The sequence below is a fragment of the Ruegeria sp. CH8 genome, assembly GCF_056536985.1.
Genome location: NZ_JBQFQR010000002.1, coordinates 1 through 54,996, shown reverse-complemented (window position 1 = coordinate 54,996; position 54,996 = coordinate 1). Strand labels below are relative to the sequence as shown.

Annotated in this window: 57 protein-coding genes and 6 pseudogenes (1 of these 63 only partly in view); 31 read left to right on the top strand and 32 right to left on the bottom strand. The window is 58.7% G+C overall.

What is annotated here, in order from left to right:
* Positions 1–201: pseudogene (locus ACR0ER_RS02330) on the bottom strand (IclR family transcriptional regulator domain-containing protein) (its annotated part extends 36 nt beyond the left edge of the window); the annotation flags it as partial.
* Positions 202–467: 266 nt separating this feature from the next.
* On the bottom strand, positions 468–707 hold the full coding sequence (locus ACR0ER_RS02325) for a helix-turn-helix domain-containing protein (protein ID WP_480767553.1): 240 nt from the start codon (positions 705–707) through the stop codon (positions 468–470).
* Positions 708–885: 178 nt separating this feature from the next.
* Here ACR0ER_RS02325 and ACR0ER_RS02320 point away from each other — a divergent pair.
* From ACR0ER_RS02320 to ACR0ER_RS02305, 4 pseudogenes are all read left to right on the top strand, one after another.
* A pseudogene (locus tag ACR0ER_RS02320) lies at positions 886–1,795 on the top strand (pyridoxal-phosphate-dependent aminotransferase family protein).
* Between the two features lie 11 nt (positions 1,796–1,806).
* A pseudogene (locus ACR0ER_RS02315) lies at positions 1,807–2,781 on the top strand (pyridoxal-phosphate dependent enzyme).
* 10 nt (positions 2,782–2,791) lie between these two features.
* A pseudogene (locus tag ACR0ER_RS02310) lies at positions 2,792–3,304 on the top strand (alanine racemase); the annotation flags it as partial.
* A pseudogene (locus ACR0ER_RS02305) lies at positions 3,303–4,055 on the top strand (ornithine cyclodeaminase family protein); the annotation flags it as partial. The pseudogenes ACR0ER_RS02310 and ACR0ER_RS02305, both read left to right, overlap by 2 nt.
* Before the next feature lie 55 nt (positions 4,056–4,110).
* On the opposite strand, the gene ACR0ER_RS02300 reads toward ACR0ER_RS02305, so the two are convergent.
* Together ACR0ER_RS02300 and ACR0ER_RS02295 are read right to left on the bottom strand one after the other, a co-directional pair.
* Positions 4,111–4,896, bottom strand: a complete 786-nt coding sequence (locus tag ACR0ER_RS02300; protein ID WP_480767552.1) for an inositol monophosphatase family protein — start codon at positions 4,894–4,896, stop codon at positions 4,111–4,113.
* 96 nt (positions 4,897–4,992) lie between these two features.
* Positions 4,993–5,898, bottom strand: a complete 906-nt coding sequence (locus ACR0ER_RS02295) for a LysR family transcriptional regulator (RefSeq protein ID WP_480767779.1) — start codon at positions 5,896–5,898, stop codon at positions 4,993–4,995.
* A gap of 93 nt (positions 5,899–5,991) precedes the next feature.
* Between ACR0ER_RS02295 and metF the strand changes: the two genes are divergently transcribed.
* Together metF and ACR0ER_RS02285 are read left to right on the top strand one after the other, a co-directional pair.
* Positions 5,992–6,858, top strand: coding sequence for a methylenetetrahydrofolate reductase [NAD(P)H] (metF, locus tag ACR0ER_RS02290; protein WP_480767551.1), 867 nt, complete (start codon positions 5,992–5,994; stop codon positions 6,856–6,858).
* A gap of 215 nt (positions 6,859–7,073) precedes the next feature.
* Positions 7,074–7,727 (top strand): DnaJ domain-containing protein, encoded by a 654-nt coding sequence (locus tag ACR0ER_RS02285; protein WP_480767550.1) that lies wholly within the window; start codon positions 7,074–7,076, stop codon positions 7,725–7,727.
* Between the two features lie 53 nt (positions 7,728–7,780).
* Here the strand turns inward: ACR0ER_RS02285 and ACR0ER_RS02280 are convergent, their stop codons facing one another.
* Complete coding sequence (locus ACR0ER_RS02280) at positions 7,781–8,299, bottom strand: YHS domain-containing (seleno)protein (protein WP_480767549.1); 519 nt, start codon at positions 8,297–8,299, stop codon at positions 7,781–7,783.
* Positions 8,300–8,529: 230 nt separating this feature from the next.
* Here ACR0ER_RS02280 and yghU point away from each other — a divergent pair, with 230 nt between their 5' ends.
* Positions 8,530–9,408 carry a glutathione-dependent disulfide-bond oxidoreductase gene (gene yghU, locus ACR0ER_RS02275; protein WP_480767548.1) on the top strand — a complete coding sequence of 293 codons (879 nt, stop codon included), beginning with the start codon at positions 8,530–8,532 and terminating at the stop codon, positions 9,406–9,408.
* A gap of 40 nt (positions 9,409–9,448) precedes the next feature.
* Here the strand turns inward: yghU and ACR0ER_RS02270 are convergent, their stop codons facing one another.
* Positions 9,449–10,237, bottom strand: coding sequence for an SseB family protein (locus tag ACR0ER_RS02270; protein WP_480767547.1), 789 nt, complete (start codon positions 10,235–10,237; stop codon positions 9,449–9,451).
* Complete coding sequence (locus ACR0ER_RS02265; RefSeq protein ID WP_480767546.1) at positions 10,230–10,817, bottom strand: uracil-DNA glycosylase family protein; 588 nt, start codon at positions 10,815–10,817, stop codon at positions 10,230–10,232. The genes ACR0ER_RS02270 and ACR0ER_RS02265 overlap by 8 nt, the downstream gene beginning before the upstream one ends.
* Positions 10,818–11,045: 228 nt before the next feature.
* Between ACR0ER_RS02265 and ACR0ER_RS02260 the strand changes: the two genes are divergently transcribed.
* Genes ACR0ER_RS02260 through ACR0ER_RS02245 form a run of 4 tightly spaced genes read left to right on the top strand, consistent with a single transcriptional unit; the run spans position 11,046 to position 15,607 of the window.
* Positions 11,046–11,705, top strand: a complete 660-nt coding sequence (locus ACR0ER_RS02260) for an ABC transporter ATP-binding protein (protein WP_170331866.1) — start codon at positions 11,046–11,048, stop codon at positions 11,703–11,705.
* Positions 11,683–13,257, top strand: a complete 1,575-nt coding sequence (locus ACR0ER_RS02255) for a KpsE/RkpR family capsule polysaccharide export protein (RefSeq protein ID WP_480767545.1) — start codon at positions 11,683–11,685, stop codon at positions 13,255–13,257. The genes ACR0ER_RS02260 and ACR0ER_RS02255 overlap by 23 nt, the downstream gene beginning before the upstream one ends.
* 5 nt (positions 13,258–13,262) lie before the next feature.
* Complete coding sequence (gene kdsA / locus ACR0ER_RS02250; RefSeq protein ID WP_480767544.1) at positions 13,263–14,096, top strand: 3-deoxy-8-phosphooctulonate synthase; 834 nt, start codon at positions 13,263–13,265, stop codon at positions 14,094–14,096.
* Positions 14,097–14,110: 14 nt separating this feature from the next.
* Positions 14,111–15,607, top strand: coding sequence for a phosphomannomutase/phosphoglucomutase (locus ACR0ER_RS02245; RefSeq protein WP_480767543.1), 1,497 nt, complete (start codon positions 14,111–14,113; stop codon positions 15,605–15,607).
* A gap of 33 nt (positions 15,608–15,640) precedes the next feature.
* Here the strand turns inward: ACR0ER_RS02245 and ACR0ER_RS02240 are convergent, their stop codons facing one another.
* On the bottom strand, positions 15,641–17,596 hold the full coding sequence (locus ACR0ER_RS02240; protein WP_480767542.1) for an AsmA family protein: 1,956 nt from the start codon (positions 17,594–17,596) through the stop codon (positions 15,641–15,643).
* 96 nt (positions 17,597–17,692) lie between these two features.
* Between ACR0ER_RS02240 and rimO the strand changes: the two genes are divergently transcribed.
* Entirely contained in the window at positions 17,693–19,081 is a 1,389-nt protein-coding gene (gene rimO / locus ACR0ER_RS02235) for a 30S ribosomal protein S12 methylthiotransferase RimO (protein WP_480767541.1), read from the top strand.
* A gap of 101 nt (positions 19,082–19,182) precedes the next feature.
* Positions 19,183–19,578, top strand: a complete 396-nt coding sequence (locus ACR0ER_RS02230; protein ID WP_480767540.1) for a hypothetical protein — start codon at positions 19,183–19,185, stop codon at positions 19,576–19,578.
* 14 nt (positions 19,579–19,592) lie between these two features.
* Here ACR0ER_RS02230 and ACR0ER_RS02225 read toward each other — a convergent pair whose 3' ends face one another.
* Both ACR0ER_RS02225 and ACR0ER_RS02220 read right to left on the bottom strand, forming a co-directional pair.
* Entirely contained in the window at positions 19,593–19,949 is a 357-nt protein-coding gene (locus ACR0ER_RS02225; protein ID WP_480767539.1) for a diacylglycerol kinase, read from the bottom strand.
* Positions 19,950–20,079: 130 nt separating this feature from the next.
* Complete coding sequence (locus ACR0ER_RS02220) at positions 20,080–20,268, bottom strand: hypothetical protein (protein ID WP_170331882.1); 189 nt, start codon at positions 20,266–20,268, stop codon at positions 20,080–20,082.
* A gap of 229 nt (positions 20,269–20,497) precedes the next feature.
* On the opposite strand from ACR0ER_RS02220, the gene ACR0ER_RS02215 reads away from it, so the two are divergent.
* On the top strand, positions 20,498–20,740 hold the full coding sequence (locus tag ACR0ER_RS02215) for a CDGSH iron-sulfur domain-containing protein (protein WP_480767538.1): 243 nt from the start codon (positions 20,498–20,500) through the stop codon (positions 20,738–20,740).
* On the opposite strand, the gene ACR0ER_RS02210 is transcribed toward ACR0ER_RS02215, so the two are convergent.
* The 5 genes from ACR0ER_RS02210 to ACR0ER_RS02190 all read right to left on the bottom strand — a co-directional run bounded on the left by ACR0ER_RS02210 (position 20,741) and on the right by ACR0ER_RS02190 (position 22,679).
* Positions 20,741–21,001, bottom strand: a complete 261-nt coding sequence (locus tag ACR0ER_RS02210; protein WP_480767537.1) for a DUF6455 family protein — start codon at positions 20,999–21,001, stop codon at positions 20,741–20,743.
* Positions 20,998–21,270 (bottom strand): DUF6455 family protein, encoded by a 273-nt coding sequence (locus tag ACR0ER_RS02205; protein WP_480767536.1) that lies wholly within the window; start codon positions 21,268–21,270, stop codon positions 20,998–21,000. The genes ACR0ER_RS02210 and ACR0ER_RS02205 overlap by 4 nt, the downstream gene beginning before the upstream one ends.
* A gap of 15 nt (positions 21,271–21,285) precedes the next feature.
* Positions 21,286–21,537, bottom strand: coding sequence for a DUF6455 family protein (locus tag ACR0ER_RS02200; RefSeq protein ID WP_480767535.1), 252 nt, complete (start codon positions 21,535–21,537; stop codon positions 21,286–21,288).
* 69 nt (positions 21,538–21,606) lie between these two features.
* Positions 21,607–21,975, bottom strand: coding sequence for a YigZ family protein (locus ACR0ER_RS02195; protein ID WP_480767534.1), 369 nt, complete (start codon positions 21,973–21,975; stop codon positions 21,607–21,609).
* The gene (locus tag ACR0ER_RS02190) at positions 21,972–22,679 is read right to left on the bottom strand and encodes a M48 family metallopeptidase (protein WP_480767533.1); all 708 of its coding nucleotides are present in this window, start codon (positions 22,677–22,679) and stop codon (positions 21,972–21,974) included. Before ACR0ER_RS02190 ends, ACR0ER_RS02195 begins: the two co-directional genes overlap by 4 nt.
* 121 nt (positions 22,680–22,800) lie before the next feature.
* Between ACR0ER_RS02190 and ACR0ER_RS02185 the strand changes: the two genes are divergently transcribed.
* Positions 22,801–23,049, top strand: a complete 249-nt coding sequence (locus ACR0ER_RS02185) for a hypothetical protein (protein ID WP_170331988.1) — start codon at positions 22,801–22,803, stop codon at positions 23,047–23,049.
* Here the strand turns inward: ACR0ER_RS02185 and ACR0ER_RS02180 are convergent.
* Positions 23,037–23,312: a DUF167 domain-containing protein gene (locus ACR0ER_RS02180; protein ID WP_480767532.1), complete on the bottom strand. Its 276-nt coding sequence runs from the start codon at positions 23,310–23,312 to the stop codon at positions 23,037–23,039. The two genes, ACR0ER_RS02185 and ACR0ER_RS02180, sit on opposite strands and share 13 nt — an antisense overlap.
* 137 nt (positions 23,313–23,449) lie before the next feature.
* Here ACR0ER_RS02180 and ACR0ER_RS02175 point away from each other — a divergent pair, with 137 nt between their 5' ends.
* Together ACR0ER_RS02175 and ACR0ER_RS02170 are read left to right on the top strand one after the other, a co-directional pair.
* Positions 23,450–24,028 (top strand): nitroreductase family protein, encoded by a 579-nt coding sequence (locus ACR0ER_RS02175; RefSeq protein WP_480767531.1) that lies wholly within the window; start codon positions 23,450–23,452, stop codon positions 24,026–24,028.
* Positions 24,028–24,723, top strand: a complete 696-nt coding sequence (locus ACR0ER_RS02170; RefSeq protein ID WP_480767778.1) for an EI24 domain-containing protein — start codon at positions 24,028–24,030, stop codon at positions 24,721–24,723. Before ACR0ER_RS02175 ends, ACR0ER_RS02170 begins: the two co-directional genes overlap by 1 nt.
* 3 nt (positions 24,724–24,726) lie before the next feature.
* Here the strand turns inward: ACR0ER_RS02170 and ACR0ER_RS02165 are convergent, their stop codons facing one another.
* Together ACR0ER_RS02165 and mce are read right to left on the bottom strand one after the other, a co-directional pair.
* A complete protein-coding gene (locus tag ACR0ER_RS02165) occupies positions 24,727–25,002 on the bottom strand; it encodes a DUF1467 family protein (RefSeq protein ID WP_170331899.1) in 276 nt (91 codons plus the stop codon).
* 16 nt (positions 25,003–25,018) lie between these two features.
* Positions 25,019–25,423 (bottom strand): methylmalonyl-CoA epimerase, encoded by a 405-nt coding sequence (gene mce, locus ACR0ER_RS02160; RefSeq protein ID WP_480767530.1) that lies wholly within the window; start codon positions 25,421–25,423, stop codon positions 25,019–25,021.
* A gap of 134 nt (positions 25,424–25,557) precedes the next feature.
* Between mce and ACR0ER_RS02155 the strand changes: the two genes are divergently transcribed.
* Positions 25,558–26,274 (top strand): response regulator, encoded by a 717-nt coding sequence (locus ACR0ER_RS02155; protein ID WP_170331901.1) that lies wholly within the window; start codon positions 25,558–25,560, stop codon positions 26,272–26,274.
* A gap of 232 nt (positions 26,275–26,506) precedes the next feature.
* Here ACR0ER_RS02155 and aspS read toward each other — a convergent pair whose 3' ends face one another.
* The 4 genes from aspS to ACR0ER_RS02135 all read right to left on the bottom strand — a co-directional run bounded on the left by aspS (position 26,507) and on the right by ACR0ER_RS02135 (position 30,759).
* The gene (aspS, locus tag ACR0ER_RS02150; RefSeq protein WP_480767529.1) at positions 26,507–28,282 is read right to left on the bottom strand and encodes an aspartate--tRNA ligase; all 1,776 of its coding nucleotides are present in this window, start codon (positions 28,280–28,282) and stop codon (positions 26,507–26,509) included.
* 79 nt (positions 28,283–28,361) lie between these two features.
* Complete coding sequence (locus tag ACR0ER_RS02145) at positions 28,362–29,033, bottom strand: CPBP family intramembrane glutamic endopeptidase (RefSeq protein WP_480767528.1); 672 nt, start codon at positions 29,031–29,033, stop codon at positions 28,362–28,364.
* On the bottom strand, positions 29,030–29,677 hold the full coding sequence (locus ACR0ER_RS02140) for an aminotransferase class IV family protein (protein ID WP_480767527.1): 648 nt from the start codon (positions 29,675–29,677) through the stop codon (positions 29,030–29,032). Before ACR0ER_RS02140 ends, ACR0ER_RS02145 begins: the two co-directional genes overlap by 4 nt.
* Entirely contained in the window at positions 29,632–30,759 is a 1,128-nt protein-coding gene (locus ACR0ER_RS02135; protein ID WP_480767526.1) for an aminodeoxychorismate synthase component I, read from the bottom strand. The genes ACR0ER_RS02140 and ACR0ER_RS02135 overlap by 46 nt, the downstream gene beginning before the upstream one ends.
* A 176-nt stretch (positions 30,760–30,935) precedes the next feature.
* On the opposite strand from ACR0ER_RS02135, the gene carB reads away from it, so the two are divergent.
* Positions 30,936–34,280, top strand: a complete 3,345-nt coding sequence (carB, locus tag ACR0ER_RS02130; protein WP_480767525.1) for a carbamoyl-phosphate synthase large subunit — start codon at positions 30,936–30,938, stop codon at positions 34,278–34,280.
* 254 nt (positions 34,281–34,534) lie between these two features.
* Complete coding sequence (locus ACR0ER_RS02125) at positions 34,535–34,945, top strand: VOC family protein (protein ID WP_480767524.1); 411 nt, start codon at positions 34,535–34,537, stop codon at positions 34,943–34,945.
* 20 nt (positions 34,946–34,965) lie between these two features.
* Here the strand turns inward: ACR0ER_RS02125 and ACR0ER_RS02120 are convergent, their stop codons facing one another.
* Genes ACR0ER_RS02120 through ACR0ER_RS02110 form a run of 3 tightly spaced genes read right to left on the bottom strand, consistent with a single transcriptional unit; the run spans position 34,966 to position 39,519 of the window.
* The gene (locus ACR0ER_RS02120) at positions 34,966–38,007 is read right to left on the bottom strand and encodes an efflux RND transporter permease subunit (RefSeq protein WP_480767523.1); all 3,042 of its coding nucleotides are present in this window, start codon (positions 38,005–38,007) and stop codon (positions 34,966–34,968) included.
* 10 nt (positions 38,008–38,017) lie between these two features.
* The gene (locus ACR0ER_RS02115) at positions 38,018–39,055 is read right to left on the bottom strand and encodes an efflux RND transporter periplasmic adaptor subunit (protein WP_480767522.1); all 1,038 of its coding nucleotides are present in this window, start codon (positions 39,053–39,055) and stop codon (positions 38,018–38,020) included.
* Entirely contained in the window at positions 39,052–39,519 is a 468-nt protein-coding gene (locus tag ACR0ER_RS02110; protein WP_170331916.1) for a MarR family winged helix-turn-helix transcriptional regulator, read from the bottom strand. Before ACR0ER_RS02110 ends, ACR0ER_RS02115 begins: the two co-directional genes overlap by 4 nt.
* A 167-nt stretch (positions 39,520–39,686) precedes the next feature.
* Here ACR0ER_RS02110 and ACR0ER_RS02105 point away from each other — a divergent pair, with 167 nt between their 5' ends.
* A complete protein-coding gene (locus ACR0ER_RS02105; RefSeq protein ID WP_480767521.1) occupies positions 39,687–40,811 on the top strand; it encodes a beta-ketoacyl-ACP synthase III in 1,125 nt (374 codons plus the stop codon).
* A gap of 82 nt (positions 40,812–40,893) precedes the next feature.
* The gene (locus tag ACR0ER_RS02100; protein WP_480767520.1) at positions 40,894–41,520 is read left to right on the top strand and encodes a class I SAM-dependent methyltransferase; all 627 of its coding nucleotides are present in this window, start codon (positions 40,894–40,896) and stop codon (positions 41,518–41,520) included.
* A 40-nt stretch (positions 41,521–41,560) separates the two neighbouring features.
* On the opposite strand, the gene ACR0ER_RS02095 is transcribed toward ACR0ER_RS02100, so the two are convergent.
* Positions 41,561–42,022, bottom strand: coding sequence for a hypothetical protein (locus ACR0ER_RS02095; protein ID WP_170331922.1), 462 nt, complete (start codon positions 42,020–42,022; stop codon positions 41,561–41,563).
* A 356-nt stretch (positions 42,023–42,378) separates the two neighbouring features.
* On the opposite strand from ACR0ER_RS02095, the gene ACR0ER_RS02090 reads away from it, so the two are divergent.
* The gene (locus ACR0ER_RS02090; RefSeq protein ID WP_480767519.1) at positions 42,379–42,957 is read left to right on the top strand and encodes a thymidine kinase; all 579 of its coding nucleotides are present in this window, start codon (positions 42,379–42,381) and stop codon (positions 42,955–42,957) included.
* Here the strand turns inward: ACR0ER_RS02090 and ACR0ER_RS02085 are convergent.
* From ACR0ER_RS02085 to ACR0ER_RS02065, 5 genes are all read right to left on the bottom strand, one after another.
* The gene (locus ACR0ER_RS02085) at positions 42,954–43,904 is read right to left on the bottom strand and encodes a 2-hydroxyacid dehydrogenase (RefSeq protein ID WP_480767518.1); all 951 of its coding nucleotides are present in this window, start codon (positions 43,902–43,904) and stop codon (positions 42,954–42,956) included. The two genes, ACR0ER_RS02090 and ACR0ER_RS02085, sit on opposite strands and share 4 nt — an antisense overlap.
* A complete protein-coding gene (locus tag ACR0ER_RS02080; RefSeq protein WP_480767517.1) occupies positions 43,904–44,242 on the bottom strand; it encodes a tRNA-binding protein in 339 nt (112 codons plus the stop codon). The genes ACR0ER_RS02085 and ACR0ER_RS02080 overlap by 1 nt, the downstream gene beginning before the upstream one ends.
* Positions 44,235–45,050: a pyrroline-5-carboxylate reductase gene (proC, locus tag ACR0ER_RS02075; protein WP_480767516.1), complete on the bottom strand. Its 816-nt coding sequence runs from the start codon at positions 45,048–45,050 to the stop codon at positions 44,235–44,237. The genes ACR0ER_RS02080 and proC overlap by 8 nt, the downstream gene beginning before the upstream one ends.
* 36 nt (positions 45,051–45,086) lie before the next feature.
* Positions 45,087–45,587: a type III secretion system chaperone family protein gene (locus ACR0ER_RS02070; RefSeq protein WP_480767515.1), complete on the bottom strand. Its 501-nt coding sequence runs from the start codon at positions 45,585–45,587 to the stop codon at positions 45,087–45,089.
* A gap of 310 nt (positions 45,588–45,897) precedes the next feature.
* Positions 45,898–46,146: an accessory factor UbiK family protein gene (locus tag ACR0ER_RS02065; RefSeq protein ID WP_050604795.1), complete on the bottom strand. Its 249-nt coding sequence runs from the start codon at positions 46,144–46,146 to the stop codon at positions 45,898–45,900.
* Positions 46,147–46,243: 97 nt separating this feature from the next.
* On the opposite strand from ACR0ER_RS02065, the gene lgt reads away from it, so the two are divergent.
* The 4 genes from lgt (at position 46,244) to ACR0ER_RS02045 (ending at position 50,463) form a co-directional block, all read left to right on the top strand.
* Complete coding sequence (lgt, locus tag ACR0ER_RS02060) at positions 46,244–47,131, top strand: prolipoprotein diacylglyceryl transferase (RefSeq protein ID WP_480767514.1); 888 nt, start codon at positions 46,244–46,246, stop codon at positions 47,129–47,131.
* On the top strand, positions 47,128–48,195 hold the full coding sequence (locus tag ACR0ER_RS02055) for a class I SAM-dependent methyltransferase (protein WP_480767513.1): 1,068 nt from the start codon (positions 47,128–47,130) through the stop codon (positions 48,193–48,195). The genes lgt and ACR0ER_RS02055 overlap by 4 nt, the downstream gene beginning before the upstream one ends.
* Entirely contained in the window at positions 48,192–48,950 is a 759-nt protein-coding gene (gene pgeF, locus ACR0ER_RS02050) for a peptidoglycan editing factor PgeF (protein ID WP_480767512.1), read from the top strand. Before ACR0ER_RS02055 ends, pgeF begins: the two co-directional genes overlap by 4 nt.
* Before the next feature lie 730 nt (positions 48,951–49,680).
* Positions 49,681–50,463 carry a Hint domain-containing protein gene (locus ACR0ER_RS02045; protein WP_480767511.1) on the top strand — a complete coding sequence of 261 codons (783 nt, stop codon included), beginning with the start codon at positions 49,681–49,683 and terminating at the stop codon, positions 50,461–50,463.
* Positions 50,464–50,579: 116 nt separating this feature from the next.
* Here ACR0ER_RS02045 and ACR0ER_RS02040 read toward each other — a convergent pair whose 3' ends face one another.
* Positions 50,580–51,080 carry an Lrp/AsnC family transcriptional regulator gene (locus ACR0ER_RS02040; protein ID WP_480767510.1) on the bottom strand — a complete coding sequence of 167 codons (501 nt, stop codon included), beginning with the start codon at positions 51,078–51,080 and terminating at the stop codon, positions 50,580–50,582.
* 226 nt (positions 51,081–51,306) lie between these two features.
* Here ACR0ER_RS02040 and trxB point away from each other — a divergent pair, with 226 nt between their 5' ends.
* The 4 genes and pseudogenes from trxB to ACR0ER_RS02020 all read left to right on the top strand — a co-directional run.
* Positions 51,307–52,248, top strand: coding sequence for a thioredoxin-disulfide reductase (trxB, locus tag ACR0ER_RS02035; protein WP_480767509.1), 942 nt, complete (start codon positions 51,307–51,309; stop codon positions 52,246–52,248).
* A 4-nt stretch (positions 52,249–52,252) separates the two neighbouring features.
* Positions 52,253–52,711, top strand: coding sequence for an RES family NAD+ phosphorylase (locus ACR0ER_RS02030; protein ID WP_480767508.1), 459 nt, complete (start codon positions 52,253–52,255; stop codon positions 52,709–52,711).
* Between the two features lie 58 nt (positions 52,712–52,769).
* The gene (locus tag ACR0ER_RS02025; RefSeq protein WP_480767507.1) at positions 52,770–54,440 is read left to right on the top strand and encodes an adenylate/guanylate cyclase domain-containing protein; all 1,671 of its coding nucleotides are present in this window, start codon (positions 52,770–52,772) and stop codon (positions 54,438–54,440) included.
* Positions 54,441–54,657: 217 nt separating this feature from the next.
* Positions 54,658–54,996, top strand: a pseudogene (locus tag ACR0ER_RS02020) (adenylyltransferase); the annotation flags it as partial.

Sequence of the window (54,996 nt, the reverse complement as noted above, 5' to 3'; positions counted from 1 at the left end):
GCTGGGTTCAGCCCGGTCGTTGCAAATGGCGGCGCCGATACAGGACATGCCCTCGTACCGTTCTTCGTGGTCATACGACCAACCCCGGGTGCGGGTTTTGTCCAAGTCCGCATTCAAATCCGAGCCAGGCGTAAGCGTTCGGTCTGTAAAACGTACTGGGTTTACTGAACCGAGGCCTTTTCTGGCCGCATCCGGATTCATCGCGGCCAATATCGCCCTGCCTGTACCAGACGCATACATCGGCGTGCGCGCCCGGCGGAAAGAACGCTTGGATCGGGTACAGCATTTCGACTTGACCGACAAAAACCACTTCGGCCCCATCCGGCACCGCCAAATTGGCTGTCTCACCACTCTCCTGCATCAGCCGCCGTAGGATCGGACGCCCGATCTCGATCACACTGTTGCGACGCAGGAACGAGGCTCCGGTCAAATAAGCCTTGATCCCGATCATCCACTCTTGCCGTTCGTCATCGAAGGTGGCGAACCCGTGCTTTTTGCAGAGTTGTCAAAATACGGTGCGTGGTCGCCGTCGGCACATCCACTTCGCGCGCCAGATCACTGAGCGCAGCGCGTTCCCTCCGCGCCAAAGCGGTCAGAACGCCCAGCGCCCTATCAAGAGATTGCATTGTTCCGGCCGAGCTTTCCTTGAACAGCGATTTCGGCCGAACGCGCGGTTTCTTCTGAGTGTCCATTTTGACCTCTCCCATTCTGCTCTCCGCGATTTTTTCGAAATCCCTTTTTTCGATCTCCAGAGAGGAAGGACGAAAAATTGTTTAAATTCATACATTTATCAATTAGCTTGAAAAAAACAAAAATATTTTTCAAGAAAATAGCACCCGCAGGCAGTTTCTCCGACACTGAATCCCATCTTGGAGTAATTTAGTGATGTCCACTCAGAACCCCGTTTCATACCCGGCCCAACGAATATCCCGAATCGCCTGCGACTGGCGATGCAGGTTTAGACACAGGACCACCGCGCGCCGGATTTTGTTGAGACTTTCTCGCCGATTCTTGAGGACAGCAAAAAGGTGTTTGGAACAACACCGGGTCAGGTCATCACTTTCCCGGCCAGTGGTACGGGTGGATGGGAGGCCGCGGTGACCAACACACTCAGCCCCGGCGATACGGTTCTGCTGGCGCGTTTGGGATGTTCAGCCATCGCTGGATCGATCTGTGTCAGCGCCACGGCTTGGGCGTGCGGATCATATAGTGTCCGTGGGACAGCGGTGCGCCGGCGAATAAGTTCGCTGAGGCTCCGGAAGAGAACAAAGCCCGCGAAATCAAGGCCGTCCTGACCACCCATAACGAGACGGTCACCGGCGTGCGCTCGGTCATTGCGGCAGTGCGCAAGGCGATGAACGCCAGCGCCCACCTGGCGATGCTGTTCGAGGAAGGATTGGACAACGTTTATTCCCGCCACTTCCGTCTGGCCGAAGGCGTGCGCAAAGCCATCTCTGCCTGGGGGCTGGAGTTGGTGGCGCAGTCGCCGGATCTCTACTCGGATACGGTGAGCGCGATCTATGTGCCCGAGGGCTTTGACAGTTATGCCCTGACGGACCACGCCTTAAACGCCCATGGCGTCAGCTTTGGCATTGGGCTGGGTGAGATGAACGGCGAAGCCTTCCGCATCGGCCATCTGGGCAGCCTCACGGATGTGATGGTGCTGTCTGGCCTCGCCACGATCGAAATGGCGATGGCCGATCCGGACTACCCGATCGAATTGGGCAGTGGCGTGGCTGCAGCACAGGAATACTTTCGCGTCAGTCACGCCACCCCCATGCAATCCGCGACGTAAGAAGGAGCGTGATGTTGGACGACATGACCACAGCCGATTGCCTGACCCTTGCCGACATGCGCGCGGCGCATGAACGGATCAAACCGCATATCAACCGCACCCCGGTGCTGCGGTCCGACTATCTGGATCGCCTCACCGGCGCGCAACTGCTTTTCAAATGCGAGAACTTTTAGGAGGCCGAAGCTTTAAAAGTGCGCGGAGCCTGCAACGCGGTCTTTGGCCTGAATGACGAGGCCGCCGAACGCGGTGTTTGCACCCATTCCTTGGGCAACCACGCGCTCAACCTGTCTTATACCACCGGTCGCCAGGGCATCCCTTGCAACGTGGTGATGCCAAGAACCGCGCCGCAAACCAAGAAAGACGCCGTGCGCCGTTATGATGGGATCATCACCGAATGCGAGCCTTCGACCACTTCACGCGAGGCGGTGTTTGCCGAGGTTCAGGCCCGCACGCTCGATGAGTTCGTGCCCCCCTACAACGACCCTCGCATGATTGCGGGCCAGGCGACCTGCTCGGCGGAACTGCTGGAACAAACCGATGGTCTGGACGCCGTGGTCGCGCCCATCGATGGTGGCGGCATGATCTCGGGTACTTGTCTGACTCTGTCGAGCCTTGCGCCCGAGGTTAAGATCTATGCCGCCGAACCGGAGCAAGTCGATGACGCCAGTCGCAGCTTTAAGGCCGGCCACATCATCGCCGATGACGCGCCAGTGACCATCGCAGACGGGCTGAAAGTGCCGCTGAAAGACAACACCTGGCACTTCGTGTCGAACTTCGTGAGCGACATCCACACCGCCGCCGAGGACGAGATCATCGCCGCGATGAAAACCATTTGGAAGCACCTGCGCATCGTGATGGAGCCCAGCAGCACTGTGCCATTGGCGACCATCCTGAAGCACCCCGAGACGTTCAGGGCAAAGCGCGTCGGCGTGTTCATCACGGGCGGCAATGTGGATCTGGGCAAACTGCCCTGGACCCGGGGCTGAGGAGGAATACATGAACAACCCAGAAAATATCGACCAGCTTGAAGTTAGATTCGACATCCTCGCCGCCATCGACATGGACGCATCCGAGATACAGACGCCCGCGCTGGTGCTGGATCTGGACGCGCTGGAGCGCAACATCAAGAAGATGGGCGACTACGCAAAGGCCCAAGGAATGCGCCACCGGGTGCACGGCAAGATGCACAAATCCTTCGATGTGGCCAAGCTGCAGGTCAAGCTGGCCGGAGCCTGCGGCATCTGCTGCCAGAAAGTGTCCGAGGCGGCACAGCGCTACGGTACCCAGATCGAATGTCTGGTCGAGATTGACTGCGGCAAGAGCCGTTGCGGTGTGACCACCACGCCCAAGGTGATCGCCATCGCCAAGGCCATCGACGCGGCTTCGGGGCTGAAGTTTGGCGGTATCCAGGCCTATCAGGGTGCGTTGCAGCACATGGACCTTTACGAAGACCGCAAAGCCAAGATCGACGTCGCAGTGGCGCATGTCAAAGACGCAGTGGACGGGCTGGCCAAGGAATATGGAGAAAGGGCTGACCAACCACCAGTCCACCGTCTTTCTGTTCGATCCCGATACCGGGCGGCTGTCGGCGCTGGTCGGCGGCAATTACCTGACCGCCGTGCGCACCGCTGCGTCGTCTGCCGTGTCCATCGCCCATTTGGCCCGCAAGGATGCCAAGGTTCTGGGCATGGTTGGCGCGGGCCACCAATCCACCTTCCAGCTGCGCGCCGCAGCCGAGCAGCGCGATTTTGAAAAGGTGGTCGCCTGGACCCCCCACCCCGAGTTGCTGCCCCGTCTGGGCGAGGCCGCCAATGATATTGGCCTCGACTTTGAGGCAGTAAGCCAAGAAGGCCTGGGCGCGAAGGCGGATGTCATCATCACCATCACCTTGGCTTTTGAGCCGCTGCTGATGAAAGACTGGATCAAACCCGGCACCCATCTGGCCTGCATGGGCACCAACACCAAGGTCAAGCAAGTGGTCGATGCCGCATTGGTAGCACACGCGGCTGTCTTCACTGACGAGGTCGAGCAGTCCATTTCACTCGGCGAGGCGCAGCATGCAGTTGCAGATCGTACGCTCACCACAGAACAGATCACCCCCACCGCCGCCGTGATCAACTGCGATCACCCTAGGCGGATATCAGACGACGAAATCACCCTCTTCGATGGAAGGGGCGTTGGTCTGCAGGACCTCGCCGTTGCCTCGGTCGCCGCGCGTTTGGCGGACGAGGCCGGTCTGGCCCAGCGCGCCGTCCTTTGAAACGAAAAAGCGCGCCTCGGACAGGGCGCGCTTGTTCAACAGATATGTCTGGTGATTAGCCCCGGATCACCTTGGCGAATTGATCAAAGATCGGCTCGTTGGAACAGATCACCTCACCATCCTCCAGCACACTGCCTTCGGGGTTCAGGGCCTGTACGAAGCCACCGGCCTCTTTCACGATGATGATCCCGGCGGCCACATCCCAGGCGTTCAGACGGCGTTCCCAGAACCCTTCGTAACGACCAGCAGCCACATAAGCCATGTCCAGCGCCGCAGCGCCCCAGCGGCGCACACCAGCGCAGGTAGGCATCAGGCGGGCCAGATCGTGCAGCGTTGTAGGCAGATCGGAACGGCCACCAAAGGGCAGACCGGTCGAAAAGATCGACTCGATCATGCGGTGACGGCCCGAGACGCGGATACGGGTGTCGTTCATCCACGCGCCCTCGCCTTTTTCGGCAAAGAACATCTCGTCCTTGGCAGCGTCATAGATCACACCAGCGACGATCTTGCCCTTGTGCTCCAGCGCGATCGATATCGCCCAGTGCGGCAAGCCGTGCAGGAAGTTGGTAGTGCCGTCCAGCGGGTCCACGATCCAGCGGCGGGTTGGATCTTCGCCGGCGATCGAGCCGCCCTCTTCGGCCAGCCAGCCATAGGTCGGACGCGCGCCCAGCAGTTCCTCTTTCAGGATTTCCTCAGCAGCGATATCGGCCTTGGAGACAAAGTCGCCCGCGCCTTTCATCGACACCTGAAGGTTCTCGACTTCACGAAAATCCTTGACCAAAGAACGCCCCGCCTTGCGCGCGGCTTTGATCATGATGTTGAGGTTTGCACTGCCAACCATTGTCCAAAGGCTCCTGTCCGGTCAAACCGCGCGTATACTGGGGCATTGCGCCCTTGCCAAGAGGAATGATGCGCATAGCAGACCCGCATTCTGCGCCTATTGCGTCTGCAGCTTGCGCGCCTCTGTTCCGGCCAGTTCGATCAATTCCTGCACAAATGGTTTTTCAAGGTCTTCGGTACGGACGGCAGCGTAAAGCCTGCGGGTGATCCCGTCCTTGGTCAACGGGCGGGTGACATAATCAGAATTGTATTTCACCTCACGCACAACCCAGTCTGGCAGCACTGAAACGCCTCGGTTCGACGCGACTAGCAGCAGGATCACCGCAGTCAGTTCGACCTGCCGGATCGCAGCAGGTTCAACCCGCGCGGGGATAAGCAACTGGCTGAAGATATCCAGACGGGTCCGTTCGACCGGATAGGTGATCAGGGTCTGGCCCCGGAAATCCTCGGCCTCGATGTAGTCCTTCTGTGCCAGCGGATGGGACGAAGCGGCAACGAACACTGCGTCATAGTCGAACAGTTTAATGAACTCGACGCCAGGCAGGTCCTCGGGGTCGGATGAGACGACCAGATCGACCTCTTCTTTTTGCAAGGCAGGCAAAGCGTCGAACGCCAGACCCGGACGGATATCGACATCCACATCGCCCCAGGATTTGCGGAACGATTCCAGCACAGGGAACAGCCATTCGAAACAGGCGTGACATTCGATGGCGATATGCATCCGTCCGGTGCGCCCGTCGCGCAGGGATGAAAACTCATGCTGGGTCGCCTCGACCTGCGGCAGGATTTGTTCGGCCAGCCGCAAAAGGCGCAATCCCGCCGCCGACAGCTTCATCGGCTTGGACCGGCGCAGGAACAGCTCAACCCCGGCCTGATCCTCCAACCCCTTGATCTGATGGCTTAACGCCGATTGGGTGATGTTCAGCTGGTCCGCCGCACGGGCCAGCCCGCCGCATTCGTGAATGGCCTTGATCGTGCGCAGGTGTCGGAATTCGATATGCATTTCAACGAGACTCATGTTGTTCTTGAATAATATGAGTTTGTCTCACAATGCATAAAATGACACAAGGGCACAGGTTAGACCTGTGAGGCTACTATGACGACACCAGAGATTTCATTCGAGTTCTTCCCGCCACAATCGCTCGAGGCCTCATTTCGCCTTTGGGACACAGTACAAACGCTTGCCCCGCTGGAACCCCGCTTTGTCTCAGTCACCTATGGCGCCGGAGGCACCACGCGCGAGTTGACCCGTGATGCGGTGGCGACCCTGCACAACTCCTCTGGTCTGTCAGTGGCCGCCCATCTGACCTGTGTAGATGCCTCGCGGCGAGAAACACTCGAGATTGCAGACAGTTTCGCAAAAGCCGGAGTTAAAGACATTGTCGCTCTGCGTGGTGACCCGCCAAAAGGTCAGGATCACTTCGTCCCTCACACCGACGGGTTTGCGAATTCTGTCGAATTGATTGAGGCATTGGCCAGTACCGGCAAGTTTGGCATCCGCGTCGGCGCTTATCCTGACAAGCATCCTGAGGCACAGGATTTCGCGGCGGACATCAAATGGCTCAAAGCAAAACTGGATGCTGGTGCCGACGAAGCCCTAACTCAGTTTTTCTTCGAGGCCGAAACGTTTTTCAGGTTCCGCGATGCATGTGCCAAGGCCGGAATCGATAAACCCATCGTGCCCGGCATCCTGCCGATCGAGAATTGGAAGGGAGCGCGCAGCTTTGCCCGTCGCTGCGGGACGTATATCCCGGTATGGGTTGAGAACGCATTTGAAAAAGCGATGCGCGATGATCGTGAGGATTTGCTAGCTACCGCTTTGTGCACCGAACTGTGTTCGGACCTGATCGACGGCGGCGTGGACAAGCTGCATTTCTACACGCTGAATCGGCCGGAACTGACGCGCGATGTGTGTTTTGCCTTAGGCATTACACCCAAGGCAGAATTGCAAAACGTCGCCTGAATTATCCTACTTGTTGTCTTCACCCGGAACCTGCTTAGGCTCCGGGTTTCTTTGTTGCGATGCAGGGCGCACAACAGCTGCATTTTAGGAGTGAACAATAGGTCCCTCCCGCGCAAACTGTCTTACTGGCTGCTATAAATTTCCGCTAAAATTTGACAAAATTATCAACCCCTTCAGACTGGGATCGTTGTGTTTGTTTAAAGAGTGAAGTGGGTATGGAGCCTGTCGACAAAATAAATGCGCGCGCCGATGCGCTGGCGGCTCTGGGCCTGGATCAGACCGCAGAATCCGATGATATCCGGGATGCCTGGCGTCACATCGCCTTTCGTGCCCATCCGGACCATAGAAACGGCGATTGCGCCCATTTCACCCGGGCCAAAGAGGCGTACGACTTTTTGCGTAGCGAAGGGCTGACAGTCAAAGGACGAGCCACCGGCACGCCTCGGCGACCTCAGCTGCGCAAACGTGTGATTGAACTGGAAAGTACAGACATCGATGCTTGTCGCATGTTGCTGAACACGGCTTTGACACATAGCCCGGATGCTAACGACTCAAGCACAGACCCGCACTTTATAGCGGAAGCGGACCACATCCCCGAAGCGGTCGGCTTCTATGGGCGGCATCTGACATATTTCGTCTCCACCCCCGTGCAGGAAGGGGCCAACCGCGTAGCATTGCCGACCTCATTTCTGGCTTCAGCGCGGCGCTTGGAAACAGAATTGCTGAGCTTTCAGTCCAAAGACACCGGCGCGGGTGAGGTCGTGGTTCCGGAAACGATCACGACACGCAAGTTTCCCGGTGCCAAAAGCGTGCGGATCAAATTTGACGCCGATCAGCAGGTGCGGGACGATTTCTGGCTGGCAGGCTAACATTGAAAAACCCGGCCTGGTGTTGGCCGGGTTCGTTCTTGGTGAGTGGTAGTTTAGTTCTCAACCGGGCCTTCCGAAGTAAATTTCGGAATAACGCTGCTAGACGCAGCATCGGCTTCGATACCCGGCCAGTTGCCTTCGGCCAGATTGATGTTGCCCGGGACGTCCTCTTCCCAGAAACCGACGACCACATCTGTAATGTTCAGGTAAAGTTTGTCGTCAACGATCCGCCACAGGTTCGGATTCGCCGGAACCTTGCCGCCGCGCGACACACCATAAGCACAATGCCCGTCATAAGCCGGAGCGTAGTAAGCCGGGTTCGCAAGGAACTTGTCGCGGTTCTCTTCGGTCGAGAACGCCCAGGTCGCACCGTTATATTCTGCAGTGATACCGGCGTTGCCGCGAACAGCTTCTGGCTGGGGCTGCCCAACCGCCACCTGATCCAGGCTGCGATAGGCAACAACGTCATAACCTGACACGGCAAACCCGGTGCCGTCTACATATTGATCACCGGCAAAAGCGGGAACGGCAAGGGTCAGAGCAGTCGCAAAAGTCAGGGCAAAGCGTTTCATATGGTTGTTCCTTTTGTCCTTTGGATTTGGCGTTGAAGAGAGAATAGGTATTTTCGCCCCGTTGGGCAGTCCCGCTCGCGCCGCTGTGAGGTTGGATGATGAAACGTGAGAGGTTCGCCCCCGTTTGTTACAAAACTGCTTTGACTTCCGGGGTTGGACTCGGGGCTTTGCAACATTAGCTGTGGAAGCGGACGGACAATTCACCAGAACTTTGCTGAGAAAGACTACAGATGACCGAGCAATCCCCATACACGCCCCCCAAAATCTGGACATGGGACAGCGAAAGCGGCGGCCAGTTCGCCAATATCAACCGCCCCATCTCTGGCGCCACCCATGACAAGGACCTGCCGGTCGGCAAACACCCGCTGCAACTTTATTCGCTGGCAACCCCCAACGGCGTCAAAGTGACCGTTATGCTGGAAGAGCTGCTGGCGCTGGGTCACGAAGAGGCGGAGTACAACGCCTGGCTGATCAATATCGGCGAGGGCGACCAGTTCAGTTCGGGCTTTGTCGAGGCGAACCCGAACTCGAAAATCCCCGCGCTTTGGGATCGGTCGGGTGATAAGCCCGTGCGCGTGTTCGAAAGCGCCTCAATCCTGTTTCACCTGGCCGAGAAGTTCGATGCCTTCCTGCCAAAATCTGGCCCCGAGCGGACCGAAGTGATGAGTTGGGTGTTCTGGCAGATGGGCAGCGCGCCCTATCTGGGCGGCGGCTTTGGCCATTTCTACGCTTACGCGCCTGAGAAATGGGAATACCCGATCAACCGCTTCGCCATGGAAACCAAGCGTCAACTGGACGTTCTGGATCGTCAACTGGCCGAGAACACCAATATCGCAGGTGAAGATTATACCATCGCCGACATGGCGATCTGGCCCTGGTACGGTCAGCTGGTTCTGGGCCGTCTCTACAGCGCGGCAGAGTTCCTGGATGTAGAATCCTATGAAAACGTGATGCGATGGGCGAAGGCGATTGACGCACGCCCCGCCGTTCAGCGCGGCCGCATGGTCAACCGCGCGTTTGGTGAGCCGCACACTCAACTGCACGAGCGCCACGACGCCAACGACTTTGAAACCCGCACGCAGGACAAGCTGGAAGCCGCGGCGGAATAAAAACGCACGGCCCCGCGACCTGACGGTTCGCGGGGTCTGCTTATTTCAGAACCGGCGGCTTGTCCGGATCACTGCCCGGGGTGATGTGTTGAACGACCCTTTGTTCGGGCTGCGGCAAGTCGAATTTCAGACCAACACGCGCCAATGCGGCTGCGGCGGGGTCGTGCGGGCCAAAGAACCCGACATCCATCGCCCCGGCCTCGATTCCGGAGAAAGTCAGCGCCTCGGAAGCCGCTTTGGCCAGTGCAGGCTCGGCCCCGTCTACCGCGCCGACAAAGCCCAAAAGATGCCCCGCGCCTCCATCTTCTGACTTGGTGCCGACCAGAAACGCGGCCTCGGCCAAGCCAACGGCTGTGGCCAGCTTCGCGTCCAGCGCCTTCAGCAAGTCATCCGGCAAACCGGTCGGAGGCAGAAACTCGGCCAGACGCTGCTGCACCTCTTCCGGTGCATGCTCCAGCGTTTCGGCCAACCAGCCCAGCGCCTCGGCCGGGATCAGCATCGAGGACGGCGCGACCTCAAGGTTCAGCCCAAGACCGATCCCTTGCCCTGCCAGCATCCCGGACAGCACCCGCCCCGACAGCGCCACATAGGGTACCGGGCGTTCGGCGAAGCGGGCCAGCCGGTCCTCGCGGTCGAAAGCCAGAACGAACCGGCCGTCGGCGACGTCGAACAGCTCGGGTGTGATGTTTTCATCCTGTGCTTCTTTGGCCAACAACAGGAACAACTCGCTGTCGGCGAGCCGCTCAAAGAGCCGAAGCCGCGCCGCATCGTCCTGCGGGTTGGCCTCCATGGCGGCATGGGCGGCATCAAGGGCGGTTGTGTCAGTCATTCAGAACCTCTTGCACCCGCGCGCGCAGAACCGGCAGCAGATCGGCCTCGAACCACGGGTTTTTCTTCAACCATGCCGTATTGCGCCAGGACGGATGAGGCAAGGGAAAGACCTGCGGCGCATGGTCTTTCCAGCCGCGCACGGTGTCCGTGACCGATCTGCGCGCGCCAAGGTGGTACTTATGCGCGTGTCCGCCGACCAGAACCGTCAGCGGCACCTGTCCCAGTTCATCCATCACCTTGTCGTGCCATGTCTGCCCACAGATCGGCGGAGGCGGCAGATCGGCCTTGCGCTTGTCATACCCCGGAAAGCAGAACGCCATCGGCACGATCGAAACGCGAGCGCGATCGTAGAACACGGTTTCATCGATCCCCAGCCATTCGCGCAAGCGGTCGCCCGACGGATCGGTGAACGGACGGCCCGAGGCATGTACCCGCGCGCCTGGCGCCTGCCCCGCGACCAGCAATGGCGTACCCCGCCGAAACCAGACCACCGGGCGCGGGTCATGCGCGGTGTGCGTGGCACGAAATCTGTCCGCGCAAGTGCGGCAGGCTTCAATCTCTTTCTGCAGCGAATTCATCAGATCGCAAGGTTTCCTGAACCAAACTGGTTGACGGTCGAAATGAAAGATAGTCAACGCGCATCGCGGGGCCAACCGATGGATAAGTCACAATACCGAAGGGCGGCTTTCGCACGCATTGAACATTTGTTTCATAATTCGACATAATGTAGCCAATATGGATCGGTAAATTCTCCGTTCCTTCATCGGCGCGACCGGTGCAACAAACACAAAAGCCACAGGCCCTGAATGCTTGAGTTCGAGAATGTCAGTAAGTCCTTCTGGACCGGGACGCGCCGCAAGGTGATCCTGGACAGGGTCTCGTTCCGAGTCGAGCTTGGCCGATCCATCGGTATTCTGGCCCCCAATGGCACCGGCAAGACCACGCTGATCAACATGATGGCCGGGCTGGAGAAACCTGACGAAGGCGTAATCCGCAAAACCTGCCGGGTCTCGTTCCCCTTGGGGTTTTCGGGCGGCGTGGCAAAACGGCTATCCGCCTTGGAAAACGCCCGCTATATCGCAAAAATCTATGGTATGGATCCGGACTATGTCGAGGCGTACTGCAGCTGGCTTTGCGGTCTGGGCGAGTATTTCGATCAGCCGTTGGGAACATATTCATCCGGCATGCGGGCACGCTTTACCTTTGCCCTGATGTTGGCGCTGGAATTCGACATGTATCTGATTGATGAAGGGATGCCAGCAACAACGGATGTAGAGTTCAACCGAAAAGCGGGCGATATCCTGAGAGAGCGCTTGCGCACGACGACTCTGGTGATCGTGTCCCACAGCCCCGACACTCTGGAAAAATTTGCACAGCAGGCCGCCGTTCTTCTGGACGGTCAGTTGTACATGTTCGAAACCTTGGAAGAGGCAAAACAGCTATATGACTACCAAACCCAAGGCTAAAAAGTATCGCTGGCGACGCGACCGTCAGGGTTCGGGTTCTGCGGACGCGCGGGCCGATGCGATTTCGCGCATCAGAAAGGCGACACAACCGTCCGAAGCTGCAAATGCCGCCCAGCCTGCGACCGATATCGATGCAATCAAACGCGAAGGCCTGACAGGGCGGCAGTTGCGTGTTGCACGGCGTTTGGCACAGAAAAACGGTTTGGCGGCGACGTCGGACTACGATGCCGTGCGCTTGCTGCGTCAAAAGGGCATAGACCCGTTTGAACGGGCAAACTTGTTAGACCTTGCAGCCGAAAAGAAAGGTTCGAAAGAACAAGCAAAGGACAAAATCACCATCCAGCTGCCGCAGACGGTCAAGGAAACGCCCCAGACCCTGCCGGGACCCGAATTGAGCCCCGCGGAACGACGCAATCTGGAAATTGGTGAGATCCAAAAAGACATCGCGCGCCGCCGCAGACGCAAGCTGTTTGCACTGTTCGCACGACTGGCGGTGTTTGTGCTGATACCAACTGTGATCGTCGGCTATTATTTCTATCGGGTCGCGACGCCAATGTACGCAAGCGACTCTGCCTTTTCGATTCTACAGGCGGACGGCGGTGGAGCGTCCTTTGGCGGGTTTCTGGCGGGCACCCAATACGCCACCGCGCAGGATTCGGTCGCTACGCAGGAATTTCTGGAGTCAAAAGACGCTCTGGTTCGACTTGAGAACGACACCAACTTCTCAGAGATTTTCAAGCAAGATTGGATAGACCCGATCCAGCGCCTGCCACAGGACGCGACGCTTGAGGATACTTACAAACTTTTCAAGCGAATGATTACCATTGGGTATGATCCCAGCGACGGCATCATTCGCATGGAGGTTGCAGCCCCCAGTCCTGAAATCTCGGTCGAGCTGTCGACCCTTCTGCTGTCTTATGCCGAGGAAACCATCAACGGCCTTACTGAACTGAAGCGAGAAGACCAGATGCGCGACGCGCGGGCCGGGTTTGAATTGGCTCAGGAGGAACGTCGGAAAGCGCAGGAGGAACTCATCGAGCTGCAGTTGCAAGGCGCCGTTCTGGACCCGGAAAATGTCCTGGCTGGCCTGCGGGCACGAATCAATGCAATCGAAATCGAGCTGCAAGAGAAGGAACTGCAGTTGGCCGCCCTTTTGGACAATCTGCGCCCGAACCAAGCCAAAGTAGAAGGCGTACGCGCAGATATACAAAGACTCGAAGCCGTGCTGGCAGACCTGAACGCTGAAATGCTGGATGCGTCGGCGGGCGAGAACTCGCTGGCACGGTTGAGCGTGCGCATTCAGATGGCCCAAGCCGACCTCGCCGCACGCGATATGATGCTGCAAACCGCCATGGAACAGATGGAAACCACGCGGACCGAGGCGAACCGCAAAGTGCGCTATCTGACCGTTTCGGTAAACCCGGTCGCCAGCCAGGAACCCAGTTACCCGCGTAAGTTCGAAAATACGATTTTGGCTTTCCTGTTGTTTGCTGGTATCTACCTGATGATCTCGCTGACTGCGTCAGTCCTTCGTGAACAGGTATCCTCGTAAGACACATGAAACATGTAAAAATCTCCGATCTCACGGTCGGCAATGATCTGCCCCTGACGATCATAGCCGGTCCCTGCCAGCTTGAAACTGCCGATCACGCTCAGATGATCGCAGGCAAAATGAAAGAGGCCTGCGATGCCGCCGGAGCGCAGTACGTCTTCAAGGCATCTTACGACAAGGCCAACCGGACATCTCTGTCCGGCGCGCGTGGCATGGGGATCGATGCCGGGCTGAAGGTTCTGGAAGACATCCGCACGTCGATGGGCATTCCGGTTCTGACCGACGTTCATACCGAATCCCAATGCGCCATCGCGGCCGAGGCCGTGGATATCCTGCAGATTCCAGCCTTTCTTTGCCGTCAGACCGACATGTTGTTGGCCGCCGGTGCGACCGGAAAAGCTGTGAACGTCAAGAAAGGTCAATTTCTAGCGCCTTGGGAAATGGGTAACATCGTCGACAAGATCGAAAGTACTGGAAACCAGAACATCCTTCTGACCGAGCGCGGAACATCTTTTGGATACAACACGCTTGTGGCCGATATGCGTGGCTTGCCGCAAATGGCAAAAACGGGATACCCGGTCGTGATGGACGCAACGCATTCGGTGCAGCAACCGGGCGGCAAAGGCGGATCCTCTGGCGGGCAGCGGGAATTTGCGCCGGTCATGGCACGCGCAGCGGTGTCGTTGGGTGTGGGAGCAGTGTTCATTGAAACCCACCAGGACCCAGACAATGCGCCATCTGACGGCCCAAACATGATCTATCTGGATCAGATGCCCCAACTTATTGACACATTGATGCGCTTTGATGCGCTGGCCAAAGCCAACCCTATTCAAATTTGATCAAGAGTGATAGTATGACCAAACCCATCCCCGAGGTGACCCCGAACACCTGGAGCTTTCTGCGCGACCCCATGATCAAACCCACCGGGTTTCGCGAGTATGACGCCCGCTGGAAATACCCCGAAGAGATTAACCTGCCCGGTATGACGGCCTTGGGTCTGGGGCTGGGGACCCAGATGCGCAAACGCGGTATTGCACCGGTGATCGCAGTCGGCAACGACTATCGCGACTATTCTTTGGCGATCAAGAACGCGCTTATCCTTGGTCTGATGCAGGCGGGTATTCAGGTCAAGGATATTGGCCCGGCGCTCAGCCCGATGGCCTATTTCGCCCAGTTCCATCTGGATGTCCCGGCTGTTGCGATGGTCACCGCCAGCCATAACCCAAATGGCTGGACCGGGGTGAAGATGGGCTTTGACCGTCCGCTCACACACGGTCCGGACGAAATGTCGGAACTGCGCGACATCGTTTTGAACGGCGAAGGTGTTCCACACGAGGGCGGATCGTACGAATTCGTTGAAGGCGTGAAAGAGGCTTACATCGACGATCTGGTCGGGGATTTCAAAATGTCTCGTCCGCTCAAGGTCGTCTGCGCAACAGGCAACGGCACCGCGTCGGCCTTTGCACCCGAGATTTTCGAACGCATGGGCGTGGAAGTGGTGCCCAGCCACAACCGGCTGGATTACACCTTCCCCAACTACAACCCCAACCCCGAAGCCATGGAGATGCTGCACGACATGGCCGACACCGTGAAATCCAGCGGTGCCGATCTGGCGCTTGGGTTTGATGGCGACGGCGACCGGTGCGGCGTTGTGGATGACGAGGGTGAAGAGATTTTCGCTGATAAGGTCGGCGTGATCATGGCCCGTGATCTGGCCAAGCTATATCCCAATGCGACCTTCGTGGCCGACGTCAAATCTACTGGTCTGTTCGCCAGCGATCCCGAATTGCAAGCCCACGGTGTCAAGGCGGATTACTGGAAAACCGGCCACAGCCATATGAAACGCCGGGTAAAAGAGATTGATGCGCTGGCCGGGTTCGAAAAATCAGGTCACTACTTTCTGGCTGAACCAATCGGGCGCGGCTATGACTGCGGCATGCGGGTGGCGGTCGAGATCTGCAAGCTGATGGATCGCAACCCTGACAAGAGCATGTCGGACCTGCGCAAGGCGTTGCCAAAGACCTGGTCGACCCCGACCATGTCACCCTATGCCGCAGACACCGAGAAGTACGACATTCTCAAGCGTCTGGTGGACAAGCTGGTCGCCAAAGCCGACGCGCGCGAAGCGTTTGCAGGCCGCGCGATCAAGGAAGTGGTCACCGTCAACGGCGCGCGCGTCATTCTGGACAACGGCAGCTGGGGTTTGGTGCGTGCGTCCTCGAACACGCCGAACTTGGTTGTGGTATGCGAAAGCAGCGACAGCGAAGACGAAATGCGCGCCATCTTCGCCGATATCGACGCCGTGATCCGGACCGAGCCCGACGTCGGCGACTACGATCAAACCATCTGATCCATGATTGGGGCGCCTTGAGCGCCCCACCCTTCAATTTCCGCCCAACAGTTTAAGAAGGCCTTTCTTGGCTTCTTCTTCCAGCTTGTTCTTCAGGGCGTCCTCAGCGCTTTCGGTGTCGGTCACAACGGTGCCGAGTTCATCGCTTACTTTGTCCAAAACCTTTTGCTTGGCATCATCTTCAATATCCTTGAGCTGCCCTTCAGCTGCGGCTTCGATCACCTTGGTAAGATCGGGTTTTATGGACGGATCGCTCCACGGGCCAATGACCCGCACCGGAACAGACAGGCCCTGACCAGAATTTGCCCTGAGCGCGGTAGGTGTGAACAGATAGTCAATCGTCTGCGCGCCGATATTCACCTTGCCTTTGCCGTCGGCGCGGTAGTTGTCCAGAGACATAAGCAGGTCTTTGTTCCTCAGAACACCCTGATCAATGGTGAAGCTGGCCGTCAGACTATTGAACACTGTCGTCCCACCAGTCCCTTTACCGCGCCCCATCAGGCGATCCAGATCAAAGCCCGATATGACGCCCTGCCCCACATCTAGGCTGCCCTTGCCACTTAGGGACCGCATGATCTGATCCTCGGTCTGACCAACGCCCAGAAACTCAAACTCACCCGAAGCAGCACCCGTCAGACGGTTGATTTCGGCCACGGCGGACAAGGCTTGCTGCAGGTCGATGCCATTTGCGTTCAGCTTACCACCGACGGACAGGCCGTTTCTGTTATTGGCAACAACCTGTCCGTTGATCTGGCCTGTGAACAGTGTAGCCGGGTTCATCCGCAAAACGGCGCGGGACCGGTCAAGGCTAAGCGTCAGGTCGCTTGGGCCGAAGGTCAGCTCTGGCACAGCGATCGACGAGGCTGTTAGACGTATCTCGCCGTTTGCCAGCGCCAAGGCTGAAGCGTCGATAGGATCGGTTGACCATCCGCTGTCTTGCGTCGATGCAGTGCCGGACTCGCCCCCTGTCGGTGCGGGCGTGTCGTTGTAGCGCGACAGATCGATATCGCCGCCCTTTAGCCGCGCAGTGATTTTGGGCGGGTCAGATATCTCGATATCCGCCTCTCCGGTGAAACGGTTGTGGTCCAGCTTCGCATCCATATTGCGCAACGACACACGACCGTCACTCGTATAGGTCATATGCCCCGAGACATCAGCCGCACGGCCAAGCCCCAGTGGCACCCCGACCCCGGCCTGCCCAAATGCGGCCAGCATCTTTTCTGTATTTTTTGTCTTAACCTCCAGATTGCCGTCCATTTCACCAGCCAGATTAACGCGGCCATCAAACCCGAACTCGCCTCCGGGCGCGGTCAGGGCCAGTTGCAGCGGCGCAACTGCGCCCGAAGCATAAGCAGGCAAGTCCAGTATCTTGAGATCCACATTGACCTTCCCACCCGGGACGGCCATCCGGGCCTCCATAATCATCGGGGCGGTGGGGTCGGGCCAACTGGCGGAAAGATCAACATCCGAAAAATCGAAAGTCGTCGTTCCGTTTTCAATATAGATCAGCCGCGCGTTGGTAAGCTCCAGCCGGTCCAGCGTTACCACGCCTTGCTGCGATGCCTCTGACGACGCACTACTGCTGCCAGAGGTTGGCTCGGGGCTTGCTGCTCCCATCTCCCAGTTTCCACGCCCATCCGACAATTCGAGCCGCAGAACTGGCTGGTCTGCAATAACACGTCGGATTCGAAAATCACCGTTGAGAAGCGCAGCGGCGTCTACCCCAACAGCCAAACTGTCAGCACTCAGCATAGGCTCAGACCCCGCCCAAGGTGCATTGCCAAAGGTGACCGGTCCTGTTTCCATCCCCAAAACCGGCCAGAAAGACAGGTTCACATCGCCTGTCAGTTTCAATTCTCGCCCGGTCGCGCTTTTGACCTGCTCTGCTAGAATCGCTGCCAGCTTATCGCCCGGCATTAGCAACAACGCGCCGATAACCAGTCCGATTGCGACCACAAATAGAAAGATTATGCGCAACAGCCACTTCATTTTTCTGCTCTCCGCTTATTGGGCATGCGTTGAAAAGATCATTCAAAGCCTAGCCGCCATTTGCAAGGGGAAGCGTTCCCCACTATATGCCGCGCCATGAGCACGAACCCGCCAAACCTCCGCCCCGACCTGGCGCCCGCCGCCCGGATCACCGATACGCCGCGTTCGAACCAGCCCACTATTGGGATGGTGTCATTGGGCTGCCCGAAGGCTTTGGTGGACAGTGAGCGGATACTGACCCGCCTGCGGGCCGAAGGGTACGGCATTTCACCGGACTATTCCGGGGCCGATGCCGTGATTGTGAACACTTGCGGGTTCCTCGACAGCGCCAAGGCGGAATCTCTGGATGCCATTGGTGAGGCGCTGGTGGAAAATGGCAAGGTCATCGTAACTGGCTGTCTGGGCGCAGAACCGGACTATATCCGGGAACACCACCCTCGTATCATGGCCGTCACCGGGCCGCACCAGTACGAACAGGTTCTGGACGCGGTGCATACAGCCGTTCCCCCCGACCCGGACCCGTTCGTGGACCTGCTGCCGGCGGCCAGCGTTCAACTCACCCCACGCCACTACAGCTATCTCAAGATTTCCGAGGGCTGTAATCACAAGTGCAAGTTCTGCATCATCCCTGACATGCGCGGCAAACTGGCCAGCCGTCCGGCCCATGCGGTCTTGCGAGAGGCCGAGAAGCTGGTCGACAATGGTGTGCGTGAATTGCTGGTGATCTCGCAAGACACATCGGCCTATGGGCTGGATCGCAAATACGATGTGAACCCGTGGAAAGACCGCGAGGTCCGCAGCCACATCACCGATCTGGCGCGCGAGTTAGGGCAACTGGATGCTTGGGTGCGGCTGCACTACGTCTACCCTTACCCGCATGTGCGCGAGCTGATTCCGCTGATGGCGGATGCTGGCTGCAACGTGCTGCCGTATCTGGACATTCCCTTCCAACACGCCCACCCGGACGTACTGAAACGCATGGCCCGCCCTGCCGCGGCCGCCAAAACGCTGGATGAGATCGCCGCGTGGCGGGCGACCTGCCCCGACATCACCCTGCGGTCCACTTTCATCGTAGGTTACCCCGGAGAGACCGAGGCCGAATTCCAGACCCTGCTGGACTGGATGGATGAAGCGCAACTGGATCGCGTGGGGTGTTTTCAATACGAAAACGTGGACGGCGCACGGTCGAACGACCTGCCCGATCACGTCCCGGCCGAGGTTAAGCAAGACCGTTGGGAACGGTTCATGGAAAAGGCTCAGGCGATTTCCGAGGCCAAGCTGGCCGCGAAAGTTGGCCAGACGATCGAAGTGATCGTGGACGAGGTCGATGACGAGGCCGCCACCTGCCGCACCAAGGCGGACGCCCCCGAGATCGACGGCAACCTGTTCATCGACGAAGGTTATGAATCCCTCAAACCCGGCGACATCGTTTCCGTCGAGGTCGACGAGGCTGGCGAATACGATCTGTGGGGCAAACTCGCCTAAACGTACATCGACTCGGCAAAGCGTGAGCCAAGTTTATTAGCCTTTCTCCATCGATTCGTGGATGATGGCAGGACATTCCGCCCTGTGTGAAGGAGGGTCCAATGTCCTGTTTACGCCTCTTTGGCCTGAAGTTCTTAACGCTGCTCCTGGCTGTGCAGCTTTACGCTGTACCTGCTGTCGCCGACAGTTTTCGCTCTGGTGGGTTCATAACCATCGACTCCAATTCGGTGAGCCTTCATTTGCGAAGCAAGCACCATGTGCACCGTTATTATGGCGCACCCATTATTTATCACCGCAAGACCAAGCCAGATGCGTACCATCACAAAGGGAAATCAAAGGTTTATTATCAAAAAACAAAGCCCAAAGCGTACTATAACAAACGCAAAAAACAGCGTCGCAGTTCGGTGAGAGCTTTCCCTAATAGGCTCGCTTCGCCCTACCATATTCCACAGACCTACGGCATTTCGCAGCGGGGTTTTCGCCACAGCAGGTACTGAAACCGTGACGCGCCCTAGAACAGGCTGACAAATCCAATAATCCAGGCCACTCCTGCGGCCACAGCCGTCAAGGCGACTGCTGCACTGGCCGCGTCTTTCGCCTGACCCGCCAGTTCATTGTGATCAGTTGAGGTGTGATCAACAGCGCGCTCAATAGCGGTGTTGAACAGTTCGGCCACCAAAACAAGCAGCCCCAATACCAATATCAAAGCGCGAATTTCGTCGCTTAGTGGTAACCCAAAGGCCAGAACCGCAGACAATAGGTTCGCCCAGACCCACGAACGGAATGAGTATTCCGAACACCACGTGGAGACTAAACCTTGCCAACTCCAACGTGTGCGGTCTTTGAGGCGGGTAAAAAAGTATCTCATCTGTCCTCGATTTTCAGTGGCTGAAACTGAAACCGGAAATATGTCCGGCAGACAAGAAAAAACCGCCCCTTGGGCGGCTCGTCACAGAAGATATGCGGGCGGTTTTGAGGAAAAACCGCCCGCGGAATTCTTATTGAGCGACCGGGTTACATACGGTCTGACCAGCTTCGGTTGTGGCCAGTTCAGTACCTGCCGGGCAGCTCGGCGTGCCGTACTTGTCATATTCAGGCGTGATGTAAACTGGTGCGGGCTCTTCCTGCTGCGAGCAAGCAGCCAGAACAAAGGCAAATGCACCAACGGCAGCAAATTTGATTTTCATGTCCGTCATTCCTTTATTAATTTCCTGATATTGCCCAACAATCCGGGGCCGGTGTCAGGATACGACCAAGATTGCATTATTGCAACGAATTCAATCACAGGATTGTGAGTAATGGCGAATATATGCTGGTAACCTCCTATGAAACCGAAAGTTTCTGACCAAACGCTACCGTTTTCCCGGCATCGCTCTACACTACGTGAAGGACATCAGCCAAAGACGGAGTAGCCACATGTCAGACAGCCCCAGCATTGCGCAAAAGGAACCATACCCGGTCGAGGTGGTCGAGGGAAAAAGCTATTTCTGGTGCGCCTGCGGTCAATCCAAGCGGCAACCTTTTTGCGACGGGTCTCACAAGGGCACCGGGTTCGAGCCGGTCAAATACACCGCAGAAAGCAGCAAGAAGGTCTTTTTCTGTGGGTGCAAACACAGCACAAAACCGCCGCTATGTGACGGGTCTCACTCCAAGCTCTGATCAGGTTTTCAGCGCGTTCATCTGATCGGCATTGGCGCAGAATTCCGGGGCCACATCGGCCTCGGACTGTTGTTCAGCCAGCCAGACCGCACATTGGTCGCTGCAGTTCGCCGCCCGGCAGCGGGTCACCATTTCGGAATAGCGATCCGGCGTCAGACGACCGTCGGCCATTGCCTCGGTCAACGAAATTTTCATACACCGCGCCACAGATCGGGTGAGCCAAAAGTGCTTCTCTACCTCTCCCAAAACACAACGTGTCATACGCTTTCCTGCTCTAGCGTTGTTTTCAGGGCGGCAAACCGGTGCTGATTTCTGCAGGTATGTGGAGCGCCGACCACGGTTTCATGTTTATCCAGCCAGTCCGGGCACTTGTTGGCCCAGCTGCAGCCCCGACAGTATTGAATCATCTCAGCCCAGTCCTGCTGGGTCAGGTGCCCTTTTTGATGCGCCTTTACCATATCCGTTCCAGTCGCGCGCCCCATACGCAGGACAAGACGCAAATGGGTCATGATCTCTCCGAGTTGCGACATCGAACTCTCCGATCGTTAAGGCATCAATTTGTTGAGCAATTCCTGATTCCTGCAATACTCCGGCGTTCGGGCGGCAAAGGTGGATTGTTCCAAAAACTGCTGGCAATGGCCTGGGTTGGGACAGTCCGTGCAACTCAACACGGCATCAGACAACTGATCGACCGATACGTCACCGCCGATCGCTGCCTCTTGCAGGTCCACCCCCAATTTGGAGGCCATCCGGTCCACCAGACCGGCATGGAGTTTCAGAGCTTCTCGGTTGGGCATCGAAGTTCCTTTCCTGTCACGCGTCCGGAACAGGATAGCTCAGCACTCGATTTGAGCCTTTGACTCAGGTCAAGGCCCCACTCCGATGTGGTCCAGATAGGCCCGGGTGGCATCCTGCACCCGGCGAAAGCGGTCCCCACCCAGCTTTTTGCCGCCGTACCAACGGGTGACGATGACTACGTGATTTTCCATCCCGGCGCGTTCCAGCATGCGCAGGATTACCATGCCCGCGCCACTTTCGCCGTCATCCGCCTTGAGCGCTCCGGTGGGCAAAACAGCCGCCCAGGTGTTGTGCGTGGCCTTGGCATAAGCCTTGTCCGTCTTGAGGTCCTGCAGCACGGCGTCCACATCCGCTCGTGTACTGACAGCCGCGCCCGAGACGGCGTATTTCGACCCTCGGTCCGTCAGGATCACACCCAGCTGTATCAGAGCGGTCATTGTGTGAGACCCAGTTGCCTTGCCGTATCCTGAACAATCTGAACCCGATCCGCATTCGGAGGATGAGTCCCTAAAAACTGGTCCCCGGGATCGGGAAGACGATCAAAGTACTTTGCCCCGATCAGTGGGTTGTACCCCGCATTGTAGGTGATGATCGTCCCCAGTTGGTCCGCCTCCAGTTCAAACGCCTTTACATTTACCTGCACGCCTACCTCGGCCCCAAGTTTCTGTGTGCGTTCAAGGTCTTTCCCATTCTCACCGTACAGTTCGCCTAGGTCGTTAAAGATTGCCGCACTTTCCCGCGCGTTTTGAGACTGTCGGTCGATATGCCCCAACACATGATGTGCCGCTTCATGTCCCATAACGAATGCCAGTTCATCGGCGTTCTTCGCCGATTGGATCATTGAGCGCGTAAAAATGATCACAGGCTGATCTTTGTTGTCCCGAGTCTGAAACGCGTTTGCCGGGGCACGAGGGTTCAGATCTACCAGAATCGTAAAGTCACAATTGCTGACTCGCCCCTGACGCAAACATTCGGCGCGGGCCTCTTTGCCAACTTTGCGGCTGATCTGCTGAAAAGTTGCCGCGTCGACCTGGAACTCTCCCGAATCCTGCGACCATTCCGCCGCTGGTTGCACGCGCAAGACACCGGCGCTGCAGGCCGCCAGCACCAAAGGAAACAGCAAATAGGTCAGACGGCGCATTCATATTCCTTTGAAACGGCAATCCCGTTCGAAAACCTTAGCGTGCCCCGAGCGGGACTGCCACCACGGGATTGCAAGGGAACGGGTTGCAATGCCGACCAACGCCCTGCACTTTGGCTTCATGTTTTCGATTGAGCATGAATTCGACTCGACAGTCATTACTCTGGTGGACGAAGGCCCCAAGCCTTTGCAAGAGGATGTCGTCATCAACAGCTTCGCCGAATGTGTGACGCTTGAGCAATTTGATCCTCGTACGGACCAGGTTCAAAAGATAACCCTGTCGCCTGAACAGGTGCGCGATCTGGCCGCCGCGCTAGACTTGCCCGAGGGTGTGTATCAGATCCACGAAAGGCCGGATCAGGACGCATAGACAAACAGCTTGTCCCGCGCGGTCTGCCCTTGCTTCAGGGTCAGCTCGGACGGGGCCACCCCCATGGCTGCGGCCAGTATCCGGCGCACCGCGTCATTCGCTTTGCCGTTTTCGGGAGGAGCGGTCACGGTGATGCGGATCGTACCCTTGTCCAACGCAACGCTGTCCTTCGCTGCTTTGGGCGTCACCCGGACCGGAATCACCGTGCCGGGTATGGCATGGGCGCTTAAATCCGGCACATCGCGCAGTTTAGGTTTCGCCATCTTCGTCTTCTTGCTTGCAAACACTCTTGCATGGGGGGCCGGGGAATGAAATTGATCCCGCATCTCCAGCTGTTTGCCCTTGAAACGCGCCAGAGGCTCAACCAGATACAGTCTGCCTATGTAAAGGAAGTTAACATATGTCCTTGAAAAACCCGGCCGCCCTGGAATTTCTGCAATCGCGCCGGTCGCGCCCTGCGAAAACACTGGTGGCTCCGGCACCGACACGGGAAGAGTTGCTGCCCTTGCTGACTGCCGCCGCCCGTAGCCCGGATCACGGCAAGCTGGAACCCTGGCGCTTTATCGTGCTTGAAAACGGGGCAATGGACCGCCTGTCGGAGCTGACGCAGGACTGCGGCACGCGGCTCGGCAAAGCCCCCGAGGACATCGCAAAGGCCCGCAGCCAGTTCGACATGGGCCATCTGGCCGTCGCGGTGATCGAGGTTCAGAAGCCGTCGGAAAAAGTCCCGGCCATCGAACAGACCTATTCCGCGGGCGCCGTTTGTCTGGCCCTTCTGAACGCCGCGCTGGCGGCTGGTTGGGGCGCGAACTGGCTGTCCGGTTGGCAAGTCCATGACGCCGAATTTTGCCGTCAGGCCTTTGGGCTGCAGGATAACGAACGCGTCGCCGGTCTGATCCATATTGCCACCGAAGGCAAAGCCCCACCGGAACGCCCCCGCCCCGATATCGCGGCGCTGACCGAGTGGGTTTCGGAATGATGATCCTCAACGCGTTCTTCGCAGCGCTTGGCCAGATCGGAGACCCCAGGTTCCGCGCCGTCCTGTTGCGCGGTGTAGGCCTGACGATTGCTCTGCTATTCGCGGCCTGTGCCGGAGCAATTTGGCTGATCAACTGGCTATCCGGTGATGAGATTTCTCTGCCCTGGATCGGTGCCGTGCCGTGGCTGAACGACGTGTTGAACTATTCCGGCATCTTCGCGGTGCTGATCCTGCCGGTGTTCCTGATGATGCCGGTCGCCTCGGCCATCATCTCGATGTTTCTGGAAGAGGTCGCGCAGGCGGTCGAGGACAAGCACTATCCTTCCCTGCCCTCTGTACCCGGAATTCCGTTCAGCGACGGATTGCGCGACGCGCTGAGTTTCATGGGCGTGCTGATCGTTGCGAACCTGTTGGCACTGATCCTCTATGCGATCTTCACGCCGCTGGCCCCTTTTATTTTCTGGGCAATGAACGGGTTCCTACTGGGGCGGGAGTACTTCACGCTAGCCGCCATGCGCCGCGTCGGGCGGGACGGCGCGCGCAAACTGCGCGCCAAGCATATGCCCACAATCTGGCTGGCTGGCACCCTGATGGCGATCCCGCTGTCGGTGCCTCTGGTGAATCTGGTGATCCCGATTCTTGGGGCCGCCACCTTCACCCATATCTACCACAAGCTGTCAGGGCCTACGCCCTGACGCTTACTCGCGCGGTTCAAGCTGGTTCAGCCAGTCGAAATCGCGCACCGAGATCACGCCCGAGATGATGATCCCCGCGATGATCGCCCAGAGCACCGCCGAAATCCCGGTGGTGATCCAGAGCTTTTTCTTCATATGATGCACTTCCGGCGCACCCGCATGGGTGCCAGGAACGATATCGCCCAGATCACCCTGCGTCTTGATACGGATCGGCAGCACGACCAACAGCGTCAGGAACCAGATGACGGCAAACAGGACCAGTGCAGCGGTGATCGTCATAACAGCCTCGCTTGGATCAGACCTGTTCCAACTCGACCAGGCAGCCGTTGAAATCCTTGGGGTGCAGGAACAACACCGGCTTGCCATGCGCGCCGATCTTGGGCTCTCCCGACCCCAGAACGCGGGCACCGGTTTCCTTCAGGTGGTCGCGGGCGGCGATGATGTCATCGACCTCATAACAGACGTGGTGAATGCCGCCAGCCGGGTTCTTTTTCAGAAAGCCGTTGATCGGACTGTCATCGCCCAGCGGATAGAGCAGTTCAATCTTGGTGTTGGGAAGTTCGATGAACACCACGGTCACACCATGATCTGGTTCGTCCTGCGGTGCGCCGACCTTGGCACCCAGTGCACTGCGATACTGCTCGGATGCGGCCTCAAGATCGGGCACGGCAATGGCGACATGGTTCAGACGACCAATCATGGAATTCTCCTCCGTTCTGCGTTGCAGCGGTTATGGGGGCTGTTTGGTCAAAGAACAAGTGCGCCAAATTGCCGTTAACGTCGTGTTAGCCAGAACTTCCTAGCGTGAGGCATCTGCTGATTAGGAGTTCTGTTATGGACGATTCGAGCCCCTTCGCCTCTCCCGCGCAGCCGACGGCCATGCGGCCTCTGCTGGGTCAAACCATTCTGGTTGTCGAAGACAGCCGCTTTGCCTGTGACGCGATCCGGCTGATGTGCCTGCACAGCGGCGCCCGCATCCGGCGCGCAGATTGCCTAACCTCGGCGCGGCGTCACCTGCAGATCTATCGCCCGTCGGTCATTCTGGTGGATATCGGCCTGCCGGATGGTTCGGGCGCCGAATTGATCGCCGAACTGACCGAGGCCAGCCCGCGTATCGGTGCTATTCTTGGGATGTCCGGGGATGAGGATGCACAGGACTCTGCGCTACAGGCAGGGGCCGATGGTTTCTTACACAAACCTCTAAAATCGCTTTCCTACTTTCAGAAGTTCATTCTGGAAAGCTTACCCGAGGATCGCCGCCCCAACAGCCTGCACGCGGTGAAGGATGAGGTCATTCGCCCCGATCCGATGGCGTATCAGGACGACATGGCTCATATTGCGGACGTTCTGGCCGGGCCGAACGATCACCGAACATTGGACTATGCGGCGCAATTCCTGCGCGGCGTTGCCCGCGATGCCGAAGATACGATTCTGGCCGATGCGGCACAAAAGCTGGCGGAATCGCGTGCATGTGGCACGCCCGTCACCGCTCTGGCCGCGCAGGTTGCGGGTATCGTTCAGGCGCGGCTGGAACAGCGTGAGGCAATCTGAGATGGTGGCAGCTTACTTTCTGACCGCCACAATCCTGAGCAACTGGGTCTATTTTCAGACCAGAACAACGGCGAGGAACATCCGAGACGCGCGTGGCGCGCTCCCCTGCCCCACATGTGCGGCGACAGAACGCAAACGCTCGCATGTCGTGCCGGCAATGCCCTTGAAACACACCTTCCCAGAGAGTGATTCAAAAGAAAAGCCCGCCGCAGGGTCTGCGACGGGCCGTTGATCAATCCTGCGGGATGATACGCAATCCCAACTCCATCAACTGATCCGAGGTCGGATCGGAGGGCGCGTCCATCATCAGGTCTTCGGCGCGTTGGTTCATCGGGAACATCATGACCTCGCGGATGTTGGCCTCGTCGGCCAGCAACATCACGATACGGTCGATTCCGGCAGCACAGCCACCGTGTGGCGGGGCGCCATAGTGGAAAGCGCTGAACAAGGCACCAAAGCGGGATTTGACTTCGTCCTCGCCATAGCCTGCCAGTTCGAACGCCTTCAGCATAATCTCGGGCTTGTGGTTCCGGATCGCGCCCGAAACCAGCTCATACCCGTTACAGGCCAGGTCATACTGATAGCCGCGCACGTCCAGCGGGTTGCCGTTCAGGGCTTCCAAACCGCCCTGCGGCATCGAGAACGGGTTGTGCTCAAAGTCGATCGCCCCGGTTTCCTCGTCCTGCTCATAGATCGGGAAGTCCACGATCCAGGCAAAGGCAAAACGATCTTTCTCGGTCAGGTTCAGCTCGTCGCCGATCACGTCACGCGCCTTGCCTGCGACCTTTTCAAAGGCTTTCGGCTTGCCGCCCAAGAAGAACGCAGCATCGCCTATGCCCAGACCCAGCTGCCGACGGATCGCCTCGGTCCGCTCGGGGCCGATGTTCTTGGCCAGCGGGCCTGCGGCCTCCATCCCCTCGCCCTGATCGCGCCAGAAGATATAGCCCATGCCGGGCAGACCCTCTTTCTGCGCAAAAGCGTTCATGCGGTCACAGAATTTGCGGCTGCCACCGGTTGGCGCCGGGATGGCGCGGATCTCGGTGCCTTCCTGCTCCAACAGCTTCGCGAAAATCGCGAAGCCAGACCCGCGGAAGTGGTCTGAGACCACTTGCAATTTAATAGGGTTACGCAGGTCCGGCTTGTCGGTGCCGTACCACAGGGCCGCGTCCTTGTAGGAAATTTGCGGCCAGTCCTGATCAACCTTGCGGCCACCGCCGAACTCTTCGAACACACCGGTCAGCACGGGCTGGATGGTGTCGAACACGTCCTGCTGCTCGACAAACGACATCTCGAGGTCGAGCTGGTAGAAATCGGTGGGCGAGCGGTCGGCGCGCGGGTCTTCGTCACGGAAGCACGGCGCGATCTGGAAATACTTGTCGAAGCCCGAAACCATGATCAGCTGTTTGAACAGCTGCGGCGCCTGCGGCAGCGCGTAAAACTTGCCCGGGTGCAGACGCGACGGCACCAAAAAGTCACGCGCGCCTTCGGGTGATGATGCAGTGATGATCGGCGTTTGATACTCTCGGAATCCCTGATCCCACATGCGGCGACGCATGGAGGCGACAACATCCGAGCGCAGTGTCATGTTCTGCTGCATCGCTTCGCGGCGCAGGTCCAAGAAACGATAGCGCAAGCGGGTTTCTTCGGGGTATTCCTGATCGCCGAAGACCATCAGCGGCAGCTCGTCGGCAGCGCCCAGCACTTCCAGTTCGCGAACGTAAACTTCGATCTCGCCGGTGGGTAGCTTTGGGTTGACCAACTCAGGGTCACGCGCTTTGACGTTACCGTCGATGCGGATACACCACTCGGAGCGGACCTTCTCAAGCTCGGCAAAGGCCGCGCTGTCGCCGTCGCACAGAACTTGGGTCACGCCGAAATGGTCGCGCAGGTCGATAAACAGCACGCCGCCGTGATCTCGGACACGATGCACCCAACCGGACAGGCGGACGGTTTCACCAACATTGGCGGCGGTCAGAGCGGCGCAGGTGTGGCTGCGATAGGCGTGCATGGATCATATCCCTTCGGGCGCAGAATTCGTCGCGCCGATACACCCCGTCAGGCTTGGAAAGTCAAGGCGGGTATACCGCTCAAAACGGCCTTTGCACGTTGCCCGAGTAGAAATAGATGCCCAGACCCGCAGCGAAGATGATGTTCCCGGCGATCGCGTGAAGCAGGACGGCATAGAAAAACGATCCGCGCTTGCGATAGGCCCAGGTGAACAGAAGCCCTCCGGCAAAGGTCATGGCGGCGACGATCCAGCTCCAGTACATCAGGTGCGCCAGCGAAAACAACGCCGCGTTCAGCAGGTAAGCCGCGCGCCCGTTCGGCAGGATTGCGTGATAGCGACGGAAGAACAGCGAGCGGAACAAAAGCTCCTGTGGCAGGGCCGACAACAGCGGATAGCCAAGCCAGATGATCAACAGAAACTCGGGCCGGTTGCGCAGCAGAAAGAACGCAGCCTCGGGCCGGGCGGCCATCACAAGCGCGGCACAGAATGAGGTCATTGCAACTGCAAACAGCGCCACTTCGCCCCAAGACCAGTTGCGCCAGTTGTATCGCAGTTCGGCCCAGGAAAAGCCGGGTGTGTAGTGTAGCAGCACAATGCCGATGGCCGTGAAGGCAAACAGCGACGGAAACATCCAGTTCGGAGGGAAAAACACCGCAATCAGCACCGGCACGGCCATGAAGAACAGCCCGAATTCCAGTCGCAATCGCAGATGCGGGACCGCGCTGTCCACCCAATCGGTTTGTTTGCTCACTGTTCTGCTAACTCCGCCCGGATCAGACCACGCAACGAATTTCCCATATAGATTTTTGATGCGTTTTTCAGGTCGGTCAAGGTCAGGGTGACCTCGGTAACCTGTTTATTATCCAGTAGTTCTTCGCGCAGAATGCCCGGCAGGACGCCGCAGGACAAAGCAGGCGTCAGGTGACGACCGTCGGGCATGTGCAGAAATAGGTTGGTGATGGTGCCTTCGCAAAGCTCATCGCGTTCGTTGAGGAACAAAACCTCGTCGATCCCTTTCGGCAGGGACGCACGGGCGCTGTCATAGAGCGCACGTTGGGTTGTCTTGTGCCGCAACCAGATGTCATCTGCATTCAGGCGTGTCTGAGCAATCGCCACGCGCCAGACCGGGGGGTTGTCGGCCAGCGCCCCGGTCGTCACGTCCAGCTGCCCCTCTGCGGCCAGCGTCAAACGGCAGCGCAGCGGCGATGCGCCGACCACTGCGTCCAGCTTTTCAACGGCCACCCTGTCATCGAAGGGAAACCCAAACGCGTTGGCCGAACGCTCCATGCGGGCCAGATGCCGGTCCTGCCGCACAAATCCCTGCCCCGGCCGAAAAGCCAGCGTTTCAATCAGGCGGAAGTCAGCGTCAGTTGGTGGGCAAAGCGGGCTTTCCATAGCGCTTCCTCATATTCGGATGGGGCCGTGCTGTCCCAGACCACGCCGCCGCCAACGTTCAGTGTGGCCGAACCATCTTCGACCATCAGCGTGCGGATCGCTACGTTGAACTCGGACCGACCGTCGGGTGCAGCCCAGCCAATGGCGCCGCAATAGATATCGCGGGGCCAGGGTTCTAGGTCAGACAGAATCTCCATCGCGCGGATTTTCGGCGCTCCGGTAATCGAACCACAGGGAAACAGCGCCATCAGAATATCAGACAGCTCGGCCCCCAGATGCAACTGCGCCTGCACCAGTGAGATCATCTGGTGCACGGTGGCATAGGTCTCGACCTTGAACAGTTCAGGCACCTTGACCGATCCGGGCAGCGCGACGCGGCTGATATCGTTGCGCAGCAGGTCGACGATCATAAGGTTCTCGGCCCGGTTCTTTTCGTCGATCGACAGAAAAGCACGGCGGCGCGCGTCCTCGGCCATATCCTCACTGCGGGGTTGGGTGCCCTTCATCGGGCGAGTTTCGATCATCCGGTCGGCATCGGTGCGAAAGAACAGCTCGGGCGAGCGGCTGAGCAAATCGGGCAGACCATCCTGCTGAACCAGCGCGCCGTGACCTACCGGCTGTCCGCTAGCTAAAGCGGCATAAAGCGCGGCACTGTCGCCTTCGACCGTCAGATCGATGGGAAAGGTCAGGTTGGCCTGATAGATATCGCCCGCGCCGATAGCATCGTGAACCTGCTGAAAGGCTTCTGTGTAGCGCGCCTCATCCCAGCGCGGTTCGAAACCGGTGACACCGCCCGAAGCCGCAGGCAGATCACGCTGGACTGGCTCTCCAAAGACTCCGAAACACAAAAGAGGTAGGCGGCGATCGTCCGGCAGACGGTCGGTCAGGCGGGGTTCCAGCACATAGCCAAGTTCATAGCTGGCATAACCTGCCAGCCACGCCCCCTCGGCGCGCGCCTCATCCAGCGCCGCCAGCGCGTGGGGCACGTCTTCCGCCTTGTCTGCGCGGATCACATTGGCAGGCCGCTCGAAACTGGTTCCAGGCCCGGCCGGCCCCTGATCAAAACGAATACGCAATTGCATCCTCATTTGCCGTGTTGCGCGGTATAGAGGATCGGGCGGCAAGGGAAAGAGGGGAAAGCGGCAATTTCACCCCCAATTCCGATACCCCTTGAACCTTTTCGCGCGGTCCCTATAACGCAGGACAATTTGGGCGCTTGGGGGCGCCCTGACTCGCGAACAATCGAAGGAATGTGGCCATGCCGAGAAGAACCGACATCAAGTCGATCATGATCATCGGGGCTGGCCCCATTGTTATCGGTCAAGCCTGCGAGTTCGACTATTCCGGCGCACAGGCGTGTAAAGCGCTGCGCGAAGAAGGATACCGGGTCATTCTGGTGAACTCAAACCCGGCCACGATCATGACAGATCCCGGGCTGGCGGACGCCACATATATCGAGCCGATCACCCCCGAAGTTGTTGCCAAGATCATTGAAAAAGAACGCCCCGACGCCCTGCTGCCCACCATGGGCGGACAGACCGGCCTGAACACCTCGCTGGCGCTGGAAGAAATGGGCGTGCTGGAAAAATTCGGTGTCGAGATGATCGGTGCCAAACGCGACGCCATCGAAATGGCCGAAGACCGTGCTCTGTTCCGCGAGGCGATGGACCGTCTTGGCATCGAAAACCCCAAGGCCGAGATCGTGACCGCCCCAAAGGACGACACCGGCAAGAAAGATCTGGACGCCGGCGTGGCATTGGCCCTGGATACTCTTGAAACAGTGGGCTTGCCCGCGATCATCCGCCCCGCCTTTACTCTGGGCGGCACCGGCGGTGGTGTCGCGTATAACCGCGAGGATTATATTCATATTTGCCGTTCGGGTATGGATGCCTCGCCCGTTGGCCAGATCCTAATCGACGAAAGCCTGCTGGGTTGGAAAGAGTACGAGATGGAGGTGGTGCGTGACACTGCTGACAACGCCATCATCGTTTGCTCCATCGAAAACGTCGACCCGATGGGCGTACATACCGGTGACTCGATTACAGTTGCCCCGGCCCTGACGCTTACAGACAAAGAATACCAGATCATGCGCAATCACTCGATTGCCGTGTTGCGTGAAATCGGCGTCGAAACCGGCGGATCGAACGTGCAATGGGCGATCAACCCGGTCGATGGCCGTATGGTCGTGATCGAGATGAACCCGCGCGTGTCGCGGTCGTCCGCGCTGGCGTCCAAGGCAACCGGTTTCCCGATTGCCAAGATCGCCGCCAAACTGGCCGTCGGCTATACGCTGGACGAACTGGACAACGACATCACCAAGGTCACGCCCGCTTCGTTCGAGCCGACCATCGACTATGTTGTCACCAAGATCCCGAAATTCGCCTTTGAGAAATTCCCGGGGTCCGAACCCTACCTTACCACCGCGATGAAGTCGGTGGGTGAGGCGATGTCCATTGGCCGCACCATCCACGAATCGATGCAGAAGGCTCTGGCCTCGATGGAATCGGGTCTGACCGGCTTTGATGAGATCGAAATCCCCGGCCTGAACGTCGGCCTCTGGGACGAAGCCGATGACAAGGCCGCCGTGATCAAAGCGATCAGCCAGCAGACCCCCGACCGTTTGCGCACCATTGCGCAAGCCATGCGTCACGGGCTGTCTGATGACGAGATTTTCGGGGTCACCAAGTTTGACCCATGGTTCCTCGCCCGAATCCGCGAGATCATCGAGGCCGAGCGTCAGGTCCGCAAAGACGGTCTGCCGATGACCGAGCAAGGCATCCGCAAACTAAAAATGCTGGGCTTTACCGACGCGCGTCTTGGCAACCTGACCGGGCGTGATGAAGACAACGTGCGCCGCGCCCGCCGCAACCTGGGCGTCAAGGCTGTGTTCAAACGCATCGACACCTGCGCCGCCGAGTTCGAAGCGCAGACGCCTTATATGTATTCGACCTACGAGGCCCCGATGATGGGTGAGGTCGAATGCGAGGCACGTCCGAGCGATCGTAAGAAGGTCGTTATCCTCGGCGGCGGCCCGAACCGGATCGGTCAGGGCATCGAGTTCGATTATTGCTGCTGCCACGCCTGTTTCGCGCTGACCGAGGCGGGATATGAGACCATCATGGTCAACTGCAACCCCGAGACTGTGTCGACTGACTATGACACTTCGGACCGCCTGTATTTCGAGCCGCTGACCTTCGAACACGTCATGGAAATCCTGACTAAGGAACAGGAAAACGGCACGCTGCACGGTGTGATCGTTCAGTTCGGCGGCCAAACCCCGCTGAAACTGGCGAACGCGCTAGAAGAAGAAGGCATTCCAATCCTCGGCACCACGCCGGACGCCATCGACCTGGCCGAAGACCGTGAACGGTTCCAGGCCCTGGTCAACGATCTGGGCCTGAAACAGCCCAAAAACGGCATCGCCTCGACCGACGAACAGGCGCTGGCGATTGCCGAAGACATCGGCTTCCCGCTGGTCATCCGCCCCTCTTACGTTCTGGGCGGCCGCGCGATGGAAATCGTCCGCGATATGGAACAACTGAAACGCTATATCAACGAGGCCGTTGTGGTTTCGGGCGACAGCCCGGTTCTGCTGGACAGCTACTTGGCCGGTGCGGTTGAATTGGACGTCGACGCGCTGTGCGACGGCACCGACGTACACGTTGCAGGCATCATGCAGCATATCGAAGAGGCGGGCGTCCACTCCGGCGACTCGGCCTGTTCGCTGCCGCCCTATTCGCTGTCGAAAGAGATCATTGAGCAGATCAAGGATCAGGCGTTCAAACTGGCCAAGGCGCTGAACGTTGTCGGCCTGATGAACGTGCAGTTTGCTATCAAGGACGATGAGATTTACCTGATCGAAGTGAACCCGCGTGCATCGCGCACCGTGCCGTTTGTCGCCAAGGCAACCGACAGCGCGATTGCGTCCATCGCCGCACGCGTGATGGCCGGTGAAAAACTGGCGAACTTCCCGCAGCGCCCACCCTATCAGGAAGGTCAGGACACCAAGATCGCCGACCAGATGACGCTGGCCGACCCGGACATGCCGTGGTTCTCGGTGAAAGAGGCAGTGCTGCCTTTCGCCCGATTCCCCGGCGTCGACACCATTCTGGGCCCGGAAATGCGATCGACCGGTGAGGTCATGGGGTGGGACCGCGACTTCCCGCGCGCCTTCCTCAAGGCGCAGATGGGGGCCGGTATGGTTCTGCCGTCCTTGGGGCGTGCGTTCATCTCGATCAAGGATGCCGACAAAACCCCTGCGATGCTGGAAGCCGCTCAGGTGCTGGTTGAACAGGGTTTCACTCTGGTCGCAACGCGTGGCACACAAAGCTGGCTGGCGGATCAGGGTGTGCCTTGCGACGTGGTGAACAAGGTCTATGAAGGCCGTCCGGACGTCGTTGACATGCTGAAAGACGGTCAGGTTCAACTGTTGATGAACACCACCGAAGGCGCGCAGGCGGTTGAGGACAGCAAGTCCATCCGCTCGATCGCGCTCTATGACAAGATCCCTTATTTCACCACCGCTGCCGCCAGCCACGCCGCCGCGCTGGCGATCAAGGCGCAGGCCGAAGGGGATGTCGAGGTGAAATCGCTGCAGGGCTGACCGGCCCGAACCCGCTTAAATGCAAGACATTTTACGCGCCCGTTGACCCCGAGTCTTCGGGCGTGCATCTTTTCTGCAGACGAGCAGAAGGAAACAAGAAATGCTCAGGTTTATGGTATTCGCCACCCTGATGACGCTGGCCGCTTGTGATGTACCGCTGGTTCCGTTGATCTGACGCGGCCTTTGGCGCTGTTTTCACTGTTCCTGTGGGTATGCAAGCTGCATGATGCGGTCCTGAAACCAACGGGACAGCCATGCGCCTATACACCACATACGGCACCAATGACCTGAAACGGGCCATCCGGTTCTATGACGCGATCTTTGCCGTTCTGGAGCAGCCCCGCCTGCCGGGATGGACCAAAGATAGCGCGGGATGGGGAACCGAACCTAACGCCGGTGTCGGGTTTTGGATCTGTACGCCCTTTGACGGCAGCGCCGCCAGCGTAGGGAATGGCACGATGATGGCCTTCCCCGCCAACAGCGCCGCGCAGGTCAGGCAGGTTCACGCGGCGGGGCTGGAAAACGGCGGCACTGACGAAGGGGCGCCGGGTACGCGGGACCGCTATGCGCCCGATTTCTATGTTGCCTATCTGCGCGACCCGGATGGCAACAAGCTGTCCTGTTTTTACTACCACTACGACCCGGCAGAAGACCCGGGCGACTGAAAACAGCCGCCCGGTATTCGTCAGGCCGCTGCGGCCTCGCGCTTTTCATCCCGCGCAAAGAACACGAGATAAAAGACCGGCGCCGCAACCATCGTCAGGATCGTGGCAAAGGCCAGACCGCCCATGATCGTCACCGCCATGGACCGGAAGAACGCGTCCGTCAGCAGCGGTGCCATCCCCAGAATGGTGGTGATCGCCGCCAGCATCACAGGGCGCAGACGCGAGACCGAGGCTTCGACAATCGCCTCGCGCAGAGGTTTGCCGGTCGCGCGGACCAGATCAATCTCCTCGACCAAAACGATGCCGTTCTTGATGAGCATCCCCGAAAGGCTTAGCAAGCCCAGCAGCGCGGTGAAGGTAAACGGCAAGCCAGTGCCCAGCAGGCCGATCACCACCCCGTTCACCGACATCGGCACCAGCAGCCAGATGATGATCGGCTGGCGGATAGCGTTGAAGATCAGCACCGAGATCAGCACCATAATCAGCAGGCTCAGCGGCAGCTGACGCCCAAGGCTTTCATTGGCTTCACCGGCGTTTTCGAACTCACCGCCCCATTCCATCCGGTAGCCCGGCGGCAGTTCCATGCCCTCGATGGCAGCACGCACTTCCGAATGGACCTGAGCTGCCGTCATGTCAGGCGGAATGTCAGCCCCCACGGTGATCGTCAGCACCCGGTCACGTCGATGGACCAGCGTGTTGAGCGACTTGTATTCGAACCCGTCAACCATTTGTTCAATGGGCACAAACCGCTCCGACTCGTCCGAGTACACGACCTGATCGACGATCGAGTAATCCCCGTCCGCTGGGCGGCGCAAGATGATCGGGATCAAACGATCTCGCTCGCGGAATTCACCAGCGGTAATCCCGTCCGTCGAGAACTGAAGCGTTGCCGCAATGTCCTCACGTGAGACACCTGCTGTCTGGGCCCGCTCGGTCGCATAGATCGGCTGAACCGCCAGTTCCTGCTCGCGCCAGTCGTGATAGACATTCAGCGCATTGGGCGAGGCCTCGCGCATTTTCAGCACCGCCGCGTCGGCCAGTTCACGCAAAACCGCGGGGTCACTGCCCGAGAACCTAGCTTGAACCGGATCACCGCCGCCCGGACCAAAAATCAGCCGCTTGGTGCGGAACTGGCCTTCGGGGAATTGAGCCTGGCCAAACGCCTCAAGATCCGCCTGCAGCGCCGGAATGTCCTCCAGCGTGTTGGTGCGAATGATCATGTGACCATAGCTTGGGTTCGGTTTTTCCGCCGAATAGGTCAGCAGGAACCGGGTCGCGCCCTGCCCGACGAAGGTTGCGACGGACACTACATCGTCACGCTCGGCCAGCCAGTCTTCGAACACGACCATGTCTTCGGCGGTGCGGGCAATCGGCGTGCCTTGCGGCAGGTTGTAGTGCACGAAGAAAAGCGGCGTGTTCGAGTCCGGGAAGAACTGCTGTTTCACCAGACCAAAGCCCGCGAAACAGGCCACCGTGACCCCGACCAAGGCGGCAATCACCAGCCAGCGCATCCGCAGCGACCAACGCAGAATCGCCCCGTAGACGCGGAACATGATGCCGCCATAGGCATCAACCGCGCCCTCCTTGCCCTGTTTGAAGAAGTAGTGCCCTAACAAAGGCGTCACGGTCAGCGCCAGCACCCAGCTGAGCATCAGCGAGATGCCGATTACAGCAAACAGCGAGAACAGGAACTCCCCCGTCGCATCGGGGCTGAGGCCGATCCCGGCAAATGCCATGATGCCAATCACCGTCGCCCCCAACAGCGGGATTTGCGTCTTGGACGCCGCCTCATCCGCTGCATCGCGCGAATTCTTGCCGCGTAGCATGGCGATCTGCATTCCCTCAGCCACAACGATGGCGTTGTCGACCAGCATCCCCATCGCAATGATCAAGGCGCCCAACGAGATTCGCTCCATCTCGATCGAAAAGATCGACATGAACAGCAGTGTTCCGACAACGGTCAGCAACAGGGTTGAGCCCACAACCACCGCCGCGCGCCAGCCCATGAAGATGCCCAGAACCGCGACCACGATACTGACGGACATCGCGAGGTTCACCAGGAAATCGTTCGAGGCCTGCTCGACCACCACATGCTGTTGGTAGATTGGCAGGATTTCGACACCAAAGGGAATCTGAGAATCCAACTCGGCAAGCTTGGCATCGGCGCGTTGGCCGACCTCGACAATGTTCTCCGTCGACAGGCCAGCGATACCCAGCGTGAACGCCTCGGCGCCATTGAACCGGATCATGACATCCGGATCGGTCTGACGGCCCCGGAACACGTGGGACATGTCGAACAGGTTGATCACCTGCCCCTGCGAGCCCACGGACAGCCCGGCAATGGCTGAAACGGTGTCTGACCCTTCGGCCGTCAGGATCGTGGTCCGGTCATTCTCGGACCGGACCGACCCCGACGCGTTCACCGAATCCGCGTTGGCGATGGCTTCGTTGATAGTCTGGATCGGCACATTCTGGTTCACCGAAATGGCCAGATCGGGTTCGACAAAGATCGCCTCTTGCGGCAGGCCCATCACTTCGACATCGGCGACACCGGAAACGGTCAGCAACTCGCGCCGCAGAAAGGTGGCCAGTTCGTGTTTCTCGGCGTCTGAAAAGCCCTCAGCGGTGACGGCATAAAACAGGCCGAACACATCACCGAACCCGTCATTCACCAAAGGTGCGCCAACACCCGGAGGCAGGCTCCGTGCCGCGTCGCGCATCTTGGCGCGCAGTTCGGTCCAGATACGCGGCAACTCCGTGCCGTCATAGGTCGACTTGATCTCGACCTCGATCAGCGAAAAACCGGGTTGGTTGACCGACGTAATTGTATCGACTTCACCCATTTGTTGAATGGCGGATTCCAGCGGCTCCGAAACCTCCAACGCCACTTGTTCCGCCGTAGCCCCCGGGTACTGGGTTGCGATGACGGCGTTTTTGATGGTGAAGGCCGGGTCTTCCAGACGGCCCAGCGACATGAACCCCCAGATACCGCCAAACAGGGCAAACAGGATTATCAGCCAAGTATAAAGCGGCCGGTCTATTGAGGCGCGTGCGATGTTCATCTGTCAGCCCTCAGTTCGCGAAACCGGCAAAGCGGCGCACGGCCTGACCATCGGTCAGCGCACCGCCTCCGGCGACAACAATCTCATCGCCATCAGACAGGCCGGTCAGCACCCGAACGTCACCCGTTTGGGTCGGCTCAATGGTAACAGGTACGTGACGGATGGTTCCCTCATCGGCGCCAACTGGCGAGAACATCATGACGCCCAGTGCACCGTCAGCATCCGCAACGATGGCCGAGGCCGGAACGATGATGCCGGTGCGGGCATCCTGAACCTGGACATTCACCGTCACGGACGAACCGGGGAGGATTTGCAAACCCTCAGGCGGCGTCAGGCCGAACTGAATGCGAAATGTCTGACCTACGCTTGAACTTTCGGCATCGAACTCGCGGATTTGAAGGGGAAATACTTCGTCACTGACGGGGAATTTTGCGGTGATTGTGATGTCGTCTTCCTGCGAAGATCGCTGGAAAAGGATTTCAGGTACGTCGACTTCGATCCGCAACTCAGACATGTCGTGGATGCGGACAATGGGCGCACCGGCCGACACCGTCGTAAAGGCTTCGACCGCCCGACTCGAGACCAGCGCATCAAACGGCGCGGACAACGTAGCGTGCTGCAGATCGTACTCTGCATCGCGCACGGCAATCTCTGCCAGTTGCGCGGCGGTTTCCGCGTCATCCACGGCCACCTGGCTGGCTGTCGTTCCACGCAGACGCGACAGGCGGGCCAGGGTCCGATCTGCTTGGTCCTTTTGCAGCACGGCCCGGTCATAGCGGCGCTGGAACGGTGCCTGATCAAGCTGCGCGATCAACTCGCCCTTGGGGATCACAAAACCTTCGTTCACCGGCATTTCCACGATCTGACCGGATACCTGAAAGGCGAGGTCAACAGTCTGCCGGGCGGCAACGCGCCCGAAAAACTGCCGCGAAAACCCAGGCGTGGTTTCCTGCACCAGCATCAGTTTAACGGGTTTGGCCGTGCCTTGTGCCACTACCGTGGTCGCCAGCGCGAACAGGGTCGCGCTCAGTACAGTGAGGAGTTTCATTTCGTCAGTCCCTCGGGAATTCCCGTTTTCAGAATGTTGTCTCGGATTTTGCGCGCCAATCGCGCGAATTGGGCAGTTTCTTCCGCATCCAGACCAGAAGCGCGATGGAACAGGTCTCCGGCCACGGACACCAGCATGTTGCGCATCTCTTGGCCCTGCTCAGTCAGAACCAGCAGCCAGGCTCGGCGGTCTTCCGGGTCGCGTTCTCGTATCAGCAACCCGGCCTTTTCCAAACCGTCCGCCGTTGCCGTGATGGTCGACGGGACGGTCAGCATGTCAGCAGCCAGAACACCCATGCGCTTTGGCTGATCCAGTTTGATCAGCATGTGGCACTCGAGATGGCTGAGATCAGTTTCGACGCAGTCGAAGGCCTCTTCCAGCTTCCAATACAGCGCATACACCCCCATGATGGCCTGAATTTCAGGGCTGAGACGGCCAAGCCTGGTGCTGATATCGTCTGACATGCGAACCCTCCGGATGAGTCAGGCTGGTCATATACTTCGAATTATGAACTATTCAAGATATGAAGCTGAAATAGGTTAAAGCCCGCGCATTCCGTAAGGTCACCATACCTTGATCAAACCTTGCTGTGACTGCATTTTAGGCAAACTCGAACCGTCCAGGACCAGCCATGTATACGCCCGCTATCACCGGCACCGGTGTTTTCACCCCCGAAAGCGTCATCACCAATGCCGAGCTTGTCGCCGCCTTCAACGCCTATGCAGACAAGCAAAACGCCGCGAATGCCGACGCGATAGCGGCGGGCGAGGTGGAGCCGATGCAGCATTCGTCCGAAGAGTTCATCCTCAAGGCCTCGGGCATCGAGAACCGCTATGTGATGGACAAATCTGGCGTTCTGGACCCCGACGTGATGCACCCCCTGCTGCGCCAGCGCAGCGATGACGAGCCGGGCATCATGACCGAAATGGCGGTGGACGCCTGCAAAAAAGCACTGGCGCAGGCCGGTCGCAGTGCCGAGGATGTCGATCTCGTGATTTGCGCTGCTTCTAACCATGAACGCGCCTATCCGGCGATTGCGATCGAGATCCAGCAGGCTCTGGGCATCAAAGGGTTCGGATTCGATATGAACGTCGCCTGTTCCTCGGCCACGTTCGGCATTCAGGCAGCAGCGGACATGATCCGCTCGGGTTCGGTGCGGTCGGCGCTGGTGGTGAACCCCGAGATTTGTTCGGGCCATCTGGAATGGCGCGACCGCGACTGCCACTTTATCTTTGGCGATGTGGCGACGGCCACGCTGGTCGAACGGATCGAAGACGCGCAGGGCCCGCATTTTGAAATCCTCTCAACCCGCTGCGCCACGTCGTTTTCGAACAACATCCGCAACAACAACGGCTTCCTGCGCCGCTCGCGCCCCGCCGGAGTGGTTGATCGACGCGACATGCAGTTCATGCAGAACGGTCGAAAGGTGTTCAAGGAAGTGCTGCCCATGGTTAGCAAACACATCTCAGACCACATGGAGGCCGAGGGGCTGACCAGCAGCGACCTCAAGCGCCTGTGGTTGCATCAGGCCAACAAGACGATGAACGATTTTATCGGTAAAAAGGTGCTGGGCCGCGAGCCCGAGGCCGGTGAGCAACCCAACATCCTGCAAGACTATGCGAACACGTCCTCCGCCGGATCGATCATTGCGTTTTCCAAGTACTCGGATGATCTGACGGACGGCGATGTCGGGCTGATCTGTTCGTTCGGAGCGGGGTATTCTGTTGGGTCGGTGATCGTGAAAAGGCACGACTAAAACGGCTGTAAACTGCATTGTACCCGGACGCCGCCGGGCTTGCAGTGTCTGGATTTGATACTTCATTTGTGGCATGCCATTCATGATGGCGCACACATCCGCAGAAACTACGCCTCGCTATGACGCCGCCGCACCACGGTGGCGGGACAAGATGCGCACGTTGGGATATTACGACGCTTATCTTGGTTTTCTATCCTCGCCACGTTCAAACCCAGTTGCGGGTACCAGCGTCATCGACATCGGAGCAGGAACAGCTGCTTTTGCCGAGGCATGGGTCGCAGTCTACGGACCTCCTGAAGAATTGACCCTGCTTGATCCGAGCAGAGCAATGCTAAAGCGAGGTCAGGCCGCTTTGCGCGCACGCGGTGTAGAGCCCACGTTAGTTCAGAACGTATTAGGGAACTCTACCCAAAATTCAGCAGACATCGCCTTGGCTGCCCACGTCCTTGAGCACTGCAACGATCCTTTGATAGCGCTTGAGCAAATGCGAAATCACTTGCGCCCGAATGGTCGCCTTTACCTTGTCGTTTCGAAACCGCATTGGTGCAACGCTATAATCTGGCTTCAATGGCGGCATCGAACGTTTGCCAAGGACGAAATCACCGGCCTGTTGCAAACTGCAGGGTTCGAGGTTGAGCGGCTGTATTCCTTCCCCTCTGGCCCGCCATCGCGAACAAGCCAAGGCATCGTAGCAATTCGACGTGACTGAACACTAGCAAGCGACCAACAAGGTCCAATGCGCGCGAGCTTCAGCTCACGCTTTCCTCTTCCAGATGCAGCTTCATCTCGATCAGAACCTGCTGCAAAAGGCTGGTTTCTTTCAGCAGGCGCTTGGCCTCGTTCACGGTGATGATACCGTCTTCGATGGCGGCCTGATATTCGGTCATCAACATCGCGAACCGTTGACTCAGGGCGATGACGTCCGAGTTCACCCCGCCAGTACGCGGTGTATCCGTGTTGCGACCGTCATAGGACAAGGTGATGTTTTTCAGATCCGCCAGCGCCGAGGTCACATGCGGGTAGGTCGAAACGGCCTCAAGCCGGGCCACAGCATCCACCGGCATAAACCGGTCCGTGTGTTCGGCATTGTCTGAGTAATACCGTCCAAGTGTCGCCTTGGATTTTCCGGTGATATCGCATGCCGCTTCAATGCCGACATCTTTGACCAATGCTTCGGTGTGTTTTTTCAGATAGGCCCCGATATCTGCCATGTTTTCACCTTTTCTGCCTGTATCCCCCACAACATCTGCCCTTGTGGGGGAAAGGGAAAAGAAATTTCCCATACTCCAGTCATAATTGAAATGTCATAAATTGGCTATCCCTCAGATATGCAGGGATTTTGTGAGTGAGTGGCGGCTGTTGCAGCCGGTAACGAGTAATTGCGAGGCTGTATATTCACCTCGCTAAGTATTGGCCACGTGTTGGCCAACGACGTCGCTGTTGTTGACGCGGGGATTCCATCCCCCTTGAGCTTAGGCTCGGCCCCTGCAACATCAATGGCGACGTCGCCTTTTTCCCGGGCATTGGCATCTTGCCCAAGGGGAGCTGGCAATCTAGACCCGGACACATGGCAAAGCTCTACTTCAACTACTCCACCATGAACGCGGGCAAATCGACCGTGTTGCTGCAGGCCTCGCACAACTATCGCGAGAGGGGCATGGATACCTATCTTATGACCGCAGCGCTGGATGGGCGTGCCGGAGTGGGGAAGATCGCCTCACGAATCGGGATTTCCGCCGAGGCCGATACATTCTCGGTCGGTGATGACGTGTTTGCGATGATTGAAGCGCGCTTGAACCGAGGCGAGATCGCCTGCGTCTTTGTCGACGAGGCGCAGTTTCTGACCGAAGAGCAAGTCTGGCAACTGGCCCGCGCCGTGGATGATCTACGCGTTCCGGTATTGGCCTATGGGCTGCGGGTGGATTTTCAGGGGCGCCTGTTCCCTGGCTCGGCGGCCCTGCTGGCGCTGGCTGATGAGATGCGAGAGGTCCGCACGATCTGCAAATGCGGTCGCAAGGCGACGATGGTGATTCGTCAGGACGAGAACGGTAATACCATCACCGAAGGCGCACAGGTGCAGATCGGCGGGAACGAAACCTATGTCTCGCTCTGCCGCAAACACTGGCGCGAGGCGGTCGGGTCTTAAACCGGGTTCAGTAGCGCGCGGCCTTCGACAAAGGCCGCGACATTATCCAGCGCCATATGGCCCATATCGGTGCGCACTTCCTCGGTCGCGGTGCCCAGATGGGGCAGAAGGGTTACATTCTGCATATCGCGCAGGGCCTGCGGGACGGCGGGTTCGAATTCGTAGACATCGAGCCCCGCCCCCGCGATCTCGCCGGCTTGCAGTGCCGCAATCAGAGCCGACTCGTCCACAACCTCGCCACGCGCGATATTGATCAGGATGGCCGAGGGGTTCATCGCCCCAAGCACCAAAGCGTTGATCAGGTGACGGGTTTCGTCACCGCCGGGGACAGCAAGGATCAGGAAATCGACAGATCCGGCCAGCGCCTTCAGATCGCTTGTGTACACGGCTGGAAAGTCCAAATCTTTGGCGCTGCGTGACTGGTACGCGACTTGCATTCCGAACCCGAAATGACACCGTTGCGCGATGGCCTGGCCGATACGCCCCATGCCGACGATACCAACCCGTTTGCCGCTGACGTGATGGCCCAGCATCTGCGTCGGGTGCCAGCCTTGCCACTCGCCTGCCCGAACCAGTCGCTCGCCTTCACCCGCACGACGGGCAGTGGTCAGCAGCAGGGTCATGGCGATGTCGGCGGTGGCATCGGTGACCGCGCCGGGCGTGTTGGTCACGGCAACGCCAGCGGAACGCGCGGCGTCCACGTCGATATGATTGTAGCCAACGCCGAAATTCGCCAGCAGTTTGCAGAGGGGATTGGGCACGTCGGCGAAAACCTGAGCCGAGAATAGATCACCCAGCGTGGGCACGACCACGTCGAAGTCCGTTAGCGCGCGCAGCATCTCATCGCGGGTCATCGGCAGTGTTTCACTGCGAATTTCAGCGTCGAACTCGGCACGAGCGCGGGCCTCGACGGCGGCGGTCATCGGGCGGGCGATAAACAGTCTCATCAGTGCATCCGCCCGCCGACAGGAACTTCGCCATCTGGCCCGATCAGAACGACCTCACCGTTTTCATCCGGCAGGCCCAGCACCAGAACCTCGGACATGAAGCGGCCGATCTGGCGTGGCGGGAAGTTGACCACGGCCACCACCTGCTTGCCCACCAGCGACGCGGGATCGTAATGTGCGGTGACCTGGGCCGAGGTTTTACGCTCGCCAATCTCATCGCCAAAATCAATCCACATCTTGATCGCAGGCTTGCGGGCTTCGGGATAGGGCTCGGCGCGGATCACCTCACCCACGCGGATATCGACCTTGAGGAATTCGTCGAAGGTAATCTCACTCACGGGACAGCTCCTTGGATCGGTCGGTGGCGGCTTTGACTGCGCGGTGCAGCAGATCAGGGAAGCCTTCTTCTTCGTGCATCAGCACCTCAAGTGCCGCCTGTGTAGTGCCATTGGGCGACGTCACATTTATTCGTAGTTGCGAGGGGTCTTCCTCGGCCACCATCGCCAGCGCACCTGCACCTGCAACGGTGGACTTGGCCAGCTTCATCGCCAGTTCATGCGGCAATCCCTGCGCCTGACCAGCAGCGGCCAGCGTTTCAATCAGGTGGAAAACATAAGCCGGACCCGAACCACTGAGGCCAGTGACAGCGTCCATCTGCGCCTCATCATCAAGCCGGACGGTCTCGCCAATCGCCGACAGCAGATCTTGGGCCAGCGCAACATCGGCATCCGAGGCAACAGAATTGCCGATCAGCGCGGTGATTCCCTGCCGGATCGCGGCAGGTGTGTTCGGCATGGCGCGCACGATCGGAGTGCTCTCACCCAATACGGATTCGAATGTGGCAATCGAGGTGCCCGCAGCAACCGACACGAACAGGCTGCCCCCGCCGCCCAGCGCTTTGATCGCGGGCAAAGCCTCACCCATCATCTGCGGTTTGACGGCCACCAGAACCACCGCGGGCGCTTCGGGCAACGGGGTGTTGATATTGACGCCCTGCGCCTTCAACCAGTCCGAGGGGTTCGGGTCGATCACCCAGACGGCTGACGCAGGAAGGCCATGCTCCAACCATCCGGCGAGCATGGCCGATCCCATCTTGCCGCAGCCCAGAAGCACCAGCCCCTGCTCGGCGACGCGTGACATGTCCATGATTGCCCCTCCCCTTAGTCGGCTTGGGGCAAAGCTTTACGCGCGGCCGTAGGCCTCTGCAATGGCGACTTGCATCGCTTCTTCCGGAGTACGGTTACCCCATGTGACCAGTTGGATCGCCGGGTAGAACCGCTCGGCGCTCAGCACCGCTGCGTTGATCAGGGTATCGATCTGTTCGGGGCTGGCCATCTGACCACCCGCCAGCACCAGGCCGTACCGATAGACCATCAGTTTCTGATTGGCCCAATAGGTGAACGCCCCCGCCCAGCACTGATCGTTCATCTTGTTCAGCAGCTCGTACAAATCGCCTTCACGCTCGGACGGCGGCTCCATTTCAAAGGAACAGACCATCCGAAGGGTCTCGTCATAGTGCGACCAGGCCAAAGTGATCGAGTATGTGCGCCACTGCCCTTCGACAGCCATAGCGATCTGATCATCCCCGATCCGGTCAAAGTCCCAGTCGTGGTGTTCAGCCAAATGTTCAACAATATCGATCGGATGAAGGTCTTCTTCGAGAAACTGCTCGGAAAGGGCCATAATGCCACCTCACTAATCTCTAGCATTTCGGGGCTGGCAGCGCCCCAGCGCTAGTTGCCTGCTCTACAAGCCGGGCTTCCCCCGTAGGCCTGTACTAAATATGGTGCGACGCAAGATGGGTTCTGGCAACCCTATTTATTGGGGATAACAGCAATAAGTTGTGGACGAATGGCCACGGCGATCAAAATATTGGCACATGACGCAGCTTTGTCTTGATTAAATTCTGCAAGGCGGCAAGATACACAACACCGCACAATCCGGGCTGGATTGCACGGCGAGTAGCTTATTCCAAAAATCTCTGAGTCGGACGTTACTTGTCCAGTTTTGCCTCAAGCGCGGCAATGCGTGCTTCAAGCGCTGCGTTCTCTTCACGCGCCTTCTGAGCCATCGCCCGGACGGCATCGAATTCCTCGCGCGTGACGAAATCGCGGTCAGCCAGCCAACGGTCGATCATCGACTTCATCGCGTTCTCGGCTTCTTCGCGCGCGCCTTGAGCCACACCCATGGCGTTGGTCATCAGTTGGGAAACGTCATCGAGGATCTTGTTGCGGGTTTGCATGGCTTTACTCCGAAATCGCGGTTGGTCTCTATATGGGGAATGATTGACGCGGGCTCAAGGTTGACTTGCCCCGCAAACCCCGGGCAATGAGACGCACATGCAGGCTGTTCTGAATTTCCCCGATCTGTCGCCCGAATTGTTCTCGATCTCGCTGTTCGGGATGGAGTTCGCGCTGCGGTGGTACGCGCTGGCCTATATCGCCGGTATCCTGATCGCTTGGCGGATAGGGATCATGGCGCTGAAGCGCCCGGGCCTGTGGCCCGACAAGACACCACCAATGAAGCCCGAACAGCTAGAGGATCTGATCACCTGGATCATCATCGGCGTGATTCTGGGTGGGCGCCTGGGGTTCGTGCTGTTCTATCAACCTGCTTATTACCTTTCGAACCCGGTGGAGATTATGCAAGTCTGGCAGGGCGGCATGGCTTTTCATGGCGGGCTGCTGGGTGTGGTGATCGCCTCTTACCTTTATGCGCGGCGTCACCAGCTTCCGATTCTGTCCATGGCCGACCTGATCGCACATACAGTACCACCGGGATTGCTGCTGGGGCGTTTGGCGAATTTCATCAACGCCGAACTCTGGGGACGGCCCAGTGAGTTGCCTTGGGCTGTTATCTTTCCGGGGGCGGCCGCACAGGATTGCCCCGGCGTGGTCGCGGGCATGTGCGCGCGGCATCCCTCACAACTCTATGAAGCCGCGTTAGAGGGGCTGCTGCTAGGCACCCTGCTGCTTTGGCTGGTCTACCGGCGCGGGGCTTTTCACAAGCCCGGCCTGATCATGGGACTGTTTATGGCGGGCTACGGAGCCTCGCGGTTCATTGTCGAGTTCTTCCGACAGCCTGACGCACAGTTCATCTCGGTCGGTAACCCGCTGGGTCTGGCCCTGCAGGTCGACGGCTATGGCCTGACGATGGGGCAATTGCTGTCGCTGCCGATGATTGCGCTTGGCTTGTGGTTCGCCTGGCGTGCAAGATCGGTTTCATGAGCCTGAAAGATCATCTGCTGGCGCGGATCGTGCAAGACGGCCCGATGAGCGTGGCCGACTATATGACCGAATGCCTGCTGCACCCGGCACATGGTTATTACACCACCCGTGACCCTCTGGGCGCGCAGGGGGATTTCATCACGGCCCCGGAAATCAGCCAGATGTTCGGAGAACTGATCGGCCTGTCTTTGGCGCAGAGCTGGCTGGATCAGGGGCATCCTGAAAGTTTCGTGCTGGCCGAGCTTGGCCCGGGACGCGGTACGCTGATGGCGGATATGCTGCGCGCCACGGCACGCGTGCCGGGGTTTCTTGAAGCTGCGGAGGTGGTGCTGGTCGAGGCTTCACCCACACTGCGGGACATTCAGGCGGAGACCTTAAAGGACCATAACCCGCGCTGGATCGATTCGGTTGCGGACCTGCCCGACGCCCCTCTGTTTCTGGTCGCGAACGAGTTCTTCGACGTCCTGCCCATCCGCCAGTTTCTGCGTGACGGCGATGGCTGGCGCGAACGGCTGATCGGTCTGGATCGCGACGCACTAACCTGGGGGCTGGGGCCGCCTGGCGAACAGGTTGCGCTGAAGGATCGGCTGGATGACACCAAAGATGGCGATCTGGTCGAGCTTTGCACCGCGGCGATTCCCATCATCACTGTGATCGCCGGACGAATCGGCACCCATGGCGGGGCCGGTCTGATTGTGGATTATGGCGACTGGCATTCACAAGGTGACACGTTTCAGGCGTTGCAGGCGCACGAACGCACAGACCCTTTGGCCCTGCCCGGTCAGGCCGACCTAACCGCGCATGTGGATTTCGAGCCATTGGCTCTGGCGACCCGCGCGGCAGGATGCGCTCATTCGCGCCTGACACCGCAAGGCGTGTTCCTTGAACGGCTGGGAATCACCACCCGCGCACAAATATTGGCAGAGCCGCTCGGCGGGTCTGAGCTTGAAGCGCTGACTGCCGCACATCACCGGTTGACGCACCCCGAGGAAATGGGAAACCTGTTCAAGGTGCTGGGCCTCTACCCCACCCCTTCCTCGCCACCACCGGGACTAGAGCCATGACCCTGGAAATTCTGACCTCAGATTTGCTATCGCCCCTGCGTCACGGGTTCTTCAGCCGCCGCGGAGGTGCCTCATCCGGTGTATTTTCCGGCCTCAATTGTGGGTACGGTTCATCCGACCAAACCGAGGCCGTTTCGGTGAATCGCGAACGGGTGGCGCAGGCGTTGGACGTAGCACCTGCGGAACTGATCGGTGTTCATCAGGTGCACTCGCCGACCGTTCTGACCGTCGATTCCCCGCTCAATGGCGATAAACCCAAGGCCGATGCGGTGGTCACGGCAACGCCCGGTCTGGCCCTAACGATTCTCACCGCCGATTGCCAACCGGTTCTGTTCGCCGATACTGACGCAAACGTGATCGGGGCCGCCCATGCCGGGTGGCGGGGCGCTCTGGACGGGGTGCTTGAGGCAACCCTGGACGCAATGGAAGCCTTGGGCGCGAAGCGGGAAAACACCGTGGCCGTGATCGGCCCGTCGATCTCGCAACGCGCGTATGAGGTAGGCCCCGAGTTTCTGGACGAGTTTGTCGCCGATTCTCCGGAAAACCTGCAATTCTTCGCAAATGGAGACGGCGACAGGCTGCAATTCGACCTGCCCGCCTTTGGGCTGCACCGGCTGCGTCAGGCGGGAGTCGGTCAGGCCGAGTGGACACGCCATTGCACCTATTCTGACCCGGACAGATTCTATTCCTATCGCCGGTCAACCCACGCGAAAGAGGCCGATTATGGCCGCCTGATTTCCGCTATCAGACTTTAAAACCGCGCAGGGGCAACTGCGGTTTCGCCGCTTTTTCGCCACAATCTTTTGCCTATCTGAGTCGCAACATTTTGACTTATTTGTCCGCACTCAGGGGTCACCTATCAAAACCTCAGCAGAGCGAGACGCGTCCGGAAAAGAGGAATCGCAAACCGTTCTTTGTCCCGAATTCATCCCGGATCAGCCTTATCGCTGCCGCAATGGCACTGCAGGTTAAGGCTTCAGAAGGAAACCGGGGCAAAAGCCCCCAATGCGGGCAGGAACATAGCATGAAGACGAAATCACGCTTTCTCAGCGCCGTGGTTGCGGCCACCAGAGAGCACGAATTGGAGATGCCGTGGAAACGAGTCTCCAGTCACTCGGTCAGGGTCGCACGCCGACTGGCAGTTCGCCGCTGACCGTAAATGCCCAAGGAACCAAGCTGCCGGTTCCAGGGGCCAAGACGCACACCGGAGGGGTGCTCCGATCCGATGTGCGACCTGTCGCGACAATTGTGCGCGTTTCAGGTTCGGAGCGTGTGTGCGCCGGCAATTTCGCCAGCGTTTGTGTGAGTTTGTTTGGGGGGTCAATGTCGTGACCAAAAACGTGGGAATTTTCATCGCGACAAGCGTCCTGTGCGCCTGCCGCCCTGCGGTCGCCACCTTCCTTCGAGACAATAGTAAATCCGATAAGGCGGGCCTGCACGGGGGTTCAGTCTGTCTGTTCGGACGTTAGAGGGGAAATAATTGTAATGGACATTCCACGTTCATTGTCGCGCGCTGCCAGAAATGCCGTCGAGACGTCGGCATTGCTACGCGACGCGCCAAGACCAACAACACAGAAAAAGGCGCAGCTGCGGCGCTATGAAGTCAGCACGCTGATGAAAAACGGGGATGTAGTACAGACCCGGCACATTGCACCTGCCCTGCCAATGTTCGAAGATGCCTTCTGCGCCTTTACGCGTGGATCTTTGGTCGAAACCGAGTTCGGACCGATGGCGATCGAAGACCTGCTGCCCGGCGATACCGTTCTGACGCAGAACGGAACCTCGGAAACGGTGCTGTGGAAAGGCTCGGTTACCTTGATTCCCGGACGCGAGGACTTCCGCGGCCGGACGCGGCCGCTGACACGGATCATGGCTGACACGTTCGGAATGCAAAAGCCGATGTCGGGTGTCATCGCAGGGCCCGCTGCGCGGCTACTGGGAACGCCCACACATCTTCGCCATCTGCACGGTGACGATCAGGTCCTTACCCCGATCCACGAGTTTCAAGACGGCATGAGCGTCATTGAAACGCTGCCACCAACACCGATCGAGCTGTTTCATATATGTCTCAAACGCCACGCTGTTATCAGGGTCGACGGGCTGCAATTCGAGACCTATCATCCAGGTGTTAACGCCATACGGATGGTCAGCCAGTCACTGAAGTCGATCTATCTGAACCTGTTTGCGCATATCGACACGCTGAACGACTTCGGGCCGTTGGCGCTGCCGCGCGCAGGGGATGGAGAGATGGATGCGATAACAGCCTAAATCCGGGTAAATTCTGCAATGTGGGGGCATTATGCAGTTATTAATAAGTTGGGTCTTTTACATGTTGGTGGCAGCTTTTCTGCCACCAATGAAACCGCATCCGAAGGCGGCGGCGGTTACGCCGTCCGGCTCATTCGTTCTTCCAGAACATCAAAGGGCACGCCGGGTTCGTCTTTTGCGCCGCGAATGACGAGCGAAGTCTTGACGCTGGCCACGTTCGGCGTGGTCAGCAGATCGCCTGTCAGGAACTGCTGAAAGCTGCTCAGGTCCGGTGAGACGCATTTCAGGATAAAGTCTACCTCGCCGTTCAGCATGTGGCATTCCCGCACCAACGGCCATTCACGGCAGCGTTCCTCGAAGGCGCTCAGTTCGGATTCGGCCTGGCTTTCCAGACCGACCATAGCAAAGACCTGAACCTCGAATCCCAGCTCGCGCGAGTTCACTTCGGCGTGGTAGCCGCGGATCAGGCCCGATTCTTCCAACGTCCGCACCCGCCGCAGGCACGGAGGCGCAGAAATACCCACGCGCTTTGCCAATTCGACATTGGTCATGCGGCCGTCTGCCTGCAATTCCGCCAGAATCTTCCGGTCAATCTCATCCAGCCGTATCGCGACCATCGAATGCTCCTGATTTTTCGGTTGTTATATCAGCACCCGGCGGATGCGCAATAATCTTTCGCGGTCGCGCAATATTGTTTATTTTCAATGTCCTTTTTTTGTGCGCCATTCTCAGGGCGCATAACGGATGTGAAACAGGAAGGGGCTTTAAGCGCGGCACTGGGGTCGCTATATCCATCGGCCAAGGGCCGCGCGCCCAAATCAGGCAGATCGAGTTGGGGGTACCATGGCCGAAACACGTCACACCAAGGTTCTGATCATCGGATCGGGACCGGCCGGTTACACTGCGGGCGTCTACGCAAGCCGCGCAATGCTGGAGCCGATTCTGGTTCAGGGCATCGAGCCCGGCGGTCAGCTGACAACCACCACGGATGTCGAGAACTATCCCGGCTTCACCGAAGTTCAGGGGCCCGATCTGATGATCAAGATGCAGGAGCACGCTCAGGCCATGGGCTGTGAGGTAATCGGGGACATAATCAGCGATCTGGATGTCTCGAAACGCCCCTTCACCGCTAAGGGCGACAGCGGCACCACCTACACCGCCGATGCCGTCATTCTGGCCACCGGTGCGCGTGCGAAATGGCTGGGCCTGCCCTCGGAGGACAAATTCAAGGGCTTTGGCGTGTCTGCCTGCGCCACCTGCGACGGGTTCTTCTATCGCGGTCAGGAGATCGTAGTGATCGGCGGCGGCAATACTGCGGTGGAAGAGGCGCTGTTCCTGACCAACTTCGCCAGCAAAGTGACACTGGTCCACCGTCGCGACGAATTGCGGGCCGAGAAAATCCTGCAGGATCGCCTGCTGAAACACGAAAAGATCGAGCCGCTGTGGTTCCACGAGCTGGAAGAAGTGGTCGGCACCGATGCCCCGCTGGGTGTCGAAGGCGTGCGCGTCAAGAACGTGAAAACCGGCGAGATCACCGAGATTCCCTGCAAGGGCGTCTTTGTAGCCATCGGCCACGCGCCTGCCAACGAACTGGTCAAGGACTCACTGGAAACCCACATGGGCGGTTATGTCGTGACCAAGCCGGGCTCGACCGAGACCTCGGTGCCCGGTGTCTTCGCCGCTGGTGACCTGACCGACCACATTTATCGTCAGGCCGTCACCAGCGCCGGAATGGGCTGCATGGCCGCGCTGGACGCGGAACGCTTCCTGGCGGAGCAGGACTAACCCAGTGCTGGAATTCTCCGGCCCCGTCTGGAGAATTCTGTTTCTGTCACAGATCGACGCCTCTCTGGCCCCTGCAAAAGCGCCCGAGGGGCGTTTTCATTATGCGGGGCAGACAGCGCTTTATGCCTCTTTCAGCGCAGAGGGTGCCGGTGTTGCGATTCGGAGATATGTCTCGGACGGTGACCCACCACGGGTCTTGCAACGCGCCCGCATCACGAACGCTCAGTTGATGGACTTACGCGGGCAACCCGACGTTTCGATTGTCTGGCAAGACATCCACGACGCTCAGGGGCGTTCACCCACATGGCAGTTTTCCGACGAAGCCCGCGCGATGGGCGCCGATGGGTTGCTGTACAGCTCTCGCTCGCGCCCCGAACTCAGCCATGTGGTGCTGTTCAACATCTCCCCTGCTTTGATCCGCACGGATGCTTCGGCAACCGAATGGATTCCGTCTTATTCTTGACCCACTCGCTTACGCGTATCAGACTCATGCCCAAGCAAAGCGAATGCAGGTGATCTGATTGAGTAGCGTTCTATGGCAAGGCGGGTGGGCAACCCGGCTGAGGATCGGCAGTGGCCTGATCCTGTTCACCTTTGCCTTCTTCCACTTCATCAATATCGGACTGGGGCTGTTTCACACCGATTACCTTCACGGCATGCAAGATGGGCGCAAAACCGTCACGCGCCACGATGCCATGAGCGTGGTTTTATATGCCGCCTTGCTGATACATGCCGGGCTCGCATTGTACTCGATCAGCCAACGCAGAACGTTACGGATGCCGTTTTCAACCGGGTTGCAGGTTGTGCTTGGCTTGCTGATCCCGCTGCAACTGATCTCACACATCGTGCAAACGCGCTATGCGCATGAAATCTATGATGTAAATGACGAGATGGGCTATATCATCGTCCTGATGTGGCCCGGCACCGTGATCTGGATGCAGAGCCTGCTTTTGCTGGTGGTGTGGATTCACGGCTGCATCGGACTGCATATGTGGCTGCGGCTGACCCGTTGGTGGTCAAAGACCGTACCCTATCTGATCGGTCTGGCGGTGTTTATCCCCTCCTTCGCTTTGGCCGGGCTGCTGACCGAAGGGCGTCGCATCTGGGCGGAATTTGCCGACCCGTTCCTGCGTGAGCAGTATGTCGAGCATTACAACTGGCCCTCGCCCGAAGCCTTCGAGGCCATGTTCAGCGTCAAGGACAATGCGTTGATGGCTTTTTGGATCGCGCTTGGGACCGCGCTGGCGGTCTACGCGCTTCGCAAATTGTGGCGTCGTAGGCATTCCGTACGTGTAAAATATGTCGAAGGTCCCGAAGTTGTGGCTGAAAAGGGCATGACACTGCTTGAGATTTCGCAGGCCAACGGCGTTCCGCATACCGCCCTGTGCGGCGGCAAGGGGCGCTGCACGACATGCCGGGTGATCGTCGAGGATGGCGCAGAAAACCTCCCTGCGCCTGGCGAAATAGAGGCCCGAAGCCTCGCTGCCGTTGGCGCTCCAAACGGAGCGCGGCTGGCCTGTCAGATTCGTCCGACCGAAACGCTTACTGCGTATCGCATGTTCCGCCCGGAAGGAGGACGACACCGAGCCCATGCCAGCCAAGGGCAAGAACGCAAGTTGGCCGTTCTGTTTCTGGATATGCGCGGGTTCACATCACGCACTACCGGTCAATTGCCCTATGACATCGTGTTCCTGCTGAACCGGTTCTTCGACGCCATTGTTCCCTCGATCACCGCAGATGGCGGCGTGGTCGACAAATACATGGGCGACGGCCTACTGGCGGTGTTCGAAACGCCTGACACGGAAAGCTCGGCTCGCGCCGGATTGAAAGCTGCGATGGACGTCAGCGGTGCTCTCGCGCAGTTCAACCAGCGGCTTGAGGCCGAGGGCAGTCCCCGCATACGCATCGGGATGGGGCTGCATCTGGGTGATCTGGTGCTGGGGGAAATCGGTGCTGCGGGTCATGCTGCACGCACCATCATCGGCGACGCGGTCAACGTAGCCAGTCGGCTGGAGGGGGAAACCAAGGCGCTGGGGGTCGAACTACTGGTCTCGGCCGAATTGTTGCAAGCGGCAGGGTATGAGGGTGATCAAACCCACATGAGGCGTTTTGAGCTGCGCGGCGTGACACGCCCGATTCCAGCCCTGCCCGTGGCAAGTGCTTCGGAGTTGCTGCTTACTAGCACAGGATAGGAACACTTGTGCTGAATCCGCGTCTCGACCTCTCATTAATGGGAAATAAGTCGCAAAAACCTCTCGGCCTGCGAAAAATCCTTCCAATCCGAGAAAAAACCACACATATCGTCCTTAATTCAATCAATGTATATGGACTTCAATCAGCAGTCGGGACACATACCCCGCAAATGCCCCGGAACCACCGGTAAAACCGCACTTCGACAAGAGTATTCTTATGACGATGTTAAGCAATCTAGCTCCGATCTCCGAGTTGTATGTATCTTATGACTCGGCTCAAAAGCTGAAAGTGGAGGCCGCCGACCTGACCAGTTGGGATCTGAGCCCGCGTCAGATCTGCGATCTGGAGCTTCTGATGAATGGCGGGTTCAACCCGCTCAAGGGATTCCTGTCCGAAGCTGATTACGACAACGTCGTCGAAAACATGCGCCTGGCCGACGGCACCCTGTGGCCGATGCCGATCACGCTGGACGTCAGCGAAGAGTTTGCCGACGGAATCGAGCTGGGTCAGGATATCGCCCTGCGCGATCAGGAAGGTGTGATCCTCGGCACCATG

Coding starts and splice junctions, on each gene's coding strand:
- ACR0ER_RS02325 (WP_480767553.1), bottom strand. CDS start 707: ATGGGAGAGGTCAAAATGGACACTCAGAAGAAACCGCGCGTTCGGCCG.
- ACR0ER_RS02300 (WP_480767552.1), bottom strand. CDS start 4,896: ATGGTTGGCAGTGCAAACCTCAACATCATGATCAAAGCCGCGCGCAAG.
- ACR0ER_RS02295 (WP_480767779.1), bottom strand. CDS start 5,898: ATGCATATCGAATTCCGACACCTGCGCACGATCAAGGCCATTCACGAA.
- metF (WP_480767551.1), top strand. CDS start 5,992: ATGACGACACCAGAGATTTCATTCGAGTTCTTCCCGCCACAATCGCTC.
- ACR0ER_RS02285 (WP_480767550.1), top strand. CDS start 7,074: ATGGAGCCTGTCGACAAAATAAATGCGCGCGCCGATGCGCTGGCGGCT.
- ACR0ER_RS02280 (WP_480767549.1), bottom strand. CDS start 8,299: ATGAAACGCTTTGCCCTGACTTTTGCGACTGCTCTGACCCTTGCCGTT.
- yghU (WP_480767548.1), top strand. CDS start 8,530: ATGACCGAGCAATCCCCATACACGCCCCCCAAAATCTGGACATGGGAC.
- ACR0ER_RS02270 (WP_480767547.1), bottom strand. CDS start 10,237: ATGACTGACACAACCGCCCTTGATGCCGCCCATGCCGCCATGGAGGCC.
- ACR0ER_RS02265 (WP_480767546.1), bottom strand. CDS start 10,817: ATGAATTCGCTGCAGAAAGAGATTGAAGCCTGCCGCACTTGCGCGGAC.
- ACR0ER_RS02260 (WP_170331866.1), top strand. CDS start 11,046: ATGCTTGAGTTCGAGAATGTCAGTAAGTCCTTCTGGACCGGGACGCGC.
- ACR0ER_RS02255 (WP_480767545.1), top strand. CDS start 11,683: ATGACTACCAAACCCAAGGCTAAAAAGTATCGCTGGCGACGCGACCGT.
- kdsA (WP_480767544.1), top strand. CDS start 13,263: ATGAAACATGTAAAAATCTCCGATCTCACGGTCGGCAATGATCTGCCC.
- ACR0ER_RS02245 (WP_480767543.1), top strand. CDS start 14,111: ATGACCAAACCCATCCCCGAGGTGACCCCGAACACCTGGAGCTTTCTG.
- ACR0ER_RS02240 (WP_480767542.1), bottom strand. CDS start 17,596: ATGAAGTGGCTGTTGCGCATAATCTTTCTATTTGTGGTCGCAATCGGA.
- rimO (WP_480767541.1), top strand. CDS start 17,693: ATGAGCACGAACCCGCCAAACCTCCGCCCCGACCTGGCGCCCGCCGCC.
- ACR0ER_RS02230 (WP_480767540.1), top strand. CDS start 19,183: ATGTCCTGTTTACGCCTCTTTGGCCTGAAGTTCTTAACGCTGCTCCTG.
- ACR0ER_RS02225 (WP_480767539.1), bottom strand. CDS start 19,949: ATGAGATACTTTTTTACCCGCCTCAAAGACCGCACACGTTGGAGTTGG.
- ACR0ER_RS02220 (WP_170331882.1), bottom strand. CDS start 20,268: ATGAAAATCAAATTTGCTGCCGTTGGTGCATTTGCCTTTGTTCTGGCT.
- ACR0ER_RS02215 (WP_480767538.1), top strand. CDS start 20,498: ATGTCAGACAGCCCCAGCATTGCGCAAAAGGAACCATACCCGGTCGAG.
- ACR0ER_RS02210 (WP_480767537.1), bottom strand. CDS start 21,001: ATGACACGTTGTGTTTTGGGAGAGGTAGAGAAGCACTTTTGGCTCACC.
- ACR0ER_RS02205 (WP_480767536.1), bottom strand. CDS start 21,270: ATGTCGCAACTCGGAGAGATCATGACCCATTTGCGTCTTGTCCTGCGT.
- ACR0ER_RS02200 (WP_480767535.1), bottom strand. CDS start 21,537: ATGCCCAACCGAGAAGCTCTGAAACTCCATGCCGGTCTGGTGGACCGG.
- ACR0ER_RS02195 (WP_480767534.1), bottom strand. CDS start 21,975: ATGACCGCTCTGATACAGCTGGGTGTGATCCTGACGGACCGAGGGTCG.
- ACR0ER_RS02190 (WP_480767533.1), bottom strand. CDS start 22,679: ATGCGCCGTCTGACCTATTTGCTGTTTCCTTTGGTGCTGGCGGCCTGC.
- ACR0ER_RS02185 (WP_170331988.1), top strand. CDS start 22,801: ATGTTTTCGATTGAGCATGAATTCGACTCGACAGTCATTACTCTGGTG.
- ACR0ER_RS02180 (WP_480767532.1), bottom strand. CDS start 23,312: ATGGCGAAACCTAAACTGCGCGATGTGCCGGATTTAAGCGCCCATGCC.
- ACR0ER_RS02175 (WP_480767531.1), top strand. CDS start 23,450: ATGTCCTTGAAAAACCCGGCCGCCCTGGAATTTCTGCAATCGCGCCGG.
- ACR0ER_RS02170 (WP_480767778.1), top strand. CDS start 24,028: ATGATCCTCAACGCGTTCTTCGCAGCGCTTGGCCAGATCGGAGACCCC.
- ACR0ER_RS02165 (WP_170331899.1), bottom strand. CDS start 25,002: ATGACGATCACCGCTGCACTGGTCCTGTTTGCCGTCATCTGGTTCCTG.
- mce (WP_480767530.1), bottom strand. CDS start 25,423: ATGATTGGTCGTCTGAACCATGTCGCCATTGCCGTGCCCGATCTTGAG.
- ACR0ER_RS02155 (WP_170331901.1), top strand. CDS start 25,558: ATGGACGATTCGAGCCCCTTCGCCTCTCCCGCGCAGCCGACGGCCATG.
- aspS (WP_480767529.1), bottom strand. CDS start 28,282: ATGCACGCCTATCGCAGCCACACCTGCGCCGCTCTGACCGCCGCCAAT.
- ACR0ER_RS02140 (WP_480767527.1), bottom strand. CDS start 29,677: ATGGAAAGCCCGCTTTGCCCACCAACTGACGCTGACTTCCGCCTGATT.
- ACR0ER_RS02135 (WP_480767526.1), bottom strand. CDS start 30,759: ATGCAATTGCGTATTCGTTTTGATCAGGGGCCGGCCGGGCCTGGAACC.
- carB (WP_480767525.1), top strand. CDS start 30,936: ATGCCGAGAAGAACCGACATCAAGTCGATCATGATCATCGGGGCTGGC.
- ACR0ER_RS02125 (WP_480767524.1), top strand. CDS start 34,535: ATGCGCCTATACACCACATACGGCACCAATGACCTGAAACGGGCCATC.
- ACR0ER_RS02120 (WP_480767523.1), bottom strand. CDS start 38,007: ATGAACATCGCACGCGCCTCAATAGACCGGCCGCTTTATACTTGGCTG.
- ACR0ER_RS02115 (WP_480767522.1), bottom strand. CDS start 39,055: ATGAAACTCCTCACTGTACTGAGCGCGACCCTGTTCGCGCTGGCGACC.
- ACR0ER_RS02110 (WP_170331916.1), bottom strand. CDS start 39,519: ATGTCAGACGATATCAGCACCAGGCTTGGCCGTCTCAGCCCTGAAATT.
- ACR0ER_RS02105 (WP_480767521.1), top strand. CDS start 39,687: ATGTATACGCCCGCTATCACCGGCACCGGTGTTTTCACCCCCGAAAGC.
- ACR0ER_RS02100 (WP_480767520.1), top strand. CDS start 40,894: ATGATGGCGCACACATCCGCAGAAACTACGCCTCGCTATGACGCCGCC.
- ACR0ER_RS02095 (WP_170331922.1), bottom strand. CDS start 42,022: ATGGCAGATATCGGGGCCTATCTGAAAAAACACACCGAAGCATTGGTC.
- ACR0ER_RS02090 (WP_480767519.1), top strand. CDS start 42,379: ATGGCAAAGCTCTACTTCAACTACTCCACCATGAACGCGGGCAAATCG.
- ACR0ER_RS02085 (WP_480767518.1), bottom strand. CDS start 43,904: ATGAGACTGTTTATCGCCCGCCCGATGACCGCCGCCGTCGAGGCCCGC.
- proC (WP_480767516.1), bottom strand. CDS start 45,050: ATGGACATGTCACGCGTCGCCGAGCAGGGGCTGGTGCTTCTGGGCTGC.
- ACR0ER_RS02070 (WP_480767515.1), bottom strand. CDS start 45,587: ATGGCCCTTTCCGAGCAGTTTCTCGAAGAAGACCTTCATCCGATCGAT.
- ACR0ER_RS02065 (WP_050604795.1), bottom strand. CDS start 46,146: ATGCAAACCCGCAACAAGATCCTCGATGACGTTTCCCAACTGATGACC.
- lgt (WP_480767514.1), top strand. CDS start 46,244: ATGCAGGCTGTTCTGAATTTCCCCGATCTGTCGCCCGAATTGTTCTCG.
- ACR0ER_RS02055 (WP_480767513.1), top strand. CDS start 47,128: ATGAGCCTGAAAGATCATCTGCTGGCGCGGATCGTGCAAGACGGCCCG.
- pgeF (WP_480767512.1), top strand. CDS start 48,192: ATGACCCTGGAAATTCTGACCTCAGATTTGCTATCGCCCCTGCGTCAC.
- ACR0ER_RS02045 (WP_480767511.1), top strand. CDS start 49,681: ATGGACATTCCACGTTCATTGTCGCGCGCTGCCAGAAATGCCGTCGAG.
- ACR0ER_RS02040 (WP_480767510.1), bottom strand. CDS start 51,080: ATGGTCGCGATACGGCTGGATGAGATTGACCGGAAGATTCTGGCGGAA.
- trxB (WP_480767509.1), top strand. CDS start 51,307: ATGGCCGAAACACGTCACACCAAGGTTCTGATCATCGGATCGGGACCG.